Consider the following 57,671-nt stretch of genomic DNA (forward strand, 5'->3'; position numbering starts at 1 on the left):
GCTGCTTAAGCCTCGGCACCATTAAGCTTCCAGGAAACCCGGCCTCAGTGCCGGGTTTTCTTTTGCCGGAAAATCTTGCTGTCACGCTTGGCTGATGGCAGAAATGTCGGAAGAAATGAGGAGGAGCATATGACCGAGGAACTCGTTTTCTACACCAACCCGATGTCGCGCGGGCGCATTGCCCGCTGGATGCTGGAAGAGATCGGCCAGCCCTATCGCACCGAATATCTGGAATTCGGGACGACGATGAAAGCGCCGGATTATCTCTCGGTCAATCCCATGGGCAAGGTGCCGACCGTCAAGCATGGTGACACCATCGTCACCGAATGCGCCGCTATCTGCGCTTACCTGGCCGAGGCCTTTCCACAGGCCGATCTTGCGCCGACGGCTGCAGAACGCGGCCGCTATTTCCGCTGGATGTTCTTTGCCGCAGGCCCGATGGAAATGGCCGTTGTCAATCGTGCGCTGGGCTTCGAAATCCCTCCGGAACGCCTGCGCATGGCGGGATGCGGCAGTTTCGGCAATGTCATGGATACGCTGGAACAGGCGGTCACCGCGTCACCCTATATCGCCGGCGACCGCTTCACGGCCGCCGACGTCTATGTCGGTTCGCATGTCGGTTGGGGCCTCAACTTCGGCACCATCGAGAAGCGCCCGGCTTTCATCGATTATTGGGGCCGCGTTAGCGACCGCGACGCCTATAGACGTGGCAACGAATTGGACAACGCGGCAATGCCAAAGCAAGCGAATGCTTGAAAAGACAATTGGCTAGAGAAAGTCTCTTAAGTGAAACATCATGCCGCTATTGCAGCGGCATGTGAATTTCCGTCAGCAATTCCGTCGGCGGCACGTCGCGAGGATTGTTGAGATATTCCTCGAACATCACGGCATCGCGCAGTTGCCGGCCGGAAGCAGGCAGCCATTCCGCATAGAGCCATTGATAGGCCTTGTACATATCGGAATAGGGACCTTTGTGCCGTAGCACAGCATATTCTCCGCCATCGATTGTCCGCCGCTCCAACGGCGCATCGGCGGCAATCTCATTGCCGGCACTGACGCAGGCATAGGAGCGCAACTTGTCTAAATCCACGACATCGGGGTCATCCAGATAGACGCCGATCATGCGCATATCGGGCTTGGCAAGGCCGCGGGCGTAGATGGTGCCGAAGAGTGTTTCGAAAGCTTGGCCGATCTGCATGTAGGAGCCGCGATGGGCGACACCGATCAGTGATATCGGAGAAATGGTGCGAAGCGTAACGTCGAACATGACCGAGATCCTTCCTTGGGTGCTGGGTTCGAAGATCGTGTGGCTTCCCTCATTCCGATATCGCGCCGGCGGCATGCCGTAGACGGATTTGAAGATGCGGTTGAACGATTGGAGGTTGGGATAGCCCGACCGTTTTGCAATGTCGTTGACGGACAGACGGGTATTGACGAGATCGCCGGCGGCACGATGCAGCCGCAGCCGCTTGACCGTGGCAGCCGCCGTCTCGCCATAGATCGCCCGATAGATCCTGTGCCAGTGATAGCTGGACATACAGGCGATCTCGGCGAGCTTTTCCATATCGAGCTCTTCGTCCAGATGCTCATGGATATAGGCAGAAACCCGCCGCAGACGGGTTTCATAAAGCGCCCATGCCGTTTCGCCGTTCATGTCAAACCCTTGCAAATCGATCGGTCCGACAAGAGCATAACCCGATTTGACAAATCCTGCTGACTTCAACGCGCAAACGAAAACGGCGGGAATCTCAGCCCCCGCCGCTTACAATATGCATATGGAAACTGGCTATTAGCCGGCGAGTGCCGCAGCGATCGCTTCAAGCGCGTCATCGGCCTTGGCTCCATCAGGGCCTCCGGCCTGAGCCATGTCGGGGCGGCCGCCGCCGCCCTTGCCGCCGAGAGCGGCCGAGGCGATGCGCACGAGATCGACGGCGCTGAAGCGACCGGTCAGGTCTTCGGTCACCGCAACGACAGCGCTGGCTTTGCCGTCTTCGGAGACGCCGATCAGCGTCACGACTCCAGAGCCGAGGCTGGTCTTGCCTTCATCGGCAAGCCCCTTGAGATCTTTCGGATCAACGCCGGAAATGGCCTTGCCAAGGAACTTGACGCCGCCGATTTCCCGCACGGCGTCTGCCGCGCCGTTCTGACCGCCGCCCATGGCGAGCTTGCGCTTGGCATCAGCCAGTTCGCGCTCCAGCTTGCGGCGCTCATCCATCAGCGCCTCGACGCGCGACACGACATCGGCGGGCTGCACCTTCAATGTCGAGGCCAGTGTCTTCACGCGCTCATCCTGCTCGGCAAGATAGTCGCGAGCGGATTCACCCGTCACCGCTTCGATGCGGCGAACGCCAGCGCCGACAGCGCTTTCCCCGAGGACGCGAATGAGGCCGATCTGGCCGGTGCCAGAGACATGTGTGCCACCGCACAGTTCAACGGAATAGGGCTTGCCGGACTTGGTGCCACGCACGCCCTGCCCCATGGATACCACGCGCACTTCATCGCCGTACTTTTCGCCGAACAGCGCCATTGCGCCTTCGGCGATGGCATCGTCGACGCTCATCAGGCGGGTCGTGACCGGCGAGTTCTGCAGCACAATTTCGTTCGCCATATCCTCGACGACCTTCAGCTCTTCCGCCGACATCGGCTTCGGATGCGAAACGTCGAAGCGCAGGCGCTCGGGAGCGACCAGAGAGCCCTTCTGCGCCACATGCGTGCCCAGCACCTCGCGCAGCGCTTCATGCAGCAGATGAGTCGCCGAGTGATTTGCGCGCAGGCGCGAGCGCCTGTTGTGGTCGACCGTCAGCACGACGGCGTCGCCGACCTTGATCTTGCCTTCGGACACTTCCGAGCTGTGAACGAAAAGGCCCTCGCCCTTCTTCTGAGTATCGCTGACCGAAAGCTTGCCGTGGTCGCTGGAAATCACGCCGGTGTCGCCCATCTGACCGCCGGATTCGCCGTAGAACGGCGTCTGGTTCACGACGATCTGCACCTTGTCGCCGGCGGAGGCGCTGTCGACTGCAACGCCATCCTTGACGATGGCCTGGATCACGCCTTCAGCCGCTTCGGTGTCGTAGCCGAGGAATTCAGTCGCGCCGAACTTTTCCTTGAGCTCGAACCAGATGGTTTCGGTCGCCTTGTCGCCGGATCCGGCCCAATGCGAGCGTGCTTCGGCTTTCTGCCGTTCCATTGCATCGGTGAAACTCGATATATCGACGCCGATGCCCCGGGCGCGCAATGCGTCCTGTGTCAGGTCGAGCGGGAACCCATAGGTGTCGTAGAGCTTGAAAGCGGTCTCGCCATCGAGGCTGTCGCCCTTGTGCAGCGTCGAGGTCGCGTCTGCCAGCAGCGAGAGGCCGCGCTCCAGCGTCTTGCGGAAACGGGTTTCTTCCAACTTCAACGTTTCGGAGATCAGTGCTTCGGCGCGGACGAGTTCGGGATAGGCGCGCCCCATCTGCTGCACCAGCGTCGGCAGCAGCTTCCAGACCAGCGGTTCCTTGGCGCCGAGCAATTGTGCATGGCGCATGGCACGGCGCATGATGCGGCGAAGGACATAGCCACGGCCTTCGTTCGACGGCAGCACGCCGTCGGCGATCAGGAAGGCAGACGAGCGCAGGTGATCGGCGATGACGCGGTGGCTGGCGCGGCGCTCACCCTCGGCCTTGACGCCGGTCGCCTCTTCCGAAGCTTCGATCAACGCACGGAACAAGTCGATATCGTAATTGTCATGCTTGCCCTGCAGCACGGCGGCCACGCGCTCGAGACCCATGCCGGTGTCGATCGACGGACGCGGCAGATCGACCCGCTGTTCCTTGGTGATCTGCTCGAACTGCATGAAGACGAGATTCCAGATCTCGATGAAGCGGTCGCCATCCTCTTCCGGCGAGCCGGGAGGGCCGCCCCAGATATGATCGCCATGATCGTAGAAGATTTCCGAGCATGGGCCGCAGGGACCCGTATCGCCCATGGCCCAGAAATTATCGCTGGTGGCAATGCGGATGATCTTGTCGTCCGAGAGACCGGCGATCTTCTTCCACAGATCGTAGGCGACGTCGTCGGTGTGATAGACCGTCACCAGCAGGCGCTTGGCATCGAGGCCGAATTCCTTGGTGATCAGGTTCCAGGCAAGCTCGATGGCGCGCTCCTTGAAATAGTCGCCGAACGAGAAATTGCCGAGCATTTCGAAGAAGGTGTGGTGACGGGCGGTATAGCCGACATTGTCGAGGTCGTTATGCTTGCCGCCGGCACGCACGCATTTCTGTGCCGTCGATGCCGTCTTGTATGGGCGCTGTTCCAGGCCGGTGAAGACGTTCTTGAACTGCACCATGCCGGCATTGGTGAACATCAGCGTCGGATCGTTGCGCGGAACAAGCGGGCTCGACGGTACGATCTCGTGGCCGTTCTTTTTAAAATAGTCGAGAAAGGTCGACCGGATTTCGTTCACACCGCTCATATTAGGCCCTTCAGTCCTTGCCTCGAGCGAGGCTTCGTCTCGCTCATGTTCCTTCACCTAACATGATCCTGTCCAAAACCGCTTCGCACTTATTCGGGATCACGCGCTGGCAAAATTTAATAAATCCAGTGGCTTTTATCGTCCGCTCCCGGCCCTGTCCAGCGGCACAAGCAAAACCGGCCGCACATCCCTTGGACAATACGGCCGGTTTCGAATTTTAGTCTTGATCAGTCCTGAAATCGGTCGCGAAAATTACGCGTCCGCAGCGTCGCCGTCATCGGCCTCAGGTCCGCCATTCTGCAGGAAGCGATCGGCGATCAGACCGGCATTCTGGCGCAGCGACAGCTCGATCTCGCGGGCGAGATCCGGATTGTCGCGCAGGAAGAGCTTTGCGTTCTCGCGACCCTGACCCAGACGCTGGCTGTTATAGGAGAACCAGGCACCGGACTTCTCGACGATACCAGCCTTGACGCCGAGATCGATCAGCTCGCCGGTCTTGGAAACGCCCTCGCCGTACATGATGTCGAATTCCACCTGCTTGAAGGGCGGCGCCATCTTGTTCTTGACGACCTTGACGCGGGTCTGGTTGCCGACCACCTCTTCGCGCTCCTTGACGGAGCCGATACGGCGGATGTCGAGGCGAACCGAGGCATAGAACTTCAGCGCATTGCCGCCGGTCGTCGTTTCCGGCGAGCCGAACATGACGCCGATCTTCATGCGGATCTGGTTGATGAAAATGACCATGCAATTGGACTTCGAGATCGAAGCGGTAAGCTTGCGCAGCGCCTGGCTCATCAGGCGGGCCTGCATGCCCGGCAGGCTGTCACCCATCTCGCCCTCGATTTCGGCGCGCGGCGTCAGCGCCGCAACGGAGTCGACGACGAGAACGTCGATGGCGCCGGAGCGCACCAGCGTATCGGTGATTTCAAGCGCCTGTTCGCCGGTGTCCGGCTGCGAAATCAGAAGATTCTGCAGGTCGACGCCAAGCTTGCGGGCATAGACCGGATCAAGTGCGTGTTCAGCGTCGACGAAGGCGCAGATGCCGCCCTTCTTCTGGGATTCGGCGATCGTCTGCAGCGCCAGCGTCGTCTTGCCGGAGCTTTCCGGTCCGTAGATCTCGATGATACGCCCCTTCGGCAAGCCGCCAATGCCGAGCGCGATATCGAGGCTCAGAGAGCCGGTGGAAACTGTTTCGATTTCGACCACGTTCTCGTTCGAGCCGAGCTTCATGATCGAGCCCTTGCCGAACGACCGCTCAATTTGAGAGAGTGCCGCTTCAAGTGCCTTGCTTTTATCCACCGATTTGTCCTCTACAAGCCGCAAAGAATTCTGAGACATCCGATCCACCTTTAGGTTATTGAAGCCGCTCAAGCAATGTCGCCGCTGATGAGAATTGTGTACTCTATTTGTTCTCATGCCGCAAGAGCACAACAAGCAATTGAAAGAAAAAGATAAAATGAGTTTCGTTCTACATTTGTTTTCTTCTTTCATCGCAAGGACTTACGTGCCTTTGACCGGCATTCTGCGCGAAACATGCGGCGGCTCGATTCGCCTTTGGAAGCGCTGAGGAGATCGGTATGACGAAGAAGATTCTCGTTCTGGGTGGTGCCCATATCGACCGGCGCGGTCGCATCTTCGGCGAGACGGCGCCGGGGGCGAGCAACCCCGGGGCCTGGTTCGAGGAGCCGGGTGGCGGCGGCTTCAATGCGGCGCGGAATCTGGCTCGCCTCGGCTTTGATGTCCGTCTGATCTCGCTACGCGGCGGTGATGTGGCCGGAGAAATGGTGACGGAGGCGGCGCTCAATGCCGGCGTCGACGACAAGCCTTTCGTTTTTCTCGACCGGAAGACGCCGAGCTATACGGCAATCCTTGAGCGCGACGGCAATCTGGTGATCGCCCTCGCCGACATGGAACTCTACAAGCTGTTTGTGCCGCGCCGGCTGACGATCCGCGCCATCCGCGATGCTTTTGAGACCGCCGACCTGATCCTTTGCGATGCCAATCTGCCGGAAGAAACATTGGCTGCCATCGCGACGCGCGCAGCCGATTGCGGCAAACCATTGGCCGCGATCGCGATTTCGCCTGCCAAGGTAATACGCCTGAAATCCTGCCTCGCCGGCATCAGCCATCTTTTTCTGAACGAGGCCGAAGCTGCCGCACTTACGGAGAGCCGCCCGGACGATCCGCGCCACTGGGTCGCCGGGTTGCGCGCACTTGGGCTCAAGGGAGGCGTCATTACCCGCGGAAAGCGTGAGTTGATTGCTTTTTCCGGCGACGGCGCCGTCAGCTTGCAGCCGCCGGTTATCGATGAGATTGCCGATGTCACCGGCGCCGGCGATTCGCTTGCCGCTGGGGTTCTCGCGGCCCTACTTGCCGGTCACGATCTCAGCGAGGCAGTGCGCTACGGGGCAGCGGCGGCCGCGATCACCGTGCAATCGCCTTTCGCCACGGCGGAAGATCTTTCGCCCGAGCTTCTGAAGGCGACGCTGGCTCTTGTTCCCGAAGCCGCTATCTTGTCATGAAACCCGTGAATTTCGCATTTCCCATCTCAGCCAATCGGATACAACCATGAGCAAGCCTATTTCTCCCCTGCTGCCGATCTCCTATTCGAAGGAGGTTGCTGCTGCAAAATTGCGCGGAGCGCCGTTGGTGGCATTGGAATCGACCATCATCACCCATGGCATGCCCTATCCCGGCAATATCGATATGGCGCGCAGCGTCGAGGCCATCATTCGGCAGGAAGGCGCCGTGCCGGCAACGATCGCCGTCATTCACGGCGTACTGCATATAGGCTTGGAGCCTGAAGAGCTGGAGGCGCTTGCCCAGACCAGTGGTGCAATGAAAGTGTCTCGCGCCGACCTCGCCTTCGCCATTGCCGAGCGCCGCACGGGCGCCACCACGGTTGCCGCGACGATGATCGCCGCGGCACGCGCCGGCATCAAGGTTTTCGCGACCGGCGGCATTGGCGGCGTGCATCGCGGCGCCGAGGAAAGCTTCGATATCTCCGCCGACCTGGAAGAGCTTGCCCGCACCGATGTCATCGTTGTCTGCGCCGGTGCCAAGGCTATCCTCGATATTCCGAAAACGCTGGAAGTGCTGGAAACCCGCGGTGTGCCCGTCGTTACCTACGACAGCGCGGAATTCCCCGCCTTCTGGTCGCGCTCCTCCGGCCTGCCGAGCCCGCTGACCTTGAACAGCCCGGCCGCGATCGCCAACTTCCAGACAACCCGGGAACAGCTCGGCATCAACGGCGGCATGCTGATCGCCAATCCGGTGCCGGAAGCCGATGAAATCCCGCGTGAGGAGATGGAAATCTACATCGAGCGCGCCCTTGATAGCGCCGAGCGAGATGAGATCGCCGGCAAGGCGGTCACCCCCTATCTGCTCAGCACCATCTTCGACATCACCGACGGCCGCAGCCTGAAGACCAATATCGCTTTGGTCGAAAACAACGCCCGCCTTGCTGCTGAAATTGCTGTTGCTTTGGCGGATTGAGACAGGAAAAGCGTCCGTTCTAGGTCAAGGAAAACAGACCTAGAGCGGCGCGCAGCTCCGCAACGGTTGCCTCTGTCCGTTCCCTTGCCCTGGCCGTACCCTGCCGCAGCACATCCAGAGCGTAGCCCGGTTCCGCGGCATAGCGGGCTCGGCGTTCACGGATCGGGGCGAGCAGAGCTTGCAGAATATCTTCAAGCTGTCGCTTCACGGCCATGTCGCCAAGACCGCCCATTCGATAGCGCGCCTTCAGCTCTTCGACCAAATCCTTGTCCTCGGCAAAGGCATCGAGATAGGTGAAGACGACATTGCCATCGACCTTTCCCGGATCGGCGGCCCGCAGATGGCCGGGATCGGTGTACATCTGGCGCACGGCTTGCCGAATATCGTCCGGCGACGCGGATAGCGGGATGGCGTTGCCCTGCGACTTGCTCATTTTGGCTTTGCCATCGACGCCCGGCAGACGACCGACCGTCGGGATCATCGCCTCGGCTTCCGGCAGAACTTCATGGCCGACCTGCCGGTTGAGACGACGCACGATCTCGTTGGTTTGCTCTATCAACGGTGCCTGATCTTCGCCCACCGGGACGATCGTCGCCTTGAATGCGGTGATGTCGGCCGCTTGAGCCACGGGATAGCAAAGAAACCCCGCTGGAATATCGCGCTCAAAGCCGCGGAGTTGGATCTCCGTCTTGATTGTCGGGTTGCGCTCCAGCCGTCCGACGGTGACAAAATTCAGATACAGCACCGTCAGATCAGCCAATGCCGGCAACGCGGATTGCAGGCAAATCGTTGTTTTGGCCGGATCGATCCCGACGGCAAGATAGTCGTAGACGACCTCCAGCACGTTACGGCGAATCTTCTCCGGATCATGTGCGTTATCGGTCAGGGCCTGCATGTCTGCGAGAAGCAGGAATTGCCGGTGAGTATGCTGGAGGGCCACGCGGTTCCTGAGAGAACCGATGTAGTGACCGAGATGGAGAGGACCCGTGGTCCGGTCGCCGGTGAGAATGACCGGGCGATTGTCGATAGGTAAAGACATTTGGTTGCTCCATAGAGGAGCCGCCGCGATCGGGAAGAATGCCGGGAAATGACCATGCCTGCCGCATCACGGCGGCAAAGGTCGATTTCAAGAAATGACGACTGCCGCTCCTAGATGGAGCGCCACCACTTAATGAGGCTGGTGTTCGCGAGATCGGTCATATTGGCTTGATGCCATGGATCGGACAGGGATGGCAATGGGAAACACCTGATTTGTGGCCTCCACAGCATCCAGCTCTTGCGCGCACTTTAATTGCCAAGACGATAAAGCGCATCGAAATAGCATTTTATAAAGCTTCCCTCACCTAGCGATCCAACGTCTCTCTGACGACGACGGCAAGCTGCTTCAGCGAGAAAGGCTTTGGCAAAAAGCCGAATTTGGCGTCGGCCGGCAGGTTGCGGGCAAAGGCATCTTCGGCATAGCCGGACACGAAGATGAACTTCATATCCGGATATTTCTTTCGCAATTCACGCAGCAGCGACGGCCCGTCCATTTCCGGCATGACGACGTCGGACACGACGACATCCACCTGGCCATCGAGTTCATCCATGATGTCGAGCGCTTCGACGCCGGACCCCGCCTCATAAACGGTATAGCCGCGCGTCTCGAGCATACGCTTGCCACCCCGACGCACCGCCTCCTCGTCTTCGACAAGCAGAACCACGGCCGACTTGCCGGTAAGATCGGCAGGTTCTTCCGATGGCGGGACGACGGCGGCAACGCTCTGATCCATCGCCGAGACTTCGCGGCTCTCGGAGGCCTGGCCTTCGATCACCGTCGGGATTTCGACGATGTGGCGCGGCAGGAAGATGCGGAAGGTCGTACCCTTGCCGACTTCGGATTCCGGGTGGATGTAGCCGCCGGATTGCTTGATGATGCCGTAGACCATGGCAAGGCCAAGCCCGGTGCCTTTGCCCACTTCCTTAGTCGTGAAGAAAGGCTCGAAGATCTTATCCATGATGTCGGGCGCAATGCCGGTGCCGGTATCGCTGACCTCGACCAGCACCATCTCCTCATGCGGCAGATAGGCGTAGTTGAAGGAGGCCACGTCTGCGGCCGACAAATTGCGGGTGCGCAGCGTCAGCGTGCCGCCGCCCGGCATTGCGTCGCGCGCGTTGACGCAGAGATTGATCAGCACCTGCTCGAACTGCGACAGGTCGGTCTTCACCGGCCAGAGATCGCGGCCATAGTCGACATCCAGCTTGACATGCGTGCCGGACAGCAGCCGGTCCACCAGCATGCGCAGATCGCCGATCACATCCGTCAGATTGAGGATCGTCGGCCGCATCGTCTGCTTGCGTGAGAAGGCCAGCAACTGCCGCACCAGCACAGCGGCTCGATTGGCGTTGCGTTTGATCTCCATCAGATCGGCGAAGCTCGCGTCTGATGGCCGAGCCTGCAGCAACAGATGGTCCGATGACAACAGGATCGCCGTCAGCACATTGTTGAAATCATGCGCGATGCCGCCGGCGAGCGTGCCGACCGCATTCAGCTTCTGCGTCTGCGCCATCTGCGTTTCCAGAGCCTTCTGCTCGGTCACTTCGACGGCATAGACTATGGCCGCTTCCTCGGGCGCTTCGTCGGTCTGATCGATGACGGCATTGATATAGAAGCGGAAATGCCGTGTGTCGTCTTTCGGATTGCGGGAATCGATCGGCGGGATGTCGCCCTGCCGATCCTTGGCGGCTGCAAGCGCCTGTTCCAGCCGCGGCCGGTCAGTTTCGTAGACGATGCTCTCGAGGGCAGCGCCACGCTCGATATCGTCGCGGGAAACGAGATCCGAGAAGAGCTTGAGGAACGGAGCGTTGGTGCGCAGAATACGACCCGAGCCGTCCACAGAGGCGATCGCCATCGGCGTATTGTTGAAGAAGCGGCTGAAGCGCATCGCCGCGACGGAGGCGGACTGATCGTTATCGCCGCCGTTCTGCCGTGTAAGGATGATGGTGCGGCTTTCGCCCGGCGCCCCATCGCGCATCGACGTGACACTGTGGACGATCTGCACCGGCAGGCTCTGGCCGTTGGCGCGACGCAAGTCGAGATCAAGCGTCACCGTCTTTTTCAGGCCGGGTTCGGCCTGTACGGACTGGATCAGCGTCAGGCCCTCACCGGCCACAAGATCGCCGATGGTGATGGAGCCCGGCGTGAATTTGGTCAGGTCGAAGCCCAGCCATTCGGCAAGCGTCGCGTTCAGATAGAAGATTTCGCCCTTGCGTCCCGCCGAGAAGAAGCCCGCCGGCGCATGATCGAGGTAGTCGATCGCGTTCTGCAGCTCCTTGAAGAAGCGCTCCTGATCGTCCCGTTCAGACGTGATGTCGGTGATCTGCCAGATATACAGCGCCTTGCCGCGCCCCTGTTCCGGCGGCAGCACGCGCGCCTTCAAGCGATACCAGTGTGCGCCGTTCCCATTGCCTTCCCCAGGGCCCAGCGGCTTCAGAAGCCGGAACTCCTCCGAACCCTCCTTCCCTTCACGCAGGCCATTGGCAAGGCGATAAAGCGCTTCATTGGATTCGCGATTGCGCGAGAGCAGCGTTTCCAGCGATTGCACCTCTGTCGCCTTGGCCGCACCCGTCAACTGACCGTAGGCGCCGTTGGCGTAGATGATGCGGCCCTTTTCGTCCGTGATCAGCGTGCCGTCCGGGTGGCTGTTCAGGAATGAGCGGGCCAGGCTGTCGGACTGCGTCTGCGGCATGACCTCGACGAAGCCGATAATGGAGGAGACGAGAAAGAAGATGCCGACCATGGCAAGAATACCGAGCCCGCCAAGCACGGTTTCATTGTCGAGCTCGTCTTTGAAAACGACGAAAGCAGCGGCGGCTGCCACCAACACCAGGGCGAGCAAGATGATGCGCAGCACGGTGCCCGAACGAACCCCGCGATCCACCAGCGGCACGCTATACTCGTCGGACTGACGCTGCTTCGTCATAAACCCCTCGTCTCCGCCCTCTTCCTTCTCACGTCATGCACTTGACGGATCGCCGGATTCGGACCTTTCGAATCTTCTTTAGCAATTTGCCGCATCGGCAAAAAGCTTTGCGGGGCCAGAAAGGCCTGTATTCACAAGGAAGAGCGCTGGACAAAGAACGATCTATCTTGTTTCCAGAGCGGACCTGTCCATATGATCGCCTCATATCGATACAAAGGTGAAGACGCTGGGCCGGTCGTTTTTGCGGCAAGGCTGCGACATCGAGGATAATTACGGAGTATCTCGAAATGTGGGACGAAATCGCCGGGGCCTATGGCAGTCGCTTCTTCCTTGCAGCCGGTGGGGTCGGCATTGCCCTTCTCCTATTGATCTGCATACTGTGGATCTTCCGCAACCGGGCGCCCTCGCCTTTCGTGCGAGGCGGCAAGAACCGTCAGCCTCGCCTGCAGGTGCTTGACGCCGCCGCCGTCGACGCCCGCCGCCGTCTCGTACTGGTGCGACGCGATGGTATCGAACATCTTATCATGATCGGTGGCCCGACCGATATCGTCATCGAGTCCGGGATTTCCGATGCCGCCAAGGCAGGCATGCCGGCACCGACTCCGGTCGGAACGCCGCTGGCTTATGAACGTCGGTTGGAGCCGGCACAGGAAGCCCCGCGCCTTGATCATCTGACAGCGACAGCCTCCGAACCGCCCATTCCTCAGAAAGCTGCGGTCGAAGCCTATATGCCGCCTGAACCCGTGACTGCCGTTGAACAGGCTTCTCTGCGTGCCGCGCCGACAATCGAGCGCCCGCAACCCGCCGCGGCGCAGCAGCCGCGCACGCCACAACCGGCGGCGATGCTGGGCGAAGCGGAAGTAGCCGATATTCTCGATGCAGCTCGCCAACACGTGTTGCCACAGCAGCCGGAGCGTGTCGCTGCCGCTCCGCAGCCTGTCCGCCAGCCGATCGCTCCTGCCGTCGCTGCGGCTCCCGTGGTGACACCGCCGCCCGCGCCTGAACCCGGCGCCGACTTCCAGCGCATCTTGGAAGCGGAAATGTCAAACAATCTCACCGCGGAACGGATCATACCGAATGTGCCGCCACAACGGCAAATACAGCAGCCGATCGCCCCAGCGCAACGCCGCGATCCGGAACTCCCGCCGATGACCGGCGCGGATAGTGCGCTTCAGAAAGAGGTCGCGCGTATTTTCGGTGAAATGAGCGTCAACCGCGACAAATAAGATGTGGCCAGCCGCTCGCGAAGACATGAAAAAGGCACGACGGAAATCCCCGCCGTGCCTTAATTTTTGCGCTCCAGTCGGAGTGATCTAAGACCTATTCGTCGCGATAGACCTTCTCGCGGCGCTCGTGACGTTCCTGCGCTTCGATCGACAGGGTCGCGATCGGGCGAGCATCGAGACGCTTGAGACCGATCGGTTCGCCGGTTTCCTCGCAATAACCGTAAGTGCCGTCTTCGATGCGCTGCAACGCGGCGTCGATTTTCGAGATAAGCTTGCGCTGACGGTCGCGAGCCCGAAGTTCGATGGCTCTGTCGGTTTCGGAAGAAGCCCGGTCAGCGAGATCGGGATGGTTTGCGCTTTCTTCGGCCAGGTGGTCGAGCGTTTCGCGCGCTTCTCTTAGGATATCATTTTTCCAGGCGACTAACTTTGCTCGAAAATAAGCCCGCTGGTTTACATTCATGAACTCCTCGTCTTCCGAGGGCACATAATTGCTAAGATCGATCTTCTCACTCAACGCGATTCTCCTGAAGAACATCTCATATGGCGCGCTGTATATCCCAACCGGTAGTATCGATTCAAGCCAAATAGACGTGGTAAACGGATTTTTAAATTTGTCATAAAATTCGGCTAAAGGTTTATTTTTTCAATATATATTTGCGAACTCAAAAATATGGTAGAACCATAACCTTCGCGTGAATGACCGCCAAGCCTCCCATATCGCCGATCATCCCGCGGTTGACGGCATATGGGATCAGGCGGTACGTCAAAGGCAAATCGAGCACGGGAATTCCGCTATGACCAGCATCACGCCTCCGCCGTCCCGGATTTACCTGTTGCGTCATGCCAAGGCTCTGCGGGCGACGCCCGGCCAGAAGGATTTCGATCGCACGCTTAGCAGCGATGGCTATGCCGCCGCCGAAATTGTCGCCGAAAAAGCCGTCCACAAAGGCTACAAACCGGCACTTGTCATCTCCTCGACAGCTTTGCGATGCCGTCAAACCGCCGACGCCATTCGCTACGCGATGAGCCCCTCTACCGAGTTCCGTTACGTCGACGCGCTGTACGACGCCACAACAGATATCTATCTCGAAATCATCTCATCGCAGGTGGCTGAGGACTCTGTCATGCTGGTCGGCCATAACCCGACCATTGAAAGTACGCTGGAAGCGCTGATTGGCCATCACGCCTTGGTCTCCGCGATTCCCAAAGGCTTTCCGACCGCCGGACTCGCCGTTGTCGACTCAACGCCGTCGGGCTGGGTCCTCACGGATTTCGTCAAAAAATAGGTTCGGCGGAAAAATATCAGGCGGAGCGGCGATTTAGAGGGCATGCCCCGTAAAGCCCAATCATCTTTTCTGCTCTCGCATCGCTTCCTATATTGACCAACACGCTGTCATTCTGGGATCCCGCCTTGCCGCCAAGCCTGACCTCCTTCACAGACGATGCCCTGATCGCCTTCGATAATCTCGTCGACCGCACGACAGGCCTCGTCAATCCGACGATCCGGCTCGGCGTTACCGGCCTTTCTCGTTCCGGCAAGACCGTTTTCATTTCCTCTCTGGTGCACAATCTGCTGAATGGCGGCCGCCTGCCGCTGTTCGAGCCGGTGCAATCCGGCCGGGTCTCTACCGTTCGCCTTGAGCCACAGCCGGACGACGCTGTCCCGCGTTTCCAATATGAGGATCATATCCGCGCACTGGTGAAAGAGCGCATCTGGCCGGATTCGACGCGGGCTATCTCGGAACTGCGTATCACACTGGATTATCAGAGCGCCAGCGGCTGGAACCGCCTGTTTTCGCCCGGCCGCCTTTCCATCGACATTGTCGACTATCCCGGCGAATGGCTGCTCGACCTGCCATTGCTCGGCAAGGATTTCCGCGCCTTCAGCGAAGAGACGCTGACGCTTGCAAAAACCGGCATTCGCGCCGAACTGTCACACGCGTGGCTGGCGATGACGCAGGCGACCGATGCCTCCGCATCGGCTGACGAGATGATCGCGCGCGAACTCGCCACCGCTTTCTCCGCTTACCTCAAAGCATGCAAATCCGACGAACGTTCGCTCTCGACTTTGCCGCCCGGTCGTTTCCTGTTGCCCGGCGATCTCGACGGTTCGCCGGCACTGACCTTCGCGCCGCTGGTGCCTCCGCCCGAAGGCAAGGCGCAGAAGGGCTCGCTATGGGCAATGATGGAGCGCCGCTACGAGGCCTATAAGTCCGTCGTGGTGAAACCCTTCTTCCGCGAGCACTTCGCCCGCCTGGACCGGCAGATCGTTCTCGTCGACGCTTTGCAGGCCATCAATCGCGGCCCGGAAGCGGTTCAGGATCTGGAACGCGCGCTGACGGATGTGCTTGCCTGCTTCCGTCCCGGTGCCAATTCCTTCTTCTCCTCGCTGCTCGGGCGCCGCATCGACCGCGTGCTGGTCGCCGCGACCAAGGCCGATCATCTTCATCACGAAAGTCACGACCGGCTGGAAGCGCTGACACGCCGCCTGGTGGAACGCGCCATCGAACGGATCGGCATGGCCGGGGCCGGCATCGAAGTTATGGCGATCGCTTCGGTCCGCGCCACACGCGAGGCGACGGTGAAACGCGACGGCCATACGCTTCCCGTCATAGTCGGCACGCCGATGGATCGCGAGACGATCGGCGGCGAGACGTTCGACGGCAACCGCAAGACAGCGGTCTTTCCTGGTGACCTCCCGGAAAATCCGCAATGGCTGTTCGATGCACTTGAACCTGGCGCAGCAAATGTCCACCTGCCCGAAGTGAGCGTTGTCCGCTTCCGCCCGCCGGAGCTGGATGAGACCGGCAGCGGTATCAAACTCTCGGTGCCGCATATCCGCCTCGACCGCGCGATGCAGTTCCTGTTCGGAGATCGCCTCGCATGACGAAGCCGACCACAGACGATCACAGAAGCCTTTCGCGTCGTCCCGCCGCCTTCTCAGTAGAGCCGGAAATGTCGAAAGACGACACCGCTGCCAAACAGGTTGCGGAGCCGCCACGCCGCAGGCCACAGAGTTTCGATACAGAAGTCGTACTGACGCCGGATGAGGAAGATCCATTCCTCAATCCCACCCTCGCCGCCTCCGATGCTGAAACCATGGTGGCAGCGCCGCGCCGCCGCGGTTTTTCTTTCGGAAAGATCGCCGCTGGCGCCTTCGGCATTCTCGTGTCTCTCGCTTTCGGTCTTTGGACCGACCAGTTGATTCGCGACCTCTTCAGTCGTGCCGACTGGTTGGGCTATACCGCCCTTGCGGTGCTCGGCACCGGCATCCTCGCCGTCCTTGCCATCGTCATTCGCGAGACGGCCGGCATGATGCGGCTTGCGGCCGTGCAGGCGATCAAAGCGGAGGCGGAAGCCGCTATCGTGGAGACGCGCCCCGCGCGTGCAAAAGCACTGGTCCAACGCCTCTGCACGCTTTTGGAGGCCAATCCGGAAACAGCGAAGGGCCGCGCGACTTTGAAAGCGGCGGAAAACGATATCATCGACGCGCCGCAGTTGATCGATCTTGCCGAACGCGAACTCCTCGGTCCGCTCGATCGCCGCGCCCGGGCGCTGATTCTCGGCGCATCCAAACGAGTTTCGGTCGTCACGGCCGTTAGCCCGCGGGCGCTGGTGGACATTCTCTATGTGCTCTACGAATCGGCCAAGCTGGTGCGCACCATGGCAGAACTCTATGGCGGCAGGCCCGGCACGCTCGGCATGATCCGGCTGATGCGCGACGTGCTCGCTCACCTCGCCGTTACCGGCTCAATCGCCGTCGGCGACAGCATCGTGCAGCAGTTGATCGGCCATGGTTTGGCCTCGAAACTCTCTGCCCGTCTGGGTGAAGGCGTCGTCAATGGCATGATGACGGCACGCATCGGCATCGCTGCAATGGATCTCTGCCGGCCACTGTCGTTCAAGGCGTTGAAACGTCCGGGGATCGGCGATTTCGCCGGAGATTTGGCGCCCAACATCACCGGCCGCTGAATGCTGCAAACGCCTGCGATAGCGGCTTTTACCTCCGCAAGAAACCAAGCATTAACCATTCTGAGGCAAAAGTGGAAACCAGTTTCCGGTTCCTCTTCGTTAGGGAATGTCCATGTTTTCGCGCCAGTTTCTTCTTGTTTGCGGCTTCGCCGCCGCGGCCCTCTCTGCAGGCGCCTGGGTGCAGTCAGCCGATGCGGCATCCCGTGACAAGGCCTTCTTTCAGTCCGTCGCTGGCTCCTGGCGAGGCCCCGGCGAGATCGTCGCCGGCAAGTACAAAGGCACGAAATTCACCTGCAACCTGACAGGTCAGCCGCTCGGCGGCAACAATGCCGGTGTCAAGCTCGACGGGACCTGCCGCGTCGGCGTTTTCCAGCAGCCAATGACGGCGGAAATTACTCAGAGCGGCGGCAGCTATACCGGCAAATTCCTGGATGGCGCAGCCGGCAAGGGCCTGGATGTCACATCGGGCACCGTCAACGACGGCACCGTGGTCCTCGGCCTCAATCGCCAGAAGCTCAACGGCGCTATGATTGCTCGCGTCGCGGACAACAAGACGATGAATGTGACGATTTCCGTCAAGGTCAATGACCAGATGGTGCCTGTCATCGGGGTAACGCTGCAGCGGGCCGCTGATCTCGATCAGATGGCTGTCGGGTCAATCCAGTAACGTTTATGCACTGACAGCAAATGACGCCTCCGCCTGAAATTCAGGTCGGAGGCGTCTATTTTTTCACTGCTGACTGAGATGGCGCGGCCGTTACGCCGCTTTCCACCAATCGCGGTTTTCGTCGGCCACTTCTATTCCCTGCACATCCGCTTCGCTCAGCCAATCCGCCACCTTGCGCCCGCTAATCACGAGATCGGCCCCGAAATCTGCAAGCGGCATCAGCACGAAGCCGCGCTCGGTCATCCGCGGATGTGGGATGGTCAACAGCGGTTCGACCCGCTTGATATCGCCGTAGGTGAGGATGTCGATATCGATCGTCCGCGGCCCCCAGCGTTCGATACGAACCCGCTTCATGTCACGCTCGATACCCAGGCAAACATCGAGCAGCGCCTCCGGCGACAGCGTCGTATCGACCGCAACACAGGAATTATAGAAGAAGGATTGATCCGTCTTGCCCCAGGGTGGGGTGCGGTAAAGGCGGGAAACCGCGGCGATGCGGCAGTCCGCACGCGCGTCGAGTGCGCGCAAGGCAAGCGCCATGGCTCGAACGGGATTGCCGAGGTTGCCGCCAAGCCCGAGGGTAGCGCGCGTTAGTCCGATCTCAGGCAAAATGCTCAACGCTCACCTGCACATAATCGAGAACGCCGGGAACCGGCGCATTGGGTTTGCGCACAGTGATCTTCGCCCTCCGCACGCTCGGAAAGCGGCGGGACAATTCTTTCGCGACGTCGAGGGCCAGCGCCTCGATCAGATAGCGACGGCGCCCGGTGACGATCTCTTCGATGACGCTGAAAGCAATGCCGTAATTGACGGTATCCTCGATTGAATCCTGCGCCAAAGCGTCACCGGCTTCGACATCGAGCTCGGCATCGACGAAGAAGCGTTGGCCAAGGAATTCTTCTTCGTCATGCACGCCATGGCGGGCGAAGAAAGCGCAGTTCTGAAGGGTGATGGTGTAGATCATATCGCTCATGGCGTCCTGCCGCCTAATTTCGCCCGTGTCCTGAGGATAGCATCGGCAACCGCCAGGGCGTCCCTGTTGATTGCGACATTGTGTACCCGAAAAATTGCCGCACCTTGCAAACGCAATATAGCACTTGTCGCCGCGGTTCCCACATCCCGATCCGGCGCTTCCCGTCCGGTAACGGCGCCGACGAATCGTTTGCGCGATGTGCCGGCCAGCAAAGGCAGCTCGAAGCGAAGCAGTGCGGTAAAGCGTGCCATCAGCTCGAGATTCTCGTCGGTATCCTTGGCGAAGCCGAAGCCGGGATCGAGAACGATGCTCTGCCTGTTCACGCCGGCCGCTGCCGCAATATCGAGCGATCGGCTGAGAAACAGCATCTGGTCGTCGATGACATCAGGAAGCTTCGGCCGCTCGCGGCCGGTATGCATGATGCAAAGCCCGGCGCCCGTCTTCGCCGCCAGTGCCGCGATTTCCGGCTCTCGCTGCAGACCGAAGACATCGTTGACGATATGCGCGCCGGCACTGATCGCCAGCCCTGCAGTATCCGCGCGATAGGTATCGACGGAGATCAGCGCATCCGTCTTGCCTCGCAGCGCTTCGATGACGGGCAGAACGCGTCCCTGCTCCTCGGTGGCGCTGACTGCCTCGGCGTCCGGCTTGGTCGATTCCCCGCCGATATCGATGATCGCGGCCCCCTCCTCCACGCAGGCAAGAGCATGTGCGACCGCCGCATCGACCGCCTCGTAATGTCCGCCATCGGAAAAGGAATCCGGCGTTACGTTGACGATCGCCATGATGGCGCTCCGTTCGCCGACATCGAGGCTGCGCCCATGCGCGACGTGCCAGCTATGGCTGCGAAGCTCTGTCACGATCCGTCCATCCCATTGAAAATGAAAAAACCTCGCGCCGGATATTGCGCTTGCAGTGGCTATGCCGCAAGCTCCGTCGAAGTTCAACCTGGTAGCAGCACGAATGCCGTTTGCACCCCGACAGATCCGTGTCTCGCTTGCCCTGTTGCTTCTCTGCGGCATTTCCAGCGGCGCCGATGCGGAGGTCATCGCCCGAAAAACCGTCTCCTATTTCGATATCAAAGGCGATAGCGCCGATGCGCTCGATGCGGCGTTGAATGCGCACGGGCCGGTTACGATGGGCTCCAGCAGCCGCCATCCCGGCGCCACGAAGATTCGCTTCGGCGGCAATGCCACATACTCCGAGCGAAACGGCCGCTGCTACATCTCCGACGTTAAGATTACGGTCGACACCGAAATCATTTTGCCGCGCTGGCGCGACCGCCGGCATGCGAGCCGGCAACTGTCGATGATTTGGGATACGCTTTCAGCGGATATCCGCCGCCACGAGGACCGGCATGCGGAAATTGCGCGCGAACATGCACGGCGGATGGAACAGTCGATCCTTGCCCTGCCCCCCGCCAAGGATTGCGACACGCTTCAGGACAAGGCAAACGACGTTACCACGCAAGAAACGCAGTTGCATGACGAGGATCAGGCCCGATTCGACAAAATCGAGGCGATCAATTTTCAGAGCCGCATCCAGAGGCTGATGACCTATCGCAGCCAGCAAACTGGTGAATGACAGTTCGCTAAAAGACCTTTTCCCGCGAAAATTATGTCCTAATACGGCAATCTGTGTGAAAACTGTCACTATACCTGTGAATCATTCACAACTTCTCATTTTTGAACTTTACGAGAATCTGAAATAGGTTTTTCCTACCAAATATCGGGGTGATCCGCTTCGACGGATTGTCATCGAAAGCCGAAGGGGTTTTCGCAAAGGCCGATCAAAGTTTCTGCGTTGACGGGTTTGTTCATCTCGCCGCGCTGCCGAGTTCCGCGTGTAACGCGTGCGTCCAGTGTTCTCCTGGCGCGTCCTGAAGCCGCAGGTGTTTCCTCCCTTGCCTGTTGGTGATGCGCCCGCCTTGCCTCGCTCGCTGCGACAGGCTGAGCGGGGCTTCTTTTTGCCGACGCATCTCAAATCTGCTGGCATTCTTGGGAGGCAAGCCTCAGGCCTGGCGCTCCGGAACATGCACGACGAGGCCGTCAAGCGCCTTCGTGACCTTGATCTGACAGGACAGACGCGAAGTCGGACGGACATCGAAGGCGAAATCCAGCATATCTTCTTCCATCGCTTCCGGGCCGCCGACCTTCTCGGCCCAGTCCTCATCGACGTAGACATGACAGGTCGCGCAAGCACAGGCGCCGCCGCATTCTGCCTCGATGCCGGGCACGGAATTGCGTACGGCATTTTCCATCACGGTGGAGCCCTCGTCGGCGTCGAGATCAAAACGGGTGCCGTCGAATGCGACGATGGTCAGTTTGGTCATGTGATTGAATTCCGGTATTCGTGAGTGAAGGAAGGATCCGGAATTTTTCTTCCAACAAATCCCGGGGGCAGTCAACAATTGCGCCGCCGAAACGGCAGAAACCGTTCGGCGGCGCAATGGCAAAGATAAATAATTTCGCGCGGCGTCAGTTCAACGCGACAACTTCAGAATGAAGTTCTCAGCCTCGATGACGCAGGCTGTAACCGCAGCCATGCGCGCGGCATCGCCGACATCGCTTTCGAGCGCATTGGCGGCATCGGCCACCTTGAATGCGCCGACAGCACTTGCTGCGCCCTTCAACCGGTGCGATGCGGCCATGGCGCGCTTGCGGTCGCCGCAGCCGATTTCCTGCAGACAGGACCGCGCCTGCCGGGCAAACATCTGAAGCACTTCCACTTCGAGCGCCTTGTCGCCCATCGTTTGCTTCGCCAGGTGTACGAGGTCGATCGCCCGCTCCCGCGATGGCGCAGCGCCTCGTGCATTGTCCGGAGCTTCGAACGCGATATTCAATGCTGCCATGTGCCAACTCTCCCGTCTTATATCTATAACTGCCTGTGGGATTTGCCGCATGGTTGCGGCCTGCCGATGGCGATCCAGTTAAATTTTGGCACAGTTGGGGCCTAAATCTGCCGGCATGGTTAACGCGCGTTAAACATGGCCAAATTATTAGGTTTTCAGTAATTTGCGCAGACGAAAAATGTTAACAATGGCTTAATGAGGCACAGCTCCGAATGTGGAATTAATTGTCACGCATGGGGGAATGTGTCACTACGGTACTGGCAAATTGGGTTGATGGCGCATGCCTTTGCCCAAGGGGTGGATAGTGGTAATGTTTTAATACCATTCGTTTGAAAAAGCGGGTATCCACCATGAAATGTATTGGGAAATCCACCTCTGGCGCCAGCCAAGGCGGATAACCTTGCGGGAGGCAGGTTCGTCTTTTCCGGACGTTGGCGGACGCCCGGAGGAGACACGGCAAGCCCGATCGAGTTGTAACGAGGCGTAACCGTATGGCGAACAAAAAGTACATCGAGTCGATCGAAGACAAGGCTTTTCAGGCTTTGGACGAAGCTTTGCAGATCGATTTCAGTGACGAGAGCTTGGAGCCTCGCAGCGGTTCAACGCCTGACGCCCCGGAGGCAAGAGTGTCTGAGCCATCGAATCCGCCTGCAAGACAGACTCAGGATGATGCAGCACGCAAGGCAGCCGCCGCGCGAAGCGCCGCAGCGGCGGCCCGACCGAGCGAAGTGCCGAAGAGCCCTATCTTTGCTCCGGCCAATGACGCCAACCGTATCAGCCCGGCCAGCATCTTGAAATCTCTCGATGGCGGCTCTCAGAGCCGCGCCGTCCGCAACGCGACGATCTTCTCGCTGTTCTGGATCATCGGCGGCATCGGCCTTGCTTTCCTGCTTTACGGCCAGCAGCTCTTGAACATCCGCACAGTCGCCGATCTCGCCGCCCTTCCCGGCGTCATCGCCTGCATCATCGGCATCATCGTTCCCGTTCTTCTCTTCTATGCTTTCGGCATGATGATTTCGCGCGCCCAGGACATGCGCAACGCAGCCCGCTCGATGGCGGAAGTGGCGTTGCGCCTCGCAGAACCGGAAACTGTCGCTTCCGAGCGCATCATGACCGTCGGTCAGGCCGTACGCCGCGAAGTCTCGGCCATGAACGAAGGCATCGAGCGGACGATCGCGCGCGCTACCGAGCTCGAGACGCTGGTTCATACCGAGGTCAACGCGCTGGAGCGCAGCTACGCGGATAACGAACTGCGCGTGCGCGGCCTCGTGCATGAGCTCGGATCCGAGCGCGATGCCATCGTCAATCACGCCGAACGCATCCGCTCGTCGATTGTCGGCGTGCACGACCAGATCAAGGAAGACCTGTCGCTGGCGACCGAGGAAATCGCCGTACGCCTGTCGACCTCAGGCGAAGCTTTCGCCTCGATGATCGACACACGCGCCGCGACTCTGATGGAGAAAACCGATACCGCCGTAGAGACGCTCGGCACCCTCCTTGCCGCCAAGACCGACAGCCTGTTGCAGAACCTTAACGCATCCGGATTTGCGCTGAGCCAGGAATTCGACACGCGTCTGGAGTCTCTGTCGTCGACCCTGGCGGATCGCGGCAAGGAGCTGTTGAGCCAGTTCGAGACCCGCGCCTCCACGCTCGATGCCAATACCGAGAAGCTCAACACCGCGCTCAACGAGCGCGCCCGTCAGTTGAACGAGACGCTGGTCGCACGCACCCGTGACATCAGTGAGAGCCTGACCGGCAGTGAACGCTCGATCACCGGCACGCTCGATACAGTGCTCTCCAAGCTCAACAGCGCCCTCGATGAAAAAGGCGCGAGCTTCCGGCAGAGCCTGCAGTCGACTGCCGACGACACTATCATGGACATCGACCTGCGTACCGGCTTCTTCGAAGAGCGCATGCAGTCGACCGTGGCGCAGATTTCGACGGCCTTCGACGAACGCGTCTCGGAATTCACTTCGGCATTCGACAAGCGCGCCGGCTCGCTAGACAGCAAATTGTCTGAAAGCCTGACCCGGATCAACGAAACGCTGAGCGGTGGCTCGGATGCCATCGATGGCATCCTGAATTCCAGCATCGAGCGCCTCGGCTCTTCGCTGACCGACCAGTCCTTTGCCCTTGCGACGACGCTCGCCACCAGCCAGGAAGTGCTGGAAAGCGCGATCGGCTCCAAGGCGGGCGAGATCGCCTCGGCTCTCGAAGGGGCAACGACCGGAATTACCTCGGCCCTTACCTCCGGAACCAACGAACTGAACTCCGCCCTCTCCTCCCACGCCGGCACCTTCACGTCCGCCGTCCAGGGCGTAACGCGCGATGTCTCCGCCGCCTTGCAGAGCGGCACAGAGGAACTGACATCCGCTTTTGCCAGCCGCTCCAGCGAACTCACCGACACTCTTGCTTCGCACTCCGGCGAATTCACCAAGGCGCTGCAGACGGCGACGTCTGACATCTCCTCCGCCCTGAATAAAGGCACGAGCGAGCTGACCAATACATTCCTCGGCCGCGCCAGCGAGATCAACAACACGCTTTCGGCCCGTACCGGCGAAATAACCCAGGCACTTGGCTCGGCTCATGAGCGCATCGACGCCGTCATGGCCGAGCGCAGCAGCGCGCTGTTCGGTGCGCTCTCGGACAACCAATCGCGCTTCGAACAGACGTTGTCTGACCGCTCCGAGGGGATCATCAACGCCGTCACCGGCAGCCATGAGCATCTGACCGCGGCCCTCGACGAGCGCACTTCGATGCTGGCGATTTCGCTTGCCGAAAGCCAGCTTCGCCTTGAAAACACGCTCGCAAGCCGCGCCGATGCGATCAGCAGCACCGTTACCGAAACTCACAGCAAGCTGGCCGACACTCTGGACGACAAGGTCATGGCGCTCGCCATCGCGCTGTCGGACGGCCAGTCGCGCATTGAAGACACTTTGACGGGCCGGGCCGAAAACCTAACCAGCGCGCTGACGGAGACGCACAACAAGCTCACTGACACGCTTGACGACAAGACGATGGCGCTGGCCATTGCTCTCTCCGACAGCCAGGCGCGCCTGGAAGACACCTTGTCCGGTCGCGTCGAGGGTTTCACCGGTGCGATTGCCGATACGCACAACGCACTGGCCAGCACCTTGGATGACAAGACAAGGGCACTCGCCGCCGCACTCAGCGGCAGCCAATCCCGTCTGGAGGAAACGCTCTCCGGCCGCGTCGAAGGCCTGACCGCCGCGATTGCCGATACCCATAGCAAGCTTGCCGACACGCTCGATGATAAGACGATGGCACTGGCCGTTGCGCTCTCCGAGAGCCAATCCCGTCTTGAAGAAACCCTCTCCGGCCGTGTCGAAGGCCTGACGAGCGCAATTGCCGACACCCATAGCAAGCTTGCCGACACGCTCGACGACAAGACAATGGCGCTTGCCATTGCTCTTTCCGAGAGCCAGGCCCGCCTGGAGGATACCCTGTCCGGCCACGCAGAAGGTGTCGCTGATACGTTGGACGGCAAGACCAAGGCTCTCGCAGCAGCATTGACGACCGGCCAGTCGCGCCTCGAAGAAACGCTTTCCAATCGTGCCGAAGCGATCACCAATGCTTTCACCAGCAGCCACAGCACGCTCGCCGACGCGCTGGACGAAAAGGCAATGGCGCTGGCCATCTCTCTTTCCGATACGCAATCGCGCCTCGAAGATTCCCTTTCCAGCCGATTAGACGCGCTCTCCGACACAGTCGCCGGCACGCACGACAAGATCGTCAGCAGCCTCGACGACAAGACGCTGGCTCTTGCCATCGCATTGTCCGACAATCAGGCCCGCATCGAGGAAACGCTGGCAAACAGCGCCGAGGCGATTGCCAGCTCTGTCAGCAGCGGCCATGCGGCGCTGACCGATGCGCTCGATGACAAGAGCATGGCGTTCGCCATCACGCTCGCCGAAAACCAGAGCCGTTTCGAGAGCGCCCTGGAATCCCGGGCCAACGCCCTGCTCGACAGTGTCGCCGGTGCGGAATCCCGCGTCGCCGGTGCTTTCGGCGACAAGGCGGATGCCATCCGCGCCGCTTACACCGAAAACCAGGATCGTCTCGACCGCTCGCTCAGCGCCCATACCGAAGCGCTCTCCGGCCTGCTCGGCAGCAGCAGCGACCGCCTCGAAACCGTCGTCGGCGGCTCGGCCGAGCGCATCGAAAGCGCGCTCAACACCACCACGCGCCAGCTTGAAAATACGCTGGGCATCGGCCTGTCGCAGATGGACGAAAACCTTGCCTCCGCCTATGAGCGGATGCGCAACACGCTGGAAGACCGCAGCAACGCCATCAGCCTGACACTGCGTGATGCCCATGCCCAGCTCGACAATACGCTGACGGAACAGGCGACCGCGATCGGTACATCGATCGCCACCAGCGCCAGCATGCTCGAAATGTCGCTGGAAGACCGCGAAGCCTCGCTGCGCCAGACCATCGACGCCAGTGCGAGAGCGCTCGAGGAGCGGCTACATGGCGGTGCCGGCGATATTGCCGGCCGTATTCAGCAGGCCGCCGGAGACATCACGCGCTCGGCCGAGATATTCTCCAACAATCTCAACCAGTCCATCGACGGCATGACCAGCCGCTTCGCCGAGACCGGTTCGCGCGTCGAAGCCAGCCTGTCCGCTCTGGAAAACCGTATCCATGATGGCGTCGGCGGTGTTGCTGCGCAGGTGGATGCCGCCGGTAACCGGCTGTCCGACACGCTTTCGAGCGGCATCGCTCAGATCGACCGCGGCAGCGACGACGCAGCGGCCCGCATCGCAGCCGCGCTCGACAATCGTCTGGCGACCATGGCAGAAGCGATCGATAGCCGCACAGCCAATCTGAGCCAGGCGCTCGAAAGCGGCAGCGCCCGCATCGAAGAGCGCCTGTCGACCATGGACCGCGCCCTGAATGTCGGCCTCGAAGCCGTCAACCGCACCATCGAAGGCAAGGCCACGAACCTCGCCACGACGCTGCGCACCGCCGTTGCCGATGCCGCTCAGGGCATGGACAGCGAAGCGACGCGCACCGCAGACCTGCTTGCCCGCACTGGACAGCAATTCGCCGACGACCTCGGCAATCGCAGCGACGCCTTTACCCGCGCCATGAACGAGCGCTCCGAAGAGATCGTCACGCGCGTCTCCGAAACGCACAATCGTCTGGCGAGCCAGGCGGCTGCCGTCGCTCAGACATTCTCGGAAGCGGGCAACGCGATCGTCAACAAGGTCGCGGAGGCCGAAGGTCTCGTTGGCAATCAGGTCAATGCCATCTCGCAGGCGCTGTCGTCCGCGGAACAGTCGCTGGAAGCTCGCGGCGCCGCCATCCGCAACACGCTCGCCGGCGGCAGCGAACAGATCGCCTCCACGATGGCTGAGGTCGAGCGCTCGCTCGACGAACGCAGCAACGCGATCCGTACCAGCCTGGAAGATCGTGCTCGCGAGATCAACGCGACGCTTGCCGATGTCGATAAGGCTCTGGAAGCCCGCGGCACGTCGATCCGTTCTTCGCTCGACGAGCGCACACGTGAGCTGAACTCCATGCTTGCCGGCCGCTCCAGCGAGCTGTCGCGTCTGATCGACGAGAAGGCCCGCCCGATCGTCGACCGTTACGCTGCGACCGGCCAGGAAGCGGCAGCGCTGATCTCGGCCGCCGCTCAGGAAAGCAGCGATCGTCTGCGCGCAGAAAACGCCGCTTTGATCAACGCTATCGCATCGCGCACCAATGATACGCTGGCAGCAATCTCGGCTCGCACCGAACATGCCGCCAACGCCGTCAGCGCACTGGAGAACAACCTGCTTGCCAGCGTCAACGGCATCATCGAGCGGCTGGCGGAGAACAACTCTGCGATCGCCGGCATGCTGACAAGCGCCGCCGAGGAATTCGCCACCATCGACGGCCGCCTCAACGCGACATCGGCACGGTTCGCCGACTCCGCATCGAAGGCGGGCGAAATGGTTTCCGCCTCGACCCGGCTTCTCGAAGGTAAGGTCGACAAGCTCTCGGATATTTCCGGCAAGACCCTGTCGCAGGTCGGCGGCATCATCGGCCGCTTCGATGAACATTCCAAGGTCCTGTCGCAGGCGTCCCAGCTCCTCGGTGCCGCGCAATCGAACCTGGTCTCGACGCTGGAAGAGCGCGAAACGGCGCTGCAGAACCTGTCCGTCGGCTTGGTGCAACGCTCGGAAGAAATCGAAAACACCATGCGCGCCCTCGGCAGCATGGTGGAAAGCGCCTTCGACCGTGCCGAACAGCGCTCCAACCAGGTCACCGGCAATCTGCGCCAGGGCGTTCAATCCTCCTTCGCCGATATCGGCCGTGTGCTCTCCGATGCGGAAGCCCGTGCCGAACAGGCGGCGGAGAGCATGCGCAACGCACTTCAGAAGGCTGGCGAAGAAGCCAACCAGACGATCGACGGCACCTTCGCCAATGCCGAGCGTCGCTCGGGCGAGCTGACGAACCGTCTCCGTGGCGGTCTTTCCGCTTCGATCGCTGACATCGAGAATATGCTGACGGAAGCCAGCAAGACTTCGGACGGCGCAGCCCAGCAACTGCGCGAGACGCTGCGCATCGCCGTCGACGATGCCGTCGGCCGCTTCTCGGGCGCAACCGACGAGATTCGCCGCTCGGCAGGCGATATCCGCAGGGAACTCGACCTGACCCGCAGCGAACTGAAGCGTGGCGCCTTCGACCTGCCGGAAGAGGCCAAGGAAAGTGCTGCCGCCATGCGTCGTGCCGTCGCCGAGCAGATCAAGGCGCTGCAGGACATTTCGCAGATCGTCGGCCGCTCGACACAGCAGTTGGAAATCTCCGAGCCTTCCGCCCGCGCGTTGGCCGATGCGCAGCCGGCTCCACGTCCTCGTCCGGCAGCACCAGCCCCGGCAGCGCCTGCTCCGGCCGCCGCCGCTCCCCGGCCCCAACAGCCTGCCCCACAGTCGCCTGTTCAGCCGGTAGCACAGCAGCCGGCGCCGCAGCAGTCGATACCGCAACAGCCGGCACCTCAGCCGCAGCAGCCGCCGATCGAAGCTCTGGGCCTTCGCGGCACCATCACCGAGCGTCCGGTTGCGCCGCAGCCTCGCCCGATCGAGACGCCGGCTCCTGTCCGCCAGGAAACGGCGGCTGGCGGCGGATGGATCAGCGATCTCCTGCGCGGCGCATCGCGCGACGATCTTGGCGACCTGCCGCCGGCTCGCCAGACCGCACCACGTCCGCAGTCGGAAGCAGCGCCAGTCGCACGTAATCCGCGGCATGTGGTCGAATCGCTGAACTCGCTTTCGGTTGATATCGCCCGCGCCATCGACCACGATGCTTCGGTCGATCTGTGGCGTCGTTATCAGCGCGGCGAACGGGATGTCTTCACCCGTCGCCTCTACACGCTGAAGGGCCAGCAGACCTTCGACGAGATCAAGCGCAAATACGACCGCGAGCCGGAATTCCGCACCGCCGTCGATCGCTATATCGCCGATTTCGAAAAGCTACTCTCTGACGTCGCCCGCACGGATCGCGACCGCAGCGTCACGCAGTCCTACCTGACCTCCGACACCGGCAAGGTCTACACCATGCTCGCTCACGCGGCGGGACGTTTGAGCTGATCATTTCGATATCGCGCAAACAAAAATCCCCGGTCATCGTGCCGGGGATTTTTGATTCAAGCGAAATACGGGAAAGTCCGTCAGAAAAAGAGCGGCCCACGGGACCGCCATTTCATTCCAATGTCAGGCTGAATTCAGCGGGCGATCTGCACTTTGGAGATCAAGCCGCTGGTGATACCGACCAGCAGGAAACTGTTGTGGATGCGGACCCAATGATAGCCACGAGGCGGAGCTGACAGGCGATATCTGCGATAATCCACGCTGGCCGCACGGCTGCGATCGGAAGCGGATAGCCGCCGCCCCTTCACCCAACCGCCCTTGCGAACAACGATTTTCTTCTTGGCGACATTTTTCTCAACGACAACGGCCCGCTTGTTCTCCGGCGCCGCGCTGGCTTCGGACGCCATCGCGGTTGCCAAAACCGAAACGGCGAGCAGGACGGAGAAGAGCTTTTTCATCGAATGTTTCCTCAGTTTATTGTCTTATTATCTGCGGGCAGATTTATCCTGCAAGAGGTGAAGCGAATCTGAAGAGAATGTTACAGTTTTGTAATAGAAATTATGCGTTTGCGAGCATTTGTTAATCGAACAAATACGTGAGTTTGATGACAATTGGCAGCTCAAAACAATCTCGCCCGTCTTGCGAATGAAGACGGGCTAATGAGCGATCGATAAATCGAAACAATTCAGAGTTCGTCGTAATTGAACCAGTCGAAATCAGCCGTCTTTGCCCGGCCCGACGTATCGAAGGCGAACATGCCGGCGAATGCGCCGGTGAAGGAACCATGTTCGCCGCGACCGCCCTCGTCGGAGATGACGCCGGCATCGAGGACCGGGCCGATAGCCAGCCATGCCCCCATGCCCTCAGCCTGCCAGAAGAACTGCAAGTCGTTGTCATGGACCTCCATGGCGAGCTGGATGCGCCCATTCGGAACGGAGACGCCGCCTCCGATCGGGAAGCTCAACCGACCATTCGGGTAATCGCCAGCGCAGGTCATGATGGTGATTGAACGGCCGAGTTTCTCATGCAGCGTGACGGCAATCGCGTGTAGCTTGAACCGGTTATAGTAATGCGTCAGGCCAGCGACCTGCTGATAGGTATCGGGTTGGAACTCGATCACCGTTTCGGCGCGAAAGCTGTGATGCTCCTGCCGGCGCGCGACGAGTGCCTGCTCAAACCAGGAGCCGATACTTTCCCGTGCAAATAGACGCAGATGGCCGGGCCTTTCCGTTAGGCTGAAGATGCGTTCCGGCTGCGGCGTCCGCAACCACTGGAAATCCATCGGCAACTCGCTGCCGTCGAAATTGTAGCCGCTGCGGCGCGGCTTCTCGATCGGCAAAGCATGACGCAGGCCCTGTACCTCGACATCAGGAACCACCGTGCCGTTTTCGAGATAGAGCCAGCCGTCTTCCTTCCAGACGCATTTCTGCAGGCTGGTCTCACGCCCCAGCGTGCAGCGGCGATGCGGCGGCAGTGGCCGGCCGGAGAGATGCGTGTGATAGAACTGACCATCTGATGTTTCGACATATTGGCCATGCCCTGCCCGCTGCAACACCGCCTCTGGATGGTCTTTCGAGGTGATGAGATGCTTGTTCGGATGCAGCTCGTAGGGACCATCGATATTGCGCGAGCGCGCCATGGTGACGGCATGGTCATAACCCGTTCCGCCTTCGGCCGTCGTCAGATAGTACCAGCCGTTCCGCTTGAAGACATGCGGTCCTTCGACCAAACCGAGCTCTGTACCGGCAAAGATGTTCTTGATCGGCCCCTTCAACGATTTCGTCGCCGCATCCCACTCCTGCAGCAGAATACCGTCGAAGGCCGGCGTCTTCGGCGAGCCGCCATAGCTCTCGGTGCGGTGGTTCCACTGCATGTTGACGAACCATTTGCGGCCGTCGTCATCGTGAAAGAGCGAGGGGTCGAAGCCCGATGAGTTGACATAGGACGGCTCGGACCATTCGCCCTCGATCGTCGGCGACGTCACGATGTAGTTATGCGCATCCTTGAAATTGCCATCATAGCGTTTGATATCGGTATAGACCAGCCAGAACAGGCCATCAGCATAGGAGAGGCATGGCGCCCAGATGCCGCAGCTATCCGGCTCGCCGCGCATGTCGAGCTGCGAAGCCCGCTCCAGCGGCCGGCGCACCAGCGTCCAATTCACCAGATCACGCGAATGATGGATCTGCACGCCCGGATACCATTCGAAGGTGGAGGTGGCGATGTAGTAGTCCTCGCCGACGCGGCAGATGGATGGATCGGGGTTGAAGCCCGGCAAAATCGGGTTGCGGATCATGGGACTACTCCTCCAAGGAACACACGCACCGGCAACAGCTCGCCAGCGACGACTGGAACAAAGCAAAACGCCCGGAACTTGGTTCCGGGCGTCCTGAATGCTTTACTCGCGCTCGGCCGACTTGGCCCAGAGATTGATATCGGCCTCGCGGGCATAGACATCGATATCCTTGAGCTCTTCCGGGGTGAATTCAAGATTGTCGAGCGCCTTCACGCAATCGACGATCTGCGACGAGCGGCTGGCGCCGATCAGCGCCGAGGTGACACGGCCGCCGCGCAGAACCCACGCGATCGCCATCTGCGCCAGCGTCTGACCGCGCTTCTCGGCAATCTCGTTGAGCTTGCGGATATTATCGATGATCGACGGACGGATGAAATCGCGCTTCAGGAAATGGTTCTGGGCAGCGCGACTGTCCTCGGGGATGCCGCTTAAATATTTCGTGGTCAGCATCCCCTGTGCGAGCGGCGAGAACACGATCGAGCCGATACCAAGCTCTTCCAGCGTATCCACCAGACCGTCATCCTCGACCCAGCGATTGAGCATGGAATAGCTCGGCTGGTGGATCACGCAAGGCGTGCCGAGATCCTTCAAAATAGCCGCGGCTTCGCGGGTGCGCTGCGAATTGTAGGAGGAGATACCGACATAAAGCGCCCTGCCCGAGCGAACGATATGGTCGAGCGCACCGCAGGTCTCTTCCAGCGGCGTATCAGGATCGAAGCGATGCGAATAGAAAATATCGACGTAATCAAGGCCCATGCGCTTCAGGCTCTGATCGCAGGAGGCGATCAGATATTTGCGGCTGCCCCACTCGCCATAAGGCCCTGGCCACATGTCGTAACCGGCCTTGGAGGAAACGATCAGTTCGTCGCGCAAACCGGCGAAATCGGTGCGCAGGATTTCGCCGAAGGCGGTTTCGGCGCTGCCGGGAGGCGGACCGTAATTATTGGCGAGATCGAAATGGGTGATGCCGAGATCGAAAGCGGTGCGACACATATCGACCTTGCGATCATGCGGGGTATCGCCACCGAAATTATGCCAAAGCCCTAGCGAAACCGCCGGCAGCTTCAGACCGGAGCGGCCGGTTCTGTTGTATTTCATGTTCGCATAGCGATCGGATGCCGGTTGCCAAGCCATAGGTTCCAATTCCTCTGAGATGAAAACGCGCGGGCTACTCACCCGCGCGCAAACTAGCTTTTCCTGCGCTCACTTCAAGAGCGCCTGCGCCTCTTCGATGCCGAGTGCTGCCGGCTGCGTGCAGGTCGTGGTCAGATCGATGAAGCGGTTCTCCGCACCTGATTTCAGGATCGAGGTCATGACATCGACACCGTGCAGCGTACGGTCGAGTGAGCAGCGGGCATCGCGGCCATCGATCAGCGATGCCGCCAAGTCGGCAAGACCTGCGGTACGGTAATTGGCGCGCGCGCCGTTCGGGCTCTCTTGATTGATAATGCCGAAAGGATGCGCCCATTCGTCGACTGGCTTGATGTCCTTGCTGCGGCCGCTGGCTTCGACCGTGCCGCCGAAGAAATTCGGATCGGGCACGTAGAGCGAACCTTCGGTGCCGTAGAGCTCCATATTGGCATGGCGGTGCGACCAGACATCCCAGCTTGCCGTCAATGTCACCGTTGCGCCGCTGACGAATTCCAGCAGCGCCTGGATCGTGGTCGGCGTCTTCACCGGGATCACCTCGCCGCTGCGCGGCTCGCTGGTGATGGTGCGGGTTTCCGATGCCATCGACGTCATGGCGCCGACGCGTTTGACCGGGCCGATGAGGTTGATGAGGTTGGCGACGTAGTAAGGGCCGAGATCGAGGATCGGGCCGCCGCCTGGCAGGAAGAAGAAATCCGGGTTCGGATGCCACATTTCCATGCCCGGGCTCATGACATAGCAGGCGCCCGAAGTGATACGGCCGATGCCGCCGTCATCGACGAACTTGCGGGCGAGCTGATGAGCACCACCGAGGAAAGTGTCGGGAGCGCAGCCGACGGCAAGCCCCTTCTCCTTGGCTATGCGGCGCAACTCTTCGCCCTGCTCTAGCGACAATACCAGAGGCTTTTCGGAATAGACATGCTTTCCGGCCTCCAGGATGCGCTTGGAAACCGGGAAATGCGCATCCGGGATCGTCAGGTTGACGATGACATCGAGCTCGTCATTGGCGAGCAACTCGTCGATAGTTTGCGCCTTCACCTGATATTCCTCGGCGCGCAGGCGCGCCGCATCCATGTTGATATCAGCGCAGGCGAGCACTTTCAGGCCCTTAAAGAGCGGAGAAAGCTTGAAATAGGTAGTGGAGATATTGCCGCATCCGATGATGCCGACGCCAAGTTCCTTAGTCATGGGGGATGATACCTCAGTAGGTCTTGAAGGATGCGATGGAACGGGTGATCAAGCGATCGATATCGCTCGGATTGTCATGCTCGAGCACATAATGCTTTGCTTTGGTACCGGCGAGCGCCTTTATCAGCTTCGGCCACGGGACAGTGCCGTGACCGAGATCGGCCCAGCCGTCTTCATCTTTGTTTTCACCAGCCGGAGCAATGTCCTTGACGTGGACGGAGGAAATGCGCGAGCCAAGCTTTTCGATCCAGGCGAAGGGATCGGCGCCGCCGCGGACGACCCAGGCAATATCGGCTTCCCAGGAGATATCCGGAGCGCCTTCGAAGATCTGTTCGATCGGCAGCGAGCCATCGGCCTGCTTGACGAATTCGAAGTCGTGATTGTGCCAACCGAACTCGAAGCCAGCGTCCTTGTAAGGCTTGCTCATTTCATGCAGGCGTTTGCCGAAAGCGAGCCAGCCGGCAGCATCCTTCGGGCGCTGATCGGCAGCCAGATGCGGCGCATAGATCGAATCCATGCCGAGGATCTTGGCGATGGTCAGCGATTTCTGCACCTGCCCGTCGAGAAAATCCGGGCTGAAATGGCCGCTCGCCATGGTTAGGCCGTTCTTGTCGAGCTCGGCACGCAGGCTCTTCAAACCAGCTTCGTCCAGGTCCGAATAGATGCCGCCAAACCCTTCGACTTCCGCATAACCGGCCTTGCCGAGCTTTACGAAGATATCCGAATAGGGTTGAAAATTGCGGGCGCTATAAAGCTGGAATCCAAGTTTCGTCATCGATATTTCCTCCAATGGCCTCGCGGCCGTCTGTTTTGGGCCTGCGGCCCGTAAGTCGCCACCGAAAGGCGGCCGGTATCTCAGTCCACCGATTGGCTGGCCAACGATTGACTGGAGTGCAAATCGTAGAAACGGAAATCGGGAACGCTGCTGGCCAGCGGTTTGGCCGGCGTGAAGACGATGCGGCGGCTTTCGCCGGCGGCAAGATCGAAAGCGTTGTCGGAGTAGCGCCCTTCCGTCCCGCTTTCGATCATCACGAACAGCGCCAATCCCTTGGCCGTCACGGTAAGCTCCAACGTACCGTTCTCCTCGATCTCCTCCCGCACGATGGTAAGACCTGCGGGCTGAAGCTCCAAAGCCTTGTAGGTGCCGTGAACATAGTGCCCCTCGCCGCTCATTCCGTTCGATGCGGTGAAATGCCACGCCAGCAGGCAATCGAAAGGTACCTGAGACGCGTCGATCGACAGCGCGGTGACAGCTGCATCCGGCGTGCAAACCGCATGCGCCGTCGTCAGCGGCACACGCTCGCCATTAAGCTTGAGCAGCGACACGGCGATGTCGACAGTGACATCTTCGTTGGTGTCGTTGACGAGCGAGAAGCGGATGGTCTTGTTATCCTCGGAGGGAATGGCTGCGACCGAAACCGGCTGGAAGAAGCGGCGCACGAGATAATGCATTACCTTCCAACGCCCGCCGTAATCGAGACTCGACCAGGAGGCCACCGGCCAGGTGTCGTTGAGCTGCCAATAGATGGTGCCCATGCAATGCGGTTTGAGCGATCGCCAATATTCGACCGCCGTCTTGATGGCGAGGCCCTGCTGTACCTGACTCAGATAGACGAAGTTGGGAAAATCCTTCGGAAAGCGGAAATAACGGAACATCGTCCCGGCGATGCGCTCATTGCCGCCGGCATTCTTCTGGTGCAGCTCCATCACCGGCGAGGCGATATTCATGTCCTTGGCGTCGGCATAAGTCTTGATGACAGGCAGCGACGTGTAGGACTGGAAGCCGAATTCCGAACAGAACCGCGGACGCACGGAGCGGTAATTGTCGAAGGACTTGTTCTCGTGCCAGACCGACCAATAATGCATGTCGCCAGAGCCGTCGGCGTGCCATGCATCGCCGAAATTGAGATAGCCGGACGCCGGGCTCGACGGCCACCAGATCGCATCCGGCGCAGCTTTCTTCATTGCCTGCTCGATTGTCCGGTTCAGGCGATCATAGGAAACGAGATAGCGGTCGCGATCCCTACGGGATTCGTCGAACCAGGTGAGAGCCCCCACCAGCTCATTATCGCCGCACCAGAGCACGATCGACGGATGCGTCGCCAGACGCTTGACCTGATAACCGACCTCGGCCTCGACATTTTCGAGGAAATCGCTAGTCGAGGGATAGAGATTGCAGGCGAACATGAAGTCCTGCCAGATCATCAAACCCAGGCGGTCGCAGATATCGTAGAACCAATCGTGTTCGTAAAAGCCGCCGCCCCAGATGCGGACGATGTTCATGTTCGCTGCGGCGGCCGATTGCAGCAGATCCTCGGTCAAAGCCGGATTTGAACGTGAAAACAGCGCATCGGCCGGGATCCAGTTGGCGCCGCGGGCAAAGATTTCACGCCCATTGACCTTGAGTGCAAAACGGCTGCCCGCTTCGTCCTCATCAGTGATCAATTCGACGGTACGCAAACCGATCTGCCGTGTCACCGTCTCGGAATTGGTCTCGACCGAGAGTGCGTAGAGAGCCTGGTCGCCGCTGCCAGCCGGCCACCAGAGCTTCGGCTTGTCGATGTGGAAGACATGCGTCACCGAGGTCTCGCCGGCATTGACGCCGATGTCGAGCCGCACACGTTCGTCGTCGAGCGAGAAATAGACCTGTGCTACGCCAATGCCCTTTGCAAACAGCGCAACAGTCACCATGAGGTCGACCGAGCCGTCGGCATTGTGCACCTGCCGGGTCACCACATTCTCGATGCGGGCTGTCTCGAGCTTCTTCAGCGCAACCGTGCCGTAGAGGCCGAGCGGTGCGACAGCGATATTCCAGTCCCACCCGAAATGGCATTGCGGTTTGCGCAGCATATTACCGTTGGGGATCGGCGAATTGGCGGTGCTGTAGGGAATGTAGAATGGCTGCTTTGCCTGCAGTTCGGCTCCCGCCTTGATGCTCGAATGCAGCACGATACGGATGGTATTCTGGCCTGTCATCAATGCCTTGGAGACATCCGGCCGATAACGCTGGAAGCAATTGTCGCCTTCGAGCACGAGCGTATCGTTGACATAAACGCTCGCGACCGTGTCCAGATAGTCGATGTCGAGATACCAGTCGCCTTCCGCATCATCGAGCGTAAAGGGGCGTTCGACTTGCCAATCCTGCTGAGCGACCCACTGCACCACCTCTTCGTTGCGGCCGAAATAGGGATCGGGAATGACGTCTGCAGCATGAAGCGCGGTGTGAACATCGCCCGGCACCGGCATGGAAACAGAATGATCGCTATCCGGCGAGGTAAGCCGCCACTGACCAGCCAGATCGACAAAAAAAGTGCCATTAACTGAAGACGACATCGAACCTCCGAAACCACTGCTTATGGAGGCGACAAAAGCCGCCCCCATTCATATGATCATATTCTGAGCTCTGTCCGAGCGTCAAAGAGCGAAGCAAGCGACATATCGAAGCCGAGCTTCACGGGCGCGCCCGCGCTGAAGCGCCGTGCCCCGTTGATGCGCACCGACATGGTGTGGCCGGCGTGCTTGAGCCAGAGCAGGTTATCGGCGCCCATCGGCTCTTCGATATCGACCGTCGCATTGTGCACCTCCGTATCGGAACCCAGATCCTCATTCACCTTGATGTGCTCGGGCCGGACCCCGAGAATGACCTTGCGGCCCGGCTCCAATGCCTCGCCCGCATCATAGCCACCGAGCGAGAAAATCACATCATTAGTAGCGAAGGCTATCTTGCCCTCGCGGTTCACCAGTTCACCATGCAGGAAATTCATCGATGGCGATCCGATAAAGCCGGCGACGAAGAGATTGCGCGGCTTGTTGTAGATCGTCGTCGGATCATCGAGCTGCTGGATGATGCCGCTTTTCATGATGGCGATGCGGTCGGCAAGCGTCAGCGCCTCGATCTGGTCGTGCGTGACATAGATCATCGTGTTCTTCAGCGACTGGTGCAGACGCTTGATTTCGACGCGCAGTTCCGAACGCAGCTTGGCATCGAGGTTCGACAAAGGCTCATCGAACAGGAACACGTCGACATCGCGCACCAGGGCACGGCCGATCGCCACACGCTGGCGCTGGCCGCCGGAAAGCTCAGCCGGTTTGCGCTTGAGCAACGGTTGGATCTGCAGGATCTCGGCGGCCCGCGCAATGCGCTTGTCGATCTCCGCCTGCGGCACCTTGGCGACGCGCAGCCCGAAGGAAAGATTCTTTTCGACCGTCATCTGCGGATAAAGCGCATAGGATTGGAACACCATGCCGATGCCACGATCCTTGGGCTCTTCCCAGGTGACATTCTTGCCCTTGATGAAGATCTTTCCTTCGGTGATGTCCAGCAAGCCGGCGATGCAGTTGAGAAGCGTGGACTTGCCGCAGCCGGACGAGCCGAGCAGCACGAGGAATTCGCCGTCGTTGATCTCAAGGTTGAGGTTTTTCAGAACCGTGATCGCGCCGAAATCAAGCGACAGGTCTTTGATGGAAACGCTGCTGGTCATGGATCACCCCTTCACTGCGCCGGCGGCGATGCCGCGAACGAAAAGCCGTCCCGACACGAAATAAACAACCAATGGAACAAGACCCGTCAGGATCGTTGCAGCCATGTTGACGTTGTATTCCTTCACACCCTGGACAGAATTGACGATATTGTTGAGCTGCACGGTCATCGGATAGTACTCCGGCCTGGTGAAGACGACGCCGAACAGGAAGTCGTTCCAGATGCCCGTAATCTGCAGGATTATGGCAACGACGAAGATCGGCAGCGACATCGGCAGCATGATGCGCAGGAAAATCTGCCAGAAGCCCGCCCCGTCAATGCGCGCAGCCTTGAAAAGCTCCACGGGCAGCGATGCGAAATAATTGCGGAACAGCAAGGTCAGGATCGGCATGCCGAAAATGCAGTGCACCAGGATCAGTCCGCTGAGCGTGCCGTAGATCCCGATGTCGCGCAGCACGATGACGATAGGATAGATCATCACCTGATAAGGGATGAACGCACCGACGATCAGGATAGAAAAGAAGAAATCCGCGCCCTTGAACCGCCAGTTGGCGAGCGCATAACCGTTCACCGAAGCGACTGCGATGGAGAAGATCGTGGACGGCACGGTGATGCGTACGGAATTCCAGAATCCGCGGGAAAGACCGTCGCAGTTGAGACCGGTGCAAGCCGTTGCCCAGGCTTTCACCCATGGCTCGAACGTGATTTCCAGCGGCGGCGCGAAGATGTTGCCAAGCCGGATCTCCGGCATTCCCTTCAGGGAGGTGACGATCATCACATAAAGCGGCAACAGATAGTAGGTGGCGGCAACGAAGAGCGTGCCGTAGAGCATGATGTTGCGGCCGGAAATCACACGGCGCGGCCTTGCACCCTGCGGCTCCGAGATTGTCTTGCTGGTCGCGACGGCTTCGCCGTTCGCATTCTTGAGCGTGATTGTATCAGACACGGTTGCGCCCTCCGCCGAATTCCAGATAGGCCCAGGGGATGATGACGATAGCAACAGTCACCAGCATCATGGTGGAGGCTGCAAATCCCTGACCAAGGTTCTGCGCCTGGAACATGTAGTCATAGACGTATTTCGCCGGAACTTCTGAAGCGATGCCAGGTCCGCCGCTCGTTTGCGCCACGACGAGGTCATAGACCTTGACGATACCGCTGGCGATGATGACCAGCGTGGTGATGAAAACCGGACGCATCATCGGAATGACGATGAAAAGATAGGTCTTCCACATAGGAATTCCGTCGACGCGCGCCGCTTTCCAGATATCTTCATCGATGCCGCGCAGACCAGCGAGCATCAAGCACATTACGAGCCCCGTTCCCTGCCAGAGCGCGGCGATCAGCACGCCGTAGATGACGATGCTCGGCGTATAGAGCGGATCGAAGGTGAAACTCGTCCAACCGAGCGAACGCACCACCGACTGGATGCCGAATTCGGGATTGAGCAGCCACTGCCAGACGAGGCCGGTGACGATGAAAGAAAGGGCGAAAGGATAAAGGAAAATCGTGCGAAAGGTGTTCTCGAACCGGATCTTCTGGTCCATCAGCGCAGCCAGCACAAAGCCGATGACGAGGCTGAATATCAGGGAAAAGATGCCGTAAACCGCGAGATTTTCAATGGACACGACCCACCGGGGCGCCGCCCATAATCGGTAGTATTGGTCCAGTCCGACGAAGCTCAGACGTGGCAGCAGCTTCGAATTGGTGAAGGAATAAACGACCGTCCAGATCGTGCCGCCGAAAAAGATGACGACGGCCGTCAGGATCATCGGAATGGATGCAATCTTCGAATTCAGATTGCGCAGAACTTGATTTGGCCGGCCGGCTTTCGCGTGACCCGTCATTGTACCTCCTTCTGAAGCGCGAGTGCTTCGGTGATCAGGAGCCGGGTCAATGACCGCAGCTCCTGCCGCTCCCTCCTCATCGACGGTCGACCGTCACATTCGTGCGGGTCGGCTGCTTATGAGAAGCGCTGTAGTTAGCCGGGCAACAAGATAATGCCTGCCCGCGATACCGGACCCGCAGGGCCGGTATCACTACAGCGAGAAGATTGGGATCAATCGGCCGCAGAAATGATCTCTACGAAGCGCTTTTGAGCCGCTTCCGGCGTCATCGAAGGATTGGCGAAGAACTCGGAGAACAAGTCTTCTTTCTGCTTCTGAGTGTCGGCAGAGAGAAGCTGGTCCGTACCCTGGATCACGTTACCCTTCTTCAGGATCTCCAGGCCCTTCTTCATGCAATCGTTGGCCGATGCGAGGTCCACGTCGCCACGTACGGGCAGCGAGCCCTTCTTCAGATTGAAGGCCACCTGAGTCTTCGGATCGAGAAGCGTCTTGGCGAGAGCTTCCTGAGCCTTCGATTTAGCCTCGTCCTTCAGCAGCGGGAAGTAGAACGCGTCACCGCCCGTCGAGATGATTTCGTTGACGCCAAGACCCGGAAGGCAGGTGTAATCCGTTCCGGCCTTTTGACCTGCGAGGGCAAATTCGCCCTGCGCCCAATCGCCCATGATCTGGCCGCCGGCCTTGCCGGTGATGACCATGTTCGTCGCCTGGTTCCAATCCTGGACGTTAGAGCCCTTGGACATCTTGCGCGCGTCGTCGGCAGCCTTGAAGACCTTCGCGATTTCCGGACCGGCCGCTACTTTCGCATCCCTGTCGCCGAATACTTTCTGGTAGGTGTCCTTGCCGGCGATAGCGACCATCAACACGTCGAAGGCGCCGGTCGCCTGCCAGGGCTGACCGCCCACGGCGAGCGGAACGATGCCTGCCTTCTCCAGCGCAGGAGCGGCGGCGACGAATTCATCCCAATTCTTCGGAACCGGAACGCCGGCCTTCTTGAAGGCGGCATTCGAAAGCCAAAGCCACTGCCAGGAGTGAATATTGACCGGAGCGCAGTAGATCTTGCCGTTGATCGTGCAGGAATCGAGCAGGCTCGACGGGCGGATAATGTCCTTCCAATGTTCCTGCGTTGCGACATCGGTCAGATCGCGCATGAGGCCGGCCTGCACGAGCTCCTCAGCCTGACGTCCATGGTTGAATTGGGTAGCGCCCATCGGATCACCGCCGGTAATGCGGCTGATCATGATCGGACGCGCAGTACCGCCCGAGCCGGCAATCGCACCATCGACCCAGTGATTGCCGGTCGCGTCGAACGCCTTGGCCAATTCGGCCACGGCGGCAGCTTCGCCACCGGACGTCCACCAATGCGTCACCTCAAGGTCAGTTGCCTTGGCCGCACCAAGGGGCAGCGCGACGGAAGCAGCCAGCACAACAGCCATCAAACGAATATTCATGAGTTCTCCTCCCTCACTGAAACGTTACCGGAAAAACGTAATCTAATCATTTTCAACGCGCAACCGTTCGCTCGCAAAATTTTTCAGCAAGCTCAAATATACTACTTAAGATTACATTCTGCACATCAAATGGGCCGTTACGCCTGGCAACTCGTGCAGCCACTACTCAGAAAAATAGGGTGCTTAATTGATTGATTAAACTTCATTATTAAGAGAATTCTCCATCAACTTCTTTCAATTCTCATTCGCACTTGCAAAATTTTTGGCAAGGCCTGTGGATTCAACTGGCGGCTATATCGGTTCTGTCGACGGCAGAAAAAGCGCTCGACTTTTCTACTGTATCGTTACAGATTTTCGAGACGGAGGAAGAGTGACTACTTCGCGCATATGCTTGCAGCGTTCCCGCAGGCAATATAAGCGGATGGTCGCGGGAGGCAGCATTGCAGGACATGGACAGTAAGAAGATTTCCAGCGGCGGCACGACGCAATCCGCGCACGAGCGACCGACGCTCAAGACGATCGCCTTCATGACCGGGCTCGGCATAACCACCGTCTCACGCGCCTTGAAGGATGCCCCTGACATCGGCGCCGAGACCAAGGAGCGGGTGCGCATGGTCGCCCGTCAATTGGGGTATCAACCCAATCGCGCCGGCGTGCGCCTCAGGACAGGGAAGACCAACGTCATCGCCCTGGTACTCAGCATCGACGAAGAAATCATGGGCTTCACAAGTCAGATGGTCTTCGGCATCTCCGAGGTTCTCGCCGGTACGCAATATCATCTCGTCATCACGCCGCACTCGCACAGCAAGGATCCGCTGGTCCCCGTGCGCTATATTCTGGACACCGGCTCGGCCGATGGCGTCATCATATCGCGCACGGAGCCGGACGATCCGCGTGTGGAGCTCATGCATGAGCGTGGCTTACCTTTCGCCACGCACGGGCGCACGAATATGGGAATCTCCCATCCTTTTCACGACTTCGACAACGAAGCTTTCGCGCGCGAAGCGGTGCGCGCCCTGGTCGCCAAGGGACGGCGGCGCATCGCGCTTTTGCAGCCGCCGGCCAAACTCACCTATTACCTGCACACCCAGATCGGCTTTCAAACGGGACTGCGCGAATGCGACGCCCAGGAGGTTCCACTCAGGGCGAGCACGGATACAGCGCTTGCCGAAATCAAGGATACGGTCGAGGAGCTTATGCGTTCCCCGCATGCGCCTGATGGCTTCGTCTGTTCAAGCAGCGCCGGCGCTATCGCCGTCAATGCCGGCCTCGAAGCAGCAGGTTTCCGTCTCGGCCACGATATCGATATGGTTGCCAAGCAATCGACTGATGTGCTGAGCTGGATACGCCCGGAAATCATCTCGATCCTCGAAGACTTTCGCCAAGCCGGTCGGGAACTGGGCAAGGCGGTCATTGCGCGCATAGACGGCGTCGAGCCCGAATTGCTGCAAAGCATCAGCCCGCCCGTCTGGCCAAAGAGCTGACCTGCAAGAAGTTGACTTCAAAGAAAAGGCCCACCGGCATGTCCGGCGGGCCTCTCGTCTCTTCGATCCGAAAGCGTCGGTCAGCCGTTCTCGCCGCTGCCCCAGGGACCGTGATGGATGTCCTTGCCATCGACGCGGTCGAAACCATGGGCACCGAAGAAGTCGCGCTGCGCCTGAATGAGGTTCGCGGTGCCGCGGGCTTGGCGATAGGCGTCGAAATAGGTCAGCGCCGAAGCAAGCGCCGGAACCGGCAGACCGGAAGCCGTGGCCGCCGAAACAATACGGCGCAGCGACGGGATCGATTCCTTGACCATGGCGGCGAAGGCCGGCGTGACGATGAGGTTGGCGGCATCCGGGGTCTTGGTGAAGGCGCTGGTGATTTCATCGAGGAACTGCGAGCGGATGATGCAGCCCGCGCGCCAGATCTTGGCGATGACCGGCATCGGCAGCGACCAGTTGAACTCCTTCGAGGCTTCCGCCATCACAGCAAAGCCCTGTGCATAGGCACCGATCTTGGCGGCAAAGAGCGCGAGCTCCAGATCCTTCAGCAGATCGGGACCAAAGCCGAGCGGGAACTTGTAATCCGGCGTGCCGAAAATCTCCTGGGCGGCTTCGCGCTGCCCCTTGATGGCCGACAGGCTGCGGGCTGCGACGGCTGCTTCGATAGCGGTTGCCGGGATGCCCATGTTCTGAGCCTCGATGGCAGACCACTTGCCGGTGCCTTTCTGGCCGGCCTTGTCGAGAATGACATCAGGCATGGCGCTGCCGGTCGCCGGATCCTTGGCGGCCAGAACCTTTTCGGTGATCTCGATCAGGTAGGAGTTCAGCCGGCCCTTGTTCCATTCACCGAAGATGCTGCTGATCTCGGCGGCACTCTTACCGAGGCCGTCGCGCAGGATGCCGTAGATCTCGGCGATCATCTGCATGTCGGCATATTCGATGCCGTTATGAATGGTCTTGACGAAATGACCGGCACCGTCATTGCCGAGCCAGGCGACGCACGGATCGTCCTTGTACTTGGCGGCAATCGAGGTCAGCACCTTCTCGACGCGCTTGTAGGACTCTTCGGTGCCGCCGACCATGATCGACGGGCCATGGCGCGCGCCTTCCTCACCACCCGACACACCCATGCCGATGAAGGTCAGGCCGGTATCCTTCAGACGGTCGAAACGCGAAATCGTGTCGCGGAAATTGGCGTTACCGGCGTCGATCATGATGTCGCCCTTATCGAGATGCGGCTGCAACGCCGCCATCTGCTGGTCGACCGGATCGCCGGCCTTGATCATGATGATGATCGGCCGCGGCGGACGGATTGCTTCGACGAACTCTTCGATCGTCTTGCAGGGAATGATCTTGTCTTTCAGCGCACCGGCGTTCGCATAGAACTCATCCGTCACCTGCGGCGTGCGGTTGAACACCGCGATTTTATTGCCCTTTTCGGCAATGTTGAGCGCCAGATTCGATCCCATGACAGCAAGACCGATCAGTCCGATTTCTGCCTTTTCCACGACAATCCTCCAATGAGCTGCGTACTGCGCTGCACGGCCTTGGGACGGACAAAGAACGCAGTAACACTTTGAAATGACACATAACCCGAAAACCGACTCCGAGTTTCGGGCTCTGCGTTAGACCGATGTTGTTGCACTCCGGGCGTGAAACGGCAAGCCTTTGCCAGCCTCGAATCGTCTCCATTGCAGGACCGTGCAAGAATGCCCCAGGATTCTTCAAGCACCCGGCCTTTCCGTTAAGCCGGTCCGGACCCAATTCGGTAGTTCATCAAACACAAATATACAGGAGGAGGCATCCATGTCGACCATGACCGCAAAGATCGTTCATATCTCCATCGATCGCCCGTGGAAGGAAGTCTACGGCTTTGCGGGCCGTCCGGAGAACATGCCGCTCTGGGCCTCCGGGCTAGCATCGGGTTTGGAGCAGGATGGCGAGGATTGGATTGCCAAGGGCATTCTCGGCACCGTCCACGTCAGCTTCACACCCCGCAACGACTTCGGCGTCATTGATCACACGGTAATGGTCGAATCCGGCTTGAAGGTCCATAATGCGCTTCGGGTCGTACCGAATGGCGACGGCTGCGAGGTCATGTTCACGCTACTGAAGCTGCCCGGCACGACCGACGAGCAATTCGCCGCGGACGCGGCACATGTGCTGAAGGATCTCAGCACATTGAAGTCCCTGATGGAGCGATAAGATATCGCTAAAGCGATCGCAGCGTCCAATCGACGATTTCCGCCGTCACGCCTGCAAAGGCCGTGTCGAGCCCCTTGACGAAATCGACGTTGCTGCCGCCGCTGAGCGGCACAACCTTGCGAAAGACGCTCTGCACTTTGATCGTGCCCGCGCGGTCATTGAGGATTTTCACCGAAATTTCAACAGTGGCGGACCTTGCCGCCGCATCGATCTCAAAGGTTCGGATTTCGGTGACGATCTGATAATCGATCGCAAGCCCCTGCCCCGGCACACCGACACCGCCGAGCTTGCCGGTGTTTTCAAAGGCCTCGACCAACTTCGATTGTACTATCCGGCTCAGCTTGTCGCTCCACTGCGACTTGCCGAGATATTGAATCTCCCGGGGCGAAACGCGGATGACGATCTGGTTGCTGTCGAGCGGCTGCAGCGCCGTCGGCAGCGGGATCAGGATTTGCCGGCGCTTCGCCGACGGGCCGCTCGCCTTCACCGAGGCAGTAAGATCATATGTGTCGTTGACAGCGGCTGAACCGCAGCCGCTAAGCAAGGCTGCAAACAGTGGCAGAACGATCGCTGCCTTTCGATACGCCTGATAACGCCCACCCGAAACGCAGCCAACCATAGTCCGCCTATCCCTTGCAGCCCCAAAATTGCTTTTCATCAACGCCTCGCCCGACCGTCATATTGCTTGACGGTATCGCCGCCGAAAATCAGGCGCTGCGGATTGCGGTCGAAGTTAGTAATAGTGTTGTTGAGATTATTAACCGTGCCTCTCATGTCATTGACGAGAGTCTGTACATCGCGCAGACCGCCACTCGAAAACTTCTGCAGGTTGTCGGCGATCGGCCCGATCCGGGCATTGAGATTGTCCGCCATCGTCTTGAAGGATTGGAGCGTATCCCTGGCTTCTGCAAACAGCGACTTCGTGTCGCCGGAGCCAAGCAGCGAGTCGAGCTTGGTGAGAATGCCGTCGACCTTGTTGGAGGCGGAGTTCAACTTGCTGGAAATATCCCTGGCATTGGCGATCGTCTGATCGATATCCTGTTTGCGGGCCGCAACCGAATTGGCAACATCGCGGATGGATATGACGGCCGTCCTGGCATCCTTGGTCACCTCGGCGATATCGTCCATCGAACCCTTCACCTTGTTGGGATCGATCTGCGCCACGATCGCATCGACACGGTCCAGGGTCTTTTGCGCATTTTGGCCGAAGGTGGTATAGGTATCGGCAGTCCGCTTGAAGGAGGCGATCGTCGCCTTCAGATCGGTCGTAGCGTCAGCCACATTGGCGGTGATTTTGTCGGCATTGCTGACGACATCGTTGATCTTGTTGGCATCGACGGCGCGCACCAGCTTCTCGACCGCATCCAGCGTCGAGTCGATGCGTGGCGCCACGCTCTTGATGGTATCGGAGAGCTGTCCGACGCTGGCGAGGAACTTGTCGATGTTGTCGGAATTGTCAGCCAGCGCCTTGGAAAACTTCTGAGCGTTGCGCACGGTATCGGTCAGCGGCCCGCGGGAATCCGTGATAAAGCCCTGGATGTCGCCGATCGTGTCGTTGGCGCGGTTCAGGATTTTGTCGGCGGTGGTAAGCAGGTTTGTCACGCTCGACTGATCGGCGAGCAATACCGCACGCTTGCCGGTTTCGATCGACCGCTTGAGAATGTTCTCGTCACCGTTGCGGCCGCCGGAAAGCTCGATATAGGCGGCACCCGTCAGGCCCTGGATTTCCAGGATGGCCTTGGTGGACGTATAGACCGGCGCATCGGCGCGCACCTCGGTAAAGGCCAGCGAATAGTTCGGATCATCGGCATCGATCGAAAGCCCCTGTACCGACCCGACCTGAATGCCGTTGAAGCGAACAGGCGAGCCGACGCTGAGGCCATTTGCCGAACCGGGGATGCGAACGACCAGCTCGGCCATTGGACCGCCGCGGCCATATTCCGCCATCCAATAGACAAAGCCGAAGGCGGCCGCGATGACCAGCAGCGTGAAGAACCCGACGATCGTATAATTGGCTTTGGTTTCCATAGTTCCAGTCACTTCTCGCGGCTGTCGGCGTCAGCGCCGTTGTCGTCGTTGCGATGCCCGATGCCCTCCCGCGGCACGATTGATCGCGCACGTTTGCCTCGGAAATAGGACTGCACCCAAGGGTCGTCGCAGGCCAGCATGTCTTCAACCGTTCCCTCCACCAATACCCGCTTCTGTCCAAGAACGGCAATACGGTCGCAGACGGAAAAGAGGCTGTCGAGGTCGTGAGTCACCATATAGACGGTCAGACCGAGCGTGTCGCGCAACTTGGCAATCAGCTCGTCGAATTCCGCCGCGCCGATCGGATCGAGGCCGGAGGTCGGCTCGTCCAGAAAAACGAGGTCCGGATCGAGCGCCAAAGCCCGGGCAAGGGCGGCGCGCTTGATCATGCCGCCGGAAAGCTCGGACGGATATTTGTCGGCGGCATCGGCGGCCAGGCCAACCATGCGGATCTTCAGATGCGCCAACTCATCCATCAGGGCTTGCGGCAGATCGAGATATTCCCGCATCGGCACCTGGATGTTTTCCTTTACCGTCAGAGAGGAAAACAGTGCGCCTTGCTGGAACAGCACGCCCAGACGCATATCCAGCCTGTTGCGCTCCGGCTCGGAGAGCTTGTCATAGTCTTCGCCAAGGATCTCGATCTTGCCGGAACGGCGCGGCAACAGCCGCAACACCGTGCGCAGCAACACCGACTTGCCCGCGCCGGAAGCGCCGACGAAACCGAGGATCTCGCCGCGATAGATATTGAGGTTCAATTTATCGAGCACCACTTTCGATCCGAAAGCGACGGTGACATCTCGCGCCGACAGCACGACATCTTTACCTTGCTCATCCTTATCCATCGGGATTTCCGAGTGAAGCGCGCTCATCCTTGCCAGCCCTCAGAAATCGATCGCTGCGTAGAACATGGCAAACAGCCCGTCCATCAGGATCACCACGAAAATCGATTTCACAACGGACTGGGTCACATGCTGGCCGAGCGATTCGGCGCTGCCACCGACCTTCAGCCCTTCGACCGCAGCGACGATGCCGATGACCAGCGCCATGAACGGTGCCTTGATCATGCCCGAGATGACGGTGGAGAGGCTGATCGCTTCGTGCAGGCGCGAAACGAAAGTGGCGAAGGTAATGCCCGAATAGGCCCAGGCGACCACCGCCGCGCCGCCGAGCGAGGCGAAATTGGCAATGATGGTCAACAGTGGCAACGCGACGGTCAATGCCACCAGCCGGGGAAAGATCAGAACGCCGACCGGGTTCAGACCCATGACCTTCAGAGCGTCGACTTCTTCGCGCATTTTCATCGAGCCGATTTCGGCGGTAATGGCGCTGCCTGAACGGCCGGCGATCATGATTGCGGTCAGCAGCACGCCGATTTCACGCAATTGCAGGATACCGACGAGATCGACCACGAAGATTTCGGCGCCGAAATATCGGAGCTGGAATGCGCCCTGCTGTGCAATGATTGCACCGATCAGAAAGGACATCAGCAAGATGATCGGCACGGCGCGCACGGCCATATGGTCGATCTGATTGACGATCGAAGCCGGCGAAACACCGCTGCCGCGCCCGAACTTGAGCTGCGCGCCCCGCACCGCGGAACCGAGAATGTACATGGCCGCGACGAGATTGCCCCAGATGTCGTAAACGCTTTCGCCGATCGGCGCAAAAATCCGTTCCGCCAAGGACACCTTTGGCCTGGGCTCCGCGATCTCCTTGTCCGCGTCTTCGGTAAAGGCCGTAAGCAGCTCATCGATATGGGGATTGGAGCCGTCGATCCTGACGCTGGTACCATGGGCCTCCTGGCTCTCCTTCAAGCGACGGATGAGCAGCGCCCCGGCGGTATCGACATCGGAAAGATTGGAAAGATCGATCACCACATGATCGTCGCCGCGCCGTTTCGTAAGCTGATCGATCTGCCGCAGCACGCCATGCACATTGGCGCTCCGCCAATTGCCTTCCAGCCGATAGCGATGCCCGTTGCCATCGGGCTCGTCATCGATCCTCGGTGCATCGGGTTTCTGTTCGGCTGCTTTCAAACTCATGCGTCTTTCAGGTCTTGGGTCACAATCGCCGACTCAGGAATCTTAGCTCGACGCCAATGGTTAATATCCGAGTGCATAGGCGATTTCCATGCCGCGCCGATGTCAAAATATGCCATAGCATTTTGGTATCCAAATGAATTCGTTTCGCGCGCCTTCAAGAGACCTCGCCCGCCCTTTCGCCAAACCCGGAACTGCGGGGTTGAAGATTGCGGGCAAGCATCACCATAGCGAGGCCGAAAGCGGCGACACCGGCCATGACATAATAGCTGGAAACACCAAGCCACGCGTAGAGATAGCCGGACGCCAGGGTCATAAGCCCGAGGAACATGCCATTATAAAAGAAATAGGAACCCTGGGCCGAAGCCTCCTGGGTTTCCTGCACCGAGGCGACGATGCGGCGCTGAATGCCGGTATGGACGCAGGCATAGGTGCAGGAATGAAAACATTGCAGCACGAAATAACCGGCGAAACCGAGATTGATCGGAAATAATATCCACCGAAGGATACATATGCTCGAGCCGAAGAAAATCAGCGTCCAGGCGCTGAACCGACGGCTCAGCATCTTCGACAGGAAGAAAACCATGACTTCCGCCGCTACCCCTATGCTCCAGAGGACCGCGATCTGCGTGCCGGAAAAACCGAGCGTCCGCCAATAGATCGAGGCGAACGTGTAGAGCGCGGCATGGCTCGACTGCTGCACCGACACGCCGATCATGGTGATCAACAATTGCGGTGAGCGCAGCCCGCCGCCGGTCGGCGCCTGCAGATTAATCGGCTGATTGCGCCGGCGTGTCGGCCCGATGCGCGGACAGAAGAAGGCCATCATCGTCGTCAGGAAAAAGCCGCCGACCATGGTGGGGAGAACCATGGTGCCGCCCCACTTCTGGATCATCTGACCGCCGATAAGGGTCGAAAAGATGAAAGCGATCGATCCCCAGACGCGCATCGAGCCGTAGTCGAACCCCCAGCGCCGCACGCCGGAAACGGCGATCGATTCCACGACAGGTAAGTAAGGCGCATATGTCGCCCCCTGAATGGCGTAGACCAGCAGAACCGGCCAGAAATCGCTCGTCCAGTAAAGCGCGATCGCCGTCAGTAGCGACAGTGCACCCGACCAGAACAACACATTCGCACGTTCCTCCACGCGATCGGCAAGCATGCCGACAATCGGCACGACGAGAACGCGCACTACCATCGGCACCGCGAGAATGAGGCCGATCTCGCGGTCACCGAAATTCAGTCCCGTCAGCCAGACGGGAAAAAACGGCAGAGCGATCCCGTTGACGAACAACGGAGCACAATAGGACAAGGCGGTGCGCAAACGAAAATGCGGAGGCGCGCCCTCGCCCTGGAGAGATTTTGTCGCGGGAATCATGACAGACCTGAAGGGAAGCTGATTGCTCCCTATCACCCCATCGTGAATACGACTATGGCGAGAAATAGCCCGATCGAAACGTTTCGGAGAAAATATGAGGCTGTAGTCAGGTTGCAACGATCAAAAAATGTGACGGGCCGTTATCGGACCCGTGAAGCGGCTTGTAATTACGCCGCCTGCGCGCCCAGCGTTTTCGACAAATCCTCGACGGCGACGCCGACTGGCTGTGCCTCCGCGATCGACTGCCACGTGATCAGCTCGAAAGTACCGTCTTCATGCTCGGCGATCGCCGTGCAGCTTTCGACCCAGTCGCCCGTGTTGATATACCGGACGCCATCGAAATCCTCGATGACGGCATGATGGATGTGGCCGCAGATGACGCCGTCGGCATCGTTGCGCCTAGCTTCTTCGACCACGACGCGCTGGAATTCGCCGATGAAATTGACCGCATGCTTGACCTGAAGCTTTGCCCAGGCCGAGAACGACCAATAGGGCATGTTCAGGCGGCGGCGAACCGCAGCGAGGCCGACATTGATCAGGATCGCCATGTCGTAGGCCCAATCGCCGAGGTAGGCGAGCAGACGCGCGTTGCGGACGACGACGTCGAATTCGTCGCCGTGCAGGACGAGATACTTCTTGCCGTCGGCAGTCTCGTGCATCGCCCTCTGCGCCACTTCGATGCCGCCGAAATGCATGCCGGGGAAATCGCGCAGGAATTCGTCATGATTGCCGGGAATGTAGACAATGCGAGTGCCCTTGCGCGCCTTGCGCAGCAATTTCTGCACCACGTCATTGCAATCCTGCGGCCAATACCAGGTGCGCTTCAGCCGCCAGCCGTCGACGATATCGCCGACAAGGAAGATGGTGTCCGCTTCGTGATGGCGCAAGAAATCGATCAGATAGTCCGCCTTGGCTGCTTTCGAGCCCAGGTGCACGTCAGAAATGAACAGCGTTCGAAACCGCCTGACATTCATGTTTTTATTCACGAACTCTATGTCCGTGCCCTATCCTACGTTGGCTATTCCAAAACCAGACTCGTGTTTCAGGATGATGACAAATCCTGTGCGAGAGGCTTGTCGCATGGGATAAGCCGCGCTTTACAGCTATGGCGAGATCCGGCCGGTCGGTTGTAAACCATCGCCTTTGCGGTTTTGCTCGTATGCGACGCCCAGCCATGGCACCGTCACGCCGATTTGCGCGAGCCTCAGCGGCGAACAAAAACAACGCGACAAAAAACCTTCTGTCCGCGTCAATTGCATACTGTGAACCCTGGGTGATTGATGTATGCAGAGGACTCAAACGCGAGCGCACAAGCAGGAATGGAGGAGCGTAATGGATACGCACGACACATCGAAGGCAGCCAAGAACATGCCGAGCGGCAATTTCGACGATCAGGCTCTCTTCTTTCATCGCTATCCCCGTCCCGGCAAGCTGGAAATCCAGGCGACGAAGCCGCTCGGCAACCAGCGCGACCTGGCGCTTGCCTATTCTCCGGGTGTTGCTGCCCCCTGCCTCGCCATCCGCGATAATCCCGAAACGGCCTTCGATTACACCTCTCGCGGCAATCTCGTCGCGGTCATATCCAACGGCACGGCCGTCCTCGGTCTCGGCAATATCGGTCCGCTAGCCTCCAAGCCTGTCATGGAAGGCAAGGCTGTGCTCTTCAAGAAATTCGCCGGCATCGATGTCTTCGACGTCGAAGTCGCAGCACCCACCGTCGATGAGATGGTCAGCACGATTTCGGCGCTGGAGCCGACCTTCGGCGGCATCAATCTGGAAGACATCAAGGCGCCGGAATGCTTTGAGGTGGAGCGTCGCCTCCGTGAAAAGATGGAGATCCCCGTCTTCCATGACGATCAGCACGGCACCGCCATCATCGTTGCCGCCGCCATTCTCAATGGGCTGGAACTGGCCGGCAAGAAGATCGAGGACGTCAAGATCGTCGCCTCCGGCGCCGGCGCAGCCGCGCTCGCCTGCCTCAACCTACTGGTCATTCTCGGCGCCAAGCGCGAAAACATCTGGGTCCACGATATTGAGGGCCTCGTCTATGAGGGCCGTACCGAGCTGATGGACGAATGGAAGTCCATTTATGCACAGAAGAGCGATAAGCGCGTGCTTGCCGAGTCGATCCCCGGCGCCGATGTTTTCCTTGGCCTCTCCGCCGCCGGTGTGTTGAAGCCTGAGCTGTTGGCGCAGATGGCGGAGAAGCCGCTGATCATGGCGCTCGCCAATCCGACGCCCGAAATCATGCCGGATCTCGCCCGTGCCGCCCGGCCGGACGCGATGATCTGCACCGGCCGTTCCGACTTCCCGAACCAGGTCAACAACGTTCTCTGTTTCCCCTACATCTTCCGGGGTGCGCTCGATTGCGGCGCCAAGACGATCAATGAGGAAATGAAGATGGCCGCGGTGCGCGCCATCGCGTCGCTTGCCCGCGAGGAGCCGTCTGACGTTGCGGCACGCGCCTATTCCGGCGAAACACCTGTCTTCGGGCCGAATTATCTGATCCCCTCGCCCTTCGATCCGCGCCTGATCTTGCGCATTGCGCCCGCCGTTGCGAGAGCCGCGGCCGAAAGTGGCGTGGCCCTGCGCCCGATTGCCGATTTCGATGCCTATATGGACGAACTCAATCGCTTCGTCTTCCGGTCCGGCTTCATCATGAAACCTATTTTCGCCGCCGCGAAAACCGCAGAGCGCAAGCGTGTCGTCTTCTCCGAAGGCGAGGATGAGCGCGTGTTGCGCGCTGCCCAGGTTCTTCTTGAAGAGGGCACCGCGGTTCCTATCCTGATCGGCCGTCCCTCCGTCATCGAGACGCGTCTCAAGCGCTATGGCCTGAAGATTCGGCCAAATACGGATTTCGCCGTCATCAATCCGGAAGACGATCCCCGTTTCCGCGAATATGTCGATCTCTATTTCTCGATGGTCGGCCGCAGCGGTGTCATTCCAGAAGCGGCGCGAACGATCGTGCGCACCAATGCCACCGTCATCGGCGCCTTGGCGCTGAAGCGCGGCGAAGCCGATGCGCTGATCTGCGGCCTGGAAGGCCGTTACGAGCGGCATCTGCGCGTCGTCCGCCAGATCATCGGCAAGCGCCCCGATGTCCGTGATTTCTCGGCGCTCAGCCTGTTGATTTCGCAGCGCGGCGCGACCTTCTATACCGACACCTACGTCACCTTTAATCCGAATGCCGAGGAGATCGCCGAGTCGGCGGTGCTGGCAGCCGAGGAAATCAAACGCTTCGGCATCTCACCGCGGGTCGCCCTCGTCTCGCATTCGAATTTCGGTTCGCGCGAGTCGGAAAGCGCGACCAAGATGCGCAATGCCCTGGCGCTTGTCCGCGAGATGGCACCGGAGCTGGAAGTCGACGGCGAAATGCACGGCGACAGCGCCATTTCCGAAAGCCTGCGCCGCCATGTCATGCCCGACAGCACGCTTACCGGCGAAGCGAACCTACTGGTCTTCCCAAATCTCGATGCCGCCAACATTACCCTCGGCGTGGTCAAGACCATGACAGACGGCCTGCATGTCGGCCCGATCCTTCTCGGTACGGCGCTCCCCGCCCACATTCTGTCGCCCTCCGTCACATCGCGCGGCGTCGTGAACATGGCAGCCCTTGCGGTGGTCGAGGCCTCGCAGCCGAATTGAGCGGCCCCCTCGTCGCGGCCGTCTTCTGTGGCGGCCGCAGCGACGTCACCAGACGGCGACAAAGGTGACCCCGCTCCATCTTCGATCATTTCGCAAGAGTCTTCCCACCTGAAACGTGTTTCTATAGGTACGTTGTTAAGCTCCACGCTGTATCGTTTTTCAAAGTCGAACCGCTTTCGAAGAGCAAAATCGTGAACCGCGGCAGAAATTCCTTCTCCTGTCTTTTGCTGTCCTTACTGGCAGCTTCGCCGGCTTTGGCGCAGACGAATACCCTCTGCGACGAACTGCATGGTCGGTATGCCAATATCACGCAAGTTGTCGGCGCCAGCGCCGAGACACGGCAGCTTTCGCGCGCTATCGCTCAACAGAATCTGATGATCCGGCAGCTAAAAAGCGATATGCGCAATCAGGGCTGCTCTTCAGACAGCGTGGTGATCTTCGGTTCCGGCTCCGGGGATAGTGGCGCCTGCGACGAGATGCAGACGTCACTAGACCGGATGCAGCAGGACCTTAGTTCGCTGATGGATGAGCGTGAGCTGAGTTTGACCCGCGTCGACGCCGAAGGGGCACAACGGCGCCAATTGCTGGCCATCATGCAACGCAATGGCTGCAACGCCCCCGCGTCGGCCGAGCCGGATACTGTTATCAACACCCGGTTGAAGCAGGAGCCTTACGCGCCTGAAGAGCAGTCGTTCGCGCAACCGGAAAGCTCGATCACGTCGATCGAGACGCACAGGCCCCAGACGGACGCGACGCTGCCGCAACGGCAGATGCCGGCAGCGTCGGCGCCGGCGGTCACCCAGATTCAGCCCAGACAAATGCCGGCGGACCGGCCTTACGATCCCTCGGCAAACAAGGTGCGCCAGGTCGGACCGCAATTCCTCGCGACAGACCAAGGTGGCATCGATCTCAAACATCCGAAAGCGGCCGGTCCGCAGCCGGCACAATAGGCGCTCTCAGCAGCGCGGCAACCGCCTCATCGTCTGTCTCCAAAACCAACTCAGGAACAGCCGGATGCTAACTTGTCCAGTGAGATCAAGCCGGCTCGTAGCGGACATAGGCGAACTCGTCACCATCCGGAGACCAGTTCGGCACATTGATCGTCCCCTGTCCGCCGAAAAGCTCGAACAGCGTCGTGAGATTACCGCCATCCATATCCATCAGCCGCAGCCGGACGTGGAGGTCGCGCGGATGGTCGAAGACGTCGGGGTCGTAGGAGAGCAGCACGACCTTGTCGTTCTTCGGCGATGGATGGGCGAACCAGTTGCCGTAATTGTCGTTGGTTATCTGCTCCAGCCCGGTTCCGTCTGGATGGATGCGCCAGATCTGCATCAGGCCAGTGCGGCTTGAGTTGAAATAGATCCATTGCCCATCGGCGGAATAGTCGGGCCCATCATTGCGGCCTTCGCCATGCGTCAGCCGCGTCTCTTCGCCGCCATCGATCGAAATCGTGTAGATATCGAAAACATCATCTCGAATGCCGCAATAGGAAAACTGCTGCCCATCGGGAGACCAGCCATGCCAATAGGAGGGCAGATTCTGCGTCACCTGCCGCGGCGTGCCGCCCTCAGCCGGCAGGACATAGATGCAGGACTTGCCGTGCTCCGTCTTGTCGGAAATGGCGATCAACGAACCGTCAGGCGATATGCCGTGGTCGTTGTTGCAGAGCGTCGCAAAACCGGTATCGACCTGAATGGCCTCGGCCTTGCCGTCGAGCGCGAGCCGATAAAGCAGGCCATCGCCATTCAGCAGCAGATAGCGCCCGTCCGGCGAAAAATTCGGCGCTTCGACCAGCCGTTCGGTCTGCCAGACGACGCGGTTTTCACCGGTACGAATATTATAGATCTCGACCGAACTGCGCATTGGCTCTCCATTCGCGGCAGGGCGCCGCGATCAGCGATCGCGGAACCGGTTGGTGATCGGATAGCGCCGATCGCGACCGAAATTCTTCTTGGTGATCTTCACGCCCGGCGCCGATTGGCGGCGCTTGTATTCGGCGAGATAAAGCAGATGTTCGACGCGATGGACCGTCGCGACATCATGCCCACGCGCAACGATCTCCTCGACCGCCATTTCCTTTTCCACCAGGCACTCCAGAATATCGTCGAGCACCGGATAGGGTGGCAGCGAATCCTGGTCCGTCTGGTTGGGCCGCAGCTCGGCCGACGGCGCCTTGTCGATGATGTTGAACGGGATCACCTCGCCCGACGGGCCAAGCGCGCCTGGCGGCACATGCAGATTGCGCCAGCGCGACAGCGCATAGACCTGCATCTTGTAGAGGTCCTTGATCGGATTGAAGCCGCCATTCATGTCGCCATAGAGCGTGGCATATCCAACAGACATTTCCGACTTGTTGCCCGTGGTCACCACCATCGAGCCGAACTTGTTGGAAATCGCCATGAGAATGGTGCCGCGGGCACGACTCTGCAGATTTTCCTCAGTGATGCCGCTGTCGGTGCCTTCGAACAGATCCGAAAGCGCCGAAGTGAAGCCGACCACCGGCTCCTCGATCGGCACGATGTCGTAGCGGCAGCCGAGTGCCTTGGCACAATCGGCCGCATCCTTCAGTGAATCCTGCGAGGTATAGCGGTAGGGCAGCATGACGGTGCGTACCCGCTCTTCGCCGAGCGCATCGACGGCGATGGCAGCGCAGATCGCCGAGTCTATGCCGCCGGACAGGCCAAGCACGACCGATTTGAAGCCGTTCTTGTTCACATAGTCGCGGAAGCCCAGCAGGCAGGCGCGGTAGTCGGCCTCCTCGCCTTCCGGAATATGCGCCATCGGACCTTCGGCGCAGTACCAGCCATCGCCGTTCTTCTTCCACGTCGTCACCGCCAATGCGGTTTCAAACTGGCTCATCTGAAAGGCCAGCGACTTGTCAGCATTGAAGCCGAAGCTTGCGCCATCGAAAACCAGTTCGTCTTGACCGCCAACCTGAGCGGCGAAGATGAGTGGCAAACCTGACTCGATCACCTGCCGCAATGCGACCTGGTGACGGACATCAACCTTGCCGCGATAATAGGGCGAGCCATTCGGAACCAGAAGAATTTCCGCCCCGCTTTCGGCCAGCGTCTCGCAGATGCCGAGATCGTTCCAGATTTCCTCGCAAATGGGAATACCGATGCGAACGCCTCGAAAATTGACCGGCCCTGCAATAGTACCTTCGTCGAAGACGCGCTTCTCATCGAATTCGCCATAGTTCGGCAAATCGACCTTGTCCCTGACGAAGATGATCTTGCCGCCATCGAGCACGGCGACCGAATTGTAGCGACCGGTCTCGTCCTGCCGTGGAA

45 protein-coding genes (2 of these 45 only partly in view) are annotated in these 57,671 nt (G+C 59.7%); 15 read left to right on the forward strand and 30 right to left on the reverse strand.

Annotation, left to right across the window (positions count from 1 at the left end):
• Together QA646_RS07740 and QA646_RS07745 are read left to right on the forward strand one after the other, a co-directional pair.
• Positions 1–9: the end of an NADP-dependent isocitrate dehydrogenase gene (locus QA646_RS07740; protein ID WP_283058468.1), read on the forward strand. Its footprint begins 1,206 nt before the window's first position; 9 of the gene's 1,215 nt are visible here — the last part of the coding sequence; its start codon lies beyond the left edge, outside the window; its stop codon occupies positions 7–9.
• A gap of 120 nt (positions 10–129) precedes the next feature.
• The gene (locus tag QA646_RS07745; protein WP_283058469.1) at positions 130–756 is read left to right on the forward strand and encodes a glutathione S-transferase family protein; all 627 of its coding nucleotides are present in this window, start codon (positions 130–132) and stop codon (positions 754–756) included.
• A gap of 46 nt (positions 757–802) precedes the next feature.
• On the opposite strand, the gene QA646_RS07750 is transcribed toward QA646_RS07745, so the two are convergent.
• The 3 genes from QA646_RS07750 to recA form a co-directional block, all read right to left on the reverse strand.
• A complete protein-coding gene (locus QA646_RS07750) occupies positions 803–1,654 on the reverse strand; it encodes an AraC family transcriptional regulator (protein WP_283058471.1) in 852 nt (283 codons plus the stop codon).
• A 135-nt stretch (positions 1,655–1,789) separates the two neighbouring features.
• The gene (gene alaS, locus QA646_RS07755) at positions 1,790–4,450 is read right to left on the reverse strand and encodes an alanine--tRNA ligase (RefSeq protein WP_283058472.1); all 2,661 of its coding nucleotides are present in this window, start codon (positions 4,448–4,450) and stop codon (positions 1,790–1,792) included.
• A 252-nt stretch (positions 4,451–4,702) separates the two neighbouring features.
• Positions 4,703–5,788: a recombinase RecA gene (gene recA / locus QA646_RS07760; protein ID WP_283058473.1), complete on the reverse strand. Its 1,086-nt coding sequence runs from the start codon at positions 5,786–5,788 to the stop codon at positions 4,703–4,705.
• 239 nt (positions 5,789–6,027) lie between these two features.
• Here recA and QA646_RS07765 point away from each other — a divergent pair, with 239 nt between their 5' ends.
• Positions 6,028–6,972 (forward strand): carbohydrate kinase family protein, encoded by a 945-nt coding sequence (locus tag QA646_RS07765; protein ID WP_283058474.1) that lies wholly within the window; start codon positions 6,028–6,030, stop codon positions 6,970–6,972.
• A 46-nt stretch (positions 6,973–7,018) separates the two neighbouring features.
• Positions 7,019–7,945: a pseudouridine-5'-phosphate glycosidase gene (locus QA646_RS07770; protein WP_283058475.1), complete on the forward strand. Its 927-nt coding sequence runs from the start codon at positions 7,019–7,021 to the stop codon at positions 7,943–7,945.
• Positions 7,946–7,964: 19 nt separating this feature from the next.
• On the opposite strand, the gene trpS is transcribed toward QA646_RS07770, so the two are convergent.
• On the reverse strand, positions 7,965–8,984 hold the full coding sequence (gene trpS / locus QA646_RS07775; protein ID WP_283058476.1) for a tryptophan--tRNA ligase: 1,020 nt from the start codon (positions 8,982–8,984) through the stop codon (positions 7,965–7,967).
• Between the two features lie 304 nt (positions 8,985–9,288).
• Entirely contained in the window at positions 9,289–11,907 is a 2,619-nt protein-coding gene (locus tag QA646_RS07780; protein ID WP_283058477.1) for a cell cycle histidine kinase CckA, read from the reverse strand.
• 287 nt (positions 11,908–12,194) lie between these two features.
• Here QA646_RS07780 and QA646_RS07785 point away from each other — a divergent pair, with 287 nt between their 5' ends.
• A complete protein-coding gene (locus QA646_RS07785) occupies positions 12,195–13,133 on the forward strand; it encodes a flagellar biosynthetic protein FliO (RefSeq protein ID WP_283058478.1) in 939 nt (312 codons plus the stop codon).
• Positions 13,134–13,227: 94 nt separating this feature from the next.
• Here QA646_RS07785 and dksA read toward each other — a convergent pair whose 3' ends face one another.
• Positions 13,228–13,647, reverse strand: coding sequence for an RNA polymerase-binding protein DksA (gene dksA / locus QA646_RS07790; protein WP_283058479.1), 420 nt, complete (start codon positions 13,645–13,647; stop codon positions 13,228–13,230).
• A gap of 280 nt (positions 13,648–13,927) precedes the next feature.
• Between dksA and QA646_RS07795 the strand changes: the two genes are divergently transcribed.
• The 4 genes from QA646_RS07795 (at position 13,928) to QA646_RS07810 (ending at position 17,772) form a co-directional block, all read left to right on the forward strand.
• On the forward strand, positions 13,928–14,419 hold the full coding sequence (locus QA646_RS07795) for a histidine phosphatase family protein (protein WP_283058480.1): 492 nt from the start codon (positions 13,928–13,930) through the stop codon (positions 14,417–14,419).
• Positions 14,420–14,544: 125 nt separating this feature from the next.
• Positions 14,545–16,020: a YcjX family protein gene (locus tag QA646_RS07800; protein WP_283058481.1), complete on the forward strand. Its 1,476-nt coding sequence runs from the start codon at positions 14,545–14,547 to the stop codon at positions 16,018–16,020.
• Positions 16,017–17,105, forward strand: coding sequence for a TIGR01620 family protein (locus tag QA646_RS07805; protein WP_283058482.1), 1,089 nt, complete (start codon positions 16,017–16,019; stop codon positions 17,103–17,105). Before QA646_RS07800 ends, QA646_RS07805 begins: the two co-directional genes overlap by 4 nt.
• 112 nt (positions 17,106–17,217) lie before the next feature.
• Positions 17,218–17,772 (forward strand): hypothetical protein, encoded by a 555-nt coding sequence (locus QA646_RS07810; protein WP_283058483.1) that lies wholly within the window; start codon positions 17,218–17,220, stop codon positions 17,770–17,772.
• Positions 17,773–17,862: 90 nt separating this feature from the next.
• On the opposite strand, the gene folK is transcribed toward QA646_RS07810, so the two are convergent.
• From folK to folP, 3 genes are read right to left on the reverse strand one after another with little or no spacing between them, the layout of a single operon-like run.
• Positions 17,863–18,381 (reverse strand): 2-amino-4-hydroxy-6-hydroxymethyldihydropteridine diphosphokinase, encoded by a 519-nt coding sequence (gene folK, locus QA646_RS07815; protein WP_283059003.1) that lies wholly within the window; start codon positions 18,379–18,381, stop codon positions 17,863–17,865.
• Positions 18,374–18,745: a dihydroneopterin aldolase gene (folB, locus tag QA646_RS07820; protein ID WP_283058485.1), complete on the reverse strand. Its 372-nt coding sequence runs from the start codon at positions 18,743–18,745 to the stop codon at positions 18,374–18,376. The genes folK and folB overlap by 8 nt, the downstream gene beginning before the upstream one ends.
• Positions 18,742–19,530 (reverse strand): dihydropteroate synthase, encoded by a 789-nt coding sequence (gene folP, locus QA646_RS07825; protein WP_283059004.1) that lies wholly within the window; start codon positions 19,528–19,530, stop codon positions 18,742–18,744. The genes folB and folP overlap by 4 nt, the downstream gene beginning before the upstream one ends.
• A 178-nt stretch (positions 19,531–19,708) precedes the next feature.
• Here folP and QA646_RS07830 point away from each other — a divergent pair, with 178 nt between their 5' ends.
• Complete coding sequence (locus QA646_RS07830) at positions 19,709–20,329, forward strand: DUF922 domain-containing protein (RefSeq protein ID WP_283058486.1); 621 nt, start codon at positions 19,709–19,711, stop codon at positions 20,327–20,329.
• 427 nt (positions 20,330–20,756) lie between these two features.
• Here the strand turns inward: QA646_RS07830 and QA646_RS07835 are convergent, their stop codons facing one another.
• Both QA646_RS07835 and QA646_RS07840 read right to left on the reverse strand, forming a co-directional pair.
• Positions 20,757–21,077, reverse strand: coding sequence for a 2Fe-2S iron-sulfur cluster-binding protein (locus tag QA646_RS07835; protein ID WP_104823256.1), 321 nt, complete (start codon positions 21,075–21,077; stop codon positions 20,757–20,759).
• Positions 21,078–21,227: 150 nt separating this feature from the next.
• The gene (locus QA646_RS07840; RefSeq protein WP_283058487.1) at positions 21,228–21,596 is read right to left on the reverse strand and encodes an Hpt domain-containing protein; all 369 of its coding nucleotides are present in this window, start codon (positions 21,594–21,596) and stop codon (positions 21,228–21,230) included.
• Between the two features lie 491 nt (positions 21,597–22,087).
• On the opposite strand from QA646_RS07840, the gene QA646_RS07845 reads away from it, so the two are divergent.
• A complete protein-coding gene (locus QA646_RS07845) occupies positions 22,088–29,191 on the forward strand; it encodes a hypothetical protein (protein WP_283058488.1) in 7,104 nt (2,367 codons plus the stop codon).
• A 134-nt stretch (positions 29,192–29,325) separates the two neighbouring features.
• On the opposite strand, the gene QA646_RS07850 is transcribed toward QA646_RS07845, so the two are convergent.
• From QA646_RS07850 to QA646_RS07895, 10 genes are all read right to left on the reverse strand, one after another.
• A complete protein-coding gene (locus tag QA646_RS07850; RefSeq protein ID WP_283058490.1) occupies positions 29,326–29,649 on the reverse strand; it encodes an RcnB family protein in 324 nt (107 codons plus the stop codon).
• 227 nt (positions 29,650–29,876) lie between these two features.
• Positions 29,877–31,487 (reverse strand): glycoside hydrolase family 43 protein, encoded by a 1,611-nt coding sequence (locus QA646_RS07855; RefSeq protein ID WP_283058491.1) that lies wholly within the window; start codon positions 31,485–31,487, stop codon positions 29,877–29,879.
• A gap of 102 nt (positions 31,488–31,589) precedes the next feature.
• The gene (gene mgrA, locus QA646_RS07860; RefSeq protein ID WP_283058492.1) at positions 31,590–32,621 is read right to left on the reverse strand and encodes an L-glyceraldehyde 3-phosphate reductase; all 1,032 of its coding nucleotides are present in this window, start codon (positions 32,619–32,621) and stop codon (positions 31,590–31,592) included.
• A gap of 69 nt (positions 32,622–32,690) precedes the next feature.
• Positions 32,691–33,824: a Gfo/Idh/MocA family oxidoreductase gene (locus QA646_RS07865; protein ID WP_283058493.1), complete on the reverse strand. Its 1,134-nt coding sequence runs from the start codon at positions 33,822–33,824 to the stop codon at positions 32,691–32,693.
• A gap of 13 nt (positions 33,825–33,837) precedes the next feature.
• Entirely contained in the window at positions 33,838–34,599 is a 762-nt protein-coding gene (locus tag QA646_RS07870; RefSeq protein ID WP_283058494.1) for a sugar phosphate isomerase/epimerase, read from the reverse strand.
• A gap of 80 nt (positions 34,600–34,679) precedes the next feature.
• The gene (locus QA646_RS07875; protein WP_283058495.1) at positions 34,680–37,157 is read right to left on the reverse strand and encodes a glycoside hydrolase family 2 protein; all 2,478 of its coding nucleotides are present in this window, start codon (positions 37,155–37,157) and stop codon (positions 34,680–34,682) included.
• A gap of 56 nt (positions 37,158–37,213) precedes the next feature.
• The gene (locus QA646_RS07880; RefSeq protein WP_283058496.1) at positions 37,214–38,305 is read right to left on the reverse strand and encodes an ABC transporter ATP-binding protein; all 1,092 of its coding nucleotides are present in this window, start codon (positions 38,303–38,305) and stop codon (positions 37,214–37,216) included.
• A gap of 3 nt (positions 38,306–38,308) precedes the next feature.
• Positions 38,309–39,190 carry a carbohydrate ABC transporter permease gene (locus QA646_RS07885; RefSeq protein WP_283059005.1) on the reverse strand — a complete coding sequence of 294 codons (882 nt, stop codon included), beginning with the start codon at positions 39,188–39,190 and terminating at the stop codon, positions 38,309–38,311.
• A 52-nt stretch (positions 39,191–39,242) separates the two neighbouring features.
• Positions 39,243–40,148 carry a sugar ABC transporter permease gene (locus QA646_RS07890; protein ID WP_283058497.1) on the reverse strand — a complete coding sequence of 302 codons (906 nt, stop codon included), beginning with the start codon at positions 40,146–40,148 and terminating at the stop codon, positions 39,243–39,245.
• A 212-nt stretch (positions 40,149–40,360) separates the two neighbouring features.
• Positions 40,361–41,596, reverse strand: a complete 1,236-nt coding sequence (locus QA646_RS07895) for an ABC transporter substrate-binding protein (RefSeq protein ID WP_283058498.1) — start codon at positions 41,594–41,596, stop codon at positions 40,361–40,363.
• A gap of 449 nt (positions 41,597–42,045) precedes the next feature.
• Between QA646_RS07895 and QA646_RS07900 the strand changes: the two genes are divergently transcribed.
• Entirely contained in the window at positions 42,046–43,080 is a 1,035-nt protein-coding gene (locus QA646_RS07900; protein ID WP_283058499.1) for a LacI family transcriptional regulator, read from the forward strand.
• Between the two features lie 80 nt (positions 43,081–43,160).
• On the opposite strand, the gene gndA is transcribed toward QA646_RS07900, so the two are convergent.
• On the reverse strand, positions 43,161–44,588 hold the full coding sequence (gndA, locus tag QA646_RS07905; RefSeq protein WP_283058501.1) for an NADP-dependent phosphogluconate dehydrogenase: 1,428 nt from the start codon (positions 44,586–44,588) through the stop codon (positions 43,161–43,163).
• Between the two features lie 298 nt (positions 44,589–44,886).
• On the opposite strand from gndA, the gene QA646_RS07910 reads away from it, so the two are divergent.
• Positions 44,887–45,285 carry an SRPBCC family protein gene (locus QA646_RS07910; RefSeq protein WP_283058502.1) on the forward strand — a complete coding sequence of 133 codons (399 nt, stop codon included), beginning with the start codon at positions 44,887–44,889 and terminating at the stop codon, positions 45,283–45,285.
• Positions 45,286–45,292: 7 nt separating this feature from the next.
• Here the strand turns inward: QA646_RS07910 and QA646_RS07915 are convergent, their stop codons facing one another.
• From QA646_RS07915 to QA646_RS07940, 6 genes are all read right to left on the reverse strand, one after another.
• Positions 45,293–45,904 (reverse strand): ABC-type transport auxiliary lipoprotein family protein, encoded by a 612-nt coding sequence (locus tag QA646_RS07915; RefSeq protein WP_283059006.1) that lies wholly within the window; start codon positions 45,902–45,904, stop codon positions 45,293–45,295.
• A gap of 38 nt (positions 45,905–45,942) precedes the next feature.
• Positions 45,943–47,313: an MlaD family protein gene (locus tag QA646_RS07920; RefSeq protein ID WP_283058503.1), complete on the reverse strand. Its 1,371-nt coding sequence runs from the start codon at positions 47,311–47,313 to the stop codon at positions 45,943–45,945.
• A gap of 8 nt (positions 47,314–47,321) precedes the next feature.
• Positions 47,322–48,185: an ATP-binding cassette domain-containing protein gene (locus QA646_RS07925; protein ID WP_283058504.1), complete on the reverse strand. Its 864-nt coding sequence runs from the start codon at positions 48,183–48,185 to the stop codon at positions 47,322–47,324.
• Between the two features lie 12 nt (positions 48,186–48,197).
• Positions 48,198–49,358, reverse strand: a complete 1,161-nt coding sequence (locus tag QA646_RS07930) for an MlaE family lipid ABC transporter permease subunit (protein WP_283058506.1) — start codon at positions 49,356–49,358, stop codon at positions 48,198–48,200.
• Positions 49,359–49,512: 154 nt separating this feature from the next.
• Positions 49,513–50,733, reverse strand: coding sequence for an MFS transporter (locus QA646_RS07935; RefSeq protein WP_283058507.1), 1,221 nt, complete (start codon positions 50,731–50,733; stop codon positions 49,513–49,515).
• 167 nt (positions 50,734–50,900) lie between these two features.
• Positions 50,901–51,707, reverse strand: a complete 807-nt coding sequence (locus QA646_RS07940) for a UDP-2,3-diacylglucosamine diphosphatase (RefSeq protein ID WP_283059007.1) — start codon at positions 51,705–51,707, stop codon at positions 50,901–50,903.
• Between the two features lie 358 nt (positions 51,708–52,065).
• Here QA646_RS07940 and QA646_RS07945 point away from each other — a divergent pair, with 358 nt between their 5' ends.
• The gene (locus QA646_RS07945) at positions 52,066–54,378 is read left to right on the forward strand and encodes an NADP-dependent malic enzyme (RefSeq protein ID WP_283058508.1); all 2,313 of its coding nucleotides are present in this window, start codon (positions 52,066–52,068) and stop codon (positions 54,376–54,378) included.
• 191 nt (positions 54,379–54,569) lie between these two features.
• A complete protein-coding gene (locus QA646_RS07950; protein ID WP_283058509.1) occupies positions 54,570–55,328 on the forward strand; it encodes a hypothetical protein in 759 nt (252 codons plus the stop codon).
• Between the two features lie 85 nt (positions 55,329–55,413).
• On the opposite strand, the gene QA646_RS07955 is transcribed toward QA646_RS07950, so the two are convergent.
• Positions 55,414–56,241, reverse strand: coding sequence for a hypothetical protein (locus QA646_RS07955; RefSeq protein WP_283058510.1), 828 nt, complete (start codon positions 56,239–56,241; stop codon positions 55,414–55,416).
• Positions 56,242–56,271: 30 nt separating this feature from the next.
• On the reverse strand, positions 56,272–57,671 hold the 3' portion of the coding sequence (locus tag QA646_RS07960) for an NAD+ synthase (protein ID WP_283058511.1). Its footprint extends 280 nt past the window's final position; only the last 1,400 of its 1,680 coding nucleotides appear in the window; its start codon lies off the right edge, out of view — the gene reads right to left on this strand; it ends in the stop codon at positions 56,272–56,274.

This window comes from Rhizobium sp. CB3090 (assembly GCF_029714285.1).
In the GTDB taxonomy this organism is placed as follows: domain Bacteria; phylum Pseudomonadota; class Alphaproteobacteria; order Rhizobiales; family Rhizobiaceae; genus Rhizobium.

Excerpts from the sequence above, each read along its gene's own strand:
- QA646_RS07925 (WP_283058504.1), bottom strand. The coding sequence starts at position 48,185 with ATGAGCGCGCTTCACTCGGAAATCCCGATGGATAAGGATGAGCAAGGT.
- QA646_RS07890 (WP_283058497.1), bottom strand. The coding sequence starts at position 40,148 with ATGACGGGTCACGCGAAAGCCGGCCGGCCAAATCAAGTTCTGCGCAAT.
- QA646_RS07910 (WP_283058502.1), top strand. The coding sequence starts at position 44,887 with ATGTCGACCATGACCGCAAAGATCGTTCATATCTCCATCGATCGCCCG.
- mgrA (WP_283058492.1), bottom strand. The coding sequence starts at position 32,621 with ATGGCTTGGCAACCGGCATCCGATCGCTATGCGAACATGAAATACAAC.
- QA646_RS07945 (WP_283058508.1), top strand. The coding sequence starts at position 52,066 with ATGGATACGCACGACACATCGAAGGCAGCCAAGAACATGCCGAGCGGC.
- QA646_RS07880 (WP_283058496.1), bottom strand. The coding sequence starts at position 38,305 with ATGACCAGCAGCGTTTCCATCAAAGACCTGTCGCTTGATTTCGGCGCG.
- QA646_RS07830 (WP_283058486.1), top strand. The coding sequence starts at position 19,709 with ATGCCGTTTGCACCCCGACAGATCCGTGTCTCGCTTGCCCTGTTGCTT.
- QA646_RS07940 (WP_283059007.1), bottom strand. The coding sequence starts at position 51,707 with ATGAATGTCAGGCGGTTTCGAACGCTGTTCATTTCTGACGTGCACCTG.
- QA646_RS07780 (WP_283058477.1), bottom strand. The coding sequence starts at position 11,907 with ATGACGAAGCAGCGTCAGTCCGACGAGTATAGCGTGCCGCTGGTGGAT.
- QA646_RS07955 (WP_283058510.1), bottom strand. The coding sequence starts at position 56,241 with ATGCGCAGTTCGGTCGAGATCTATAATATTCGTACCGGTGAAAACCGC.
- QA646_RS07765 (WP_283058474.1), top strand. The coding sequence starts at position 6,028 with ATGACGAAGAAGATTCTCGTTCTGGGTGGTGCCCATATCGACCGGCGC.
- QA646_RS07900 (WP_283058499.1), top strand. The coding sequence starts at position 42,046 with ATGGACAGTAAGAAGATTTCCAGCGGCGGCACGACGCAATCCGCGCAC.
- QA646_RS07845 (WP_283058488.1), top strand. The coding sequence starts at position 22,088 with ATGGCGAACAAAAAGTACATCGAGTCGATCGAAGACAAGGCTTTTCAG.
- QA646_RS07785 (WP_283058478.1), top strand. The coding sequence starts at position 12,195 with ATGTGGGACGAAATCGCCGGGGCCTATGGCAGTCGCTTCTTCCTTGCA.
- QA646_RS07810 (WP_283058483.1), top strand. The coding sequence starts at position 17,218 with ATGTTTTCGCGCCAGTTTCTTCTTGTTTGCGGCTTCGCCGCCGCGGCC.
- QA646_RS07870 (WP_283058494.1), bottom strand. The coding sequence starts at position 34,599 with ATGACGAAACTTGGATTCCAGCTTTATAGCGCCCGCAATTTTCAACCC.
- QA646_RS07875 (WP_283058495.1), bottom strand. The coding sequence starts at position 37,157 with ATGTCGTCTTCAGTTAATGGCACTTTTTTTGTCGATCTGGCTGGTCAG.
- folP (WP_283059004.1), bottom strand. The coding sequence starts at position 19,530 with ATGGCGATCGTCAACGTAACGCCGGATTCCTTTTCCGATGGCGGACAT.
- QA646_RS07930 (WP_283058506.1), bottom strand. The coding sequence starts at position 49,358 with ATGAGTTTGAAAGCAGCCGAACAGAAACCCGATGCACCGAGGATCGAT.
- QA646_RS07850 (WP_283058490.1), bottom strand. The coding sequence starts at position 29,649 with ATGAAAAAGCTCTTCTCCGTCCTGCTCGCCGTTTCGGTTTTGGCAACC.
- QA646_RS07895 (WP_283058498.1), bottom strand. The coding sequence starts at position 41,596 with ATGAATATTCGTTTGATGGCTGTTGTGCTGGCTGCTTCCGTCGCGCTG.
- QA646_RS07920 (WP_283058503.1), bottom strand. The coding sequence starts at position 47,313 with ATGGAAACCAAAGCCAATTATACGATCGTCGGGTTCTTCACGCTGCTG.
- QA646_RS07770 (WP_283058475.1), top strand. The coding sequence starts at position 7,019 with ATGAGCAAGCCTATTTCTCCCCTGCTGCCGATCTCCTATTCGAAGGAG.
- folB (WP_283058485.1), bottom strand. The coding sequence starts at position 18,745 with ATGAGCGATATGATCTACACCATCACCCTTCAGAACTGCGCTTTCTTC.
- QA646_RS07745 (WP_283058469.1), top strand. The coding sequence starts at position 130 with ATGACCGAGGAACTCGTTTTCTACACCAACCCGATGTCGCGCGGGCGC.
- QA646_RS07835 (WP_104823256.1), bottom strand. The coding sequence starts at position 21,077 with ATGACCAAACTGACCATCGTCGCATTCGACGGCACCCGTTTTGATCTC.
- QA646_RS07840 (WP_283058487.1), bottom strand. The coding sequence starts at position 21,596 with ATGGCAGCATTGAATATCGCGTTCGAAGCTCCGGACAATGCACGAGGC.
- QA646_RS07935 (WP_283058507.1), bottom strand. The coding sequence starts at position 50,733 with ATGATTCCCGCGACAAAATCTCTCCAGGGCGAGGGCGCGCCTCCGCAT.
- alaS (WP_283058472.1), bottom strand. The coding sequence starts at position 4,450 with ATGAGCGGTGTGAACGAAATCCGGTCGACCTTTCTCGACTATTTTAAA.
- QA646_RS07855 (WP_283058491.1), bottom strand. The coding sequence starts at position 31,487 with ATGATCCGCAACCCGATTTTGCCGGGCTTCAACCCCGATCCATCCATC.
- QA646_RS07805 (WP_283058482.1), top strand. The coding sequence starts at position 16,017 with ATGACGAAGCCGACCACAGACGATCACAGAAGCCTTTCGCGTCGTCCC.
- QA646_RS07865 (WP_283058493.1), bottom strand. The coding sequence starts at position 33,824 with ATGACTAAGGAACTTGGCGTCGGCATCATCGGATGCGGCAATATCTCC.
- QA646_RS07750 (WP_283058471.1), bottom strand. The coding sequence starts at position 1,654 with ATGAACGGCGAAACGGCATGGGCGCTTTATGAAACCCGTCTGCGGCGG.
- trpS (WP_283058476.1), bottom strand. The coding sequence starts at position 8,984 with ATGTCTTTACCTATCGACAATCGCCCGGTCATTCTCACCGGCGACCGG.
- QA646_RS07915 (WP_283059006.1), bottom strand. The coding sequence starts at position 45,904 with ATGGTTGGCTGCGTTTCGGGTGGGCGTTATCAGGCGTATCGAAAGGCA.
- recA (WP_283058473.1), bottom strand. The coding sequence starts at position 5,788 with ATGTCTCAGAATTCTTTGCGGCTTGTAGAGGACAAATCGGTGGATAAA.
- QA646_RS07795 (WP_283058480.1), top strand. The coding sequence starts at position 13,928 with ATGACCAGCATCACGCCTCCGCCGTCCCGGATTTACCTGTTGCGTCAT.